Below are 57,671 nucleotides of genomic sequence, written 5' to 3'. Positions count from 1 at the left end.
CCGTTCGTCGTCATCCGGTCCATGTCCGACAAAGCGGACGGCTCGGCACACGTTAACTTTGCGGAGTTTACCAAGCAGGCTTCCGAAAATTCGCACCGGATCATTGAACATATGGTGCGCTCTTTATAACAGAGGCATATGAAAAAGGCTGACCGGGTTTCTCGACCGGTCGGCCTTTTTAATCAACGGTTTTGTCTGCGGCTTTTACGACAGGCATCCGCGGGTGGTTGACCACCGTTATGTGATGCCGAGCACCGCGCGCCGGAAGCTTCGCGCGATGTGGAAGAAGAGCAGGCAAAATATAACGCAGGAATCAAAGCAAACTCAATAAAAAACCGCAGGGACCGCTCTTATTTCAAATAAAGCAGAGCGATCTCGACGGTTTTTTTGTTTTTCTCGGTAATAATTTCCCGGCGGGGGATCGGTTCCCAATCGTCGACGGCATCAAGCCAAGTGACAGGCAGCTTCACAGGGCTGCCCGGCTGATGCTCGGCAATCCAGGCGGAGGGCAGGGGAAGGAGCGGATTACTCTCCAGCTCCTGAAGCAGAGGATTGCCGGTCATGACGAGCCAGACCAGGCTCCAGGCACGCGGGACGACTCTGTAGATGTCGTATCCTCCGCCGCCGAGCGCAACCCAGCGGCCCTCGCACCACTTGTCTGCCAGCTCGCGGATAAGCTCGGGCATCCTTTTGTAGATCCGCATGGAACAGTGCACATGGGCCAGCGGATCAAGGGCATGCGCGTCGCAGCCGTGCTGCGACACGATGATGTCGGGCTTGAAACGCTCAATCAGCGGCACCAGAACCGCTTCAAAGCTTTCAAGCCAGGAGTCGTCCTCGGTGTACGGTTCCACCGGAATATTCACGCAGGTGCCGAAAGCTTCGCCCTCGCCCCGCTCCGTCACATCGCCCGTCCCCGGAAATAAATACTTTCCGGTTTCATGAATAGAGAACGTGCATACGCGCGGATCGCTGTAGAAGCTCCATTGCACGCCGTCCCCGTGGTGGACATCCGTGTCGATGTACAGCACCTTCGCGTTGTAATGCTCGGTCAGATGGGCGATGGCGGCGGAAGCGTCGTTATAGACGCAGAAGCCGGCACCCTTGCTCTGCAGAGCGTGGTGCAGGCCCCCGCCCAGATGGAACGCGCGCTTCGCTCTGCCGGACATAACGGTATCTGCAGCCGTTATGGAACCGCCGACGACCATTGAGGTCACGTCGTGCATCCAGGCGAAATAGGGCGTGTCCTCGGTGTCCAGGCCATACTTGGCGGCACTGTTTACCCATTCAAGCGAGGGAGAGAGCTCGCTAAGCGCTTTCACGGCGTCGATGTAAGCGGGCTGGTGAACGCGGAGAAGCTCGTCATCCGTGGCTACACGGGGAGTGACGATTTCGGAGTCGTCCAGCGCTCCTGCTTTTCTGAGAAGGTCAATCGTGAGCAGCAGTCTTTTCGGATTAAACGGATGTTCCTCGTTGAACTTGTAGGTCGCTTCATGCTCGTTAAATACAAAAACCGATTCGTTCTTCATCTCGAGCTGTTCCTCCCGTAATCCAGGAAATGGTTCTTAATACATGAACCGTTGTTGAAAGCGGATGCGGTCGAACTGCTCGACGGAAGCCAGGGGAACTTTGCTTCCGATGCGAACCATCAGGCAGTTGGCCGGGTGCGAACATATTTCCGGATCGTCGGTGGCAAACCACACCATATCTACGCATTTCATCAGGTTTTCCATCATTTTGCGGTAATCCCACACACTGAGCCCGCTGCTTTCCAGGTCCCAGTGCCAATAATATTCGGTGGTGAACGTAATGACGTTCTCCAGCTGTCCGTCCGTAAACGCGAGCCGGATCATCTTCTTGCCGAGTCCGAGGTCCCGGTAGCTGTTAGCGACTTCGATGGCCCCGAGTTCGATCAGGTCGGGCATATTGCCTTGCGACCAGCGCTCGATTTCGTCCGGATAATGGAAGGTGACGTAGCCTACGATCCAGTCTCCGGTACGGGCGATAATAATGCGGCCTTCGGGCAGCTCCGCGATTTCGACAAGGGCTTCGTGCTGGTCTCTCGGTTTTCGGAAAGCGTCAAGATCGGCATGCATTTGAAGGCTGCGCAGGTGATCAGGGGATACGGGTCCCTCCACGGTAATCTCTGCATCCAGGCCGGGCGGTACGAAAGAGTGCGAATGATAAATTTTTTTATGGTCCATGAGAGGGAGTCTCCTTAAAAGCGGCGTCGGTAACGCAGTTCTCTCTATACTCTCTTATATCACATTTATTGGGGAATTGAAAAGCAATAGGCAAACATATCCTGCTGTGATATAATGTACATGGTGAAAAGCACGCTTTTCTTCCTGTCAGGCACATGGCATTCAAAAAAGATTGAAAGCGTTTCAATTGTCGGGAGGTAGGAGAAATGAACCAATTAAAAGGTGAAGTAGTAGATGCAGTTTCACAAAACGGCAACCTGGGCGATTACGAGAAAGCCCGGGAATCGTTCAATTGGGAAGCGATAGAATCCAATTTTTCCTGGTTTGATACGGGTAAAGTGAACATGGCTTACGAAGCGATCGACCGCCATGCGGAATCTTCCAGAAAAGATAAAGTTGCCCTCTATTATAGCGACCAGCAGAGAGACGAGTCCTATACCTTCTCTCAATTGAAAACGAAATCCAATCAATTCGGGAACGTACTGCGTAAACTTGGCGTGAATAAAGGAGACCGTTTCTTTATTTTCATGCCGCGTACTCCGGAACTGTATATGGCCCTTCTGGGAGCCATCAAGATCGGTGCGGTAGTCGGACCGCTTTTCGAAGCATTCATGGAAATGGCGGTACGCGACCGTCTGCAGGACAGCGAAGCCGTCGCCATTATTACGACGCCCGCGCTTGTGCACCGTATTCCTACGGCCGAACTGCCTAATTTAAAGCATGTCATTGTCGTCGGTGAAGATCTGGATCTGCAGGAAGGCCAAGTGGATTTCCACAAGGAAATGGCGCAGGCATCCGAAGAACTCGACATCCAGTGGGTAGACCGCGAAGACGGATTGATTCTGCATTACACATCCGGTTCGACAGGCAAGCCTAAAGGCGTTTTCCATGTTCATAACGCCATGGTTCAGCATTACTATACGGGCAATATTGTCCTTGATCTTAAAGAAGACGATGTGTACTGGTGTACGGCCGATCCCGGCTGGGTTACCGGCACGTCTTACGGTATTTTCGCGCCTTGGCTCAACGGAGCTACGAACGTGATCCGCGGAGGACGTTTCAGTCCGCAGGACTGGTACAACACGATTCAGAAATACGGCGTGACCGTCTGGTACAGCGCTCCGACCGCTTTCCGCATGCTGATGGGTGCCGGGGACGATGTGGTCAGCCAGTTTGATCTGTCCTCGCTCCGCCATGTGCTGAGCGTAGGAGAGCCTCTGAATCCGGAAGTCGTCCGGTGGGGGCTGAAAGTATACGGCCAGCGTATTCACGACACCTGGTGGATGACCGAAACGGGCGGACAGCTTATTTGTAACTATCCGAGCATGCCGATCAAGCCGGGCTCCATGGGCCGTCCGATTCCCGGTGTGGAAGCCGCCATTATCGATGACAGCGGGAATGTGCTGCCGCCTAACCGGATGGGTAATCTCGCGGTCAAAACGCCTTGGCCGTCCATGATGCGCAAAATTTGGAACAACCCTGCGAAATACGAAGAATATTTCAGAATAACCGGCTGGTACATATCCGGTGACTCCGCCTATATGGATGAGGACGGCTACTTCTGGTTCCAGGGCCGTATCGACGACGTGATTAACACGGCGGGCGAGCGTGTAGGCCCGTTTGAAGTGGAAAGCAAGCTGGTCGAACATCCGGCCGTTGCCGAAGCGGGTGTTATCGGCAAGCCTGATCCGATGCGCGGCGAGATTATCAAAGCGTTTATCGCGCTTCGCGAAGGATTCGAGCCGTCCGATGAACTGAAAGCGGACATCGCCAAGTTTGTGAAAGAAGGTTTGTCTGCGCACGCGTCTCCTCGCGAGATCGAGTTTAAAGACAAACTTCCTAAAACGCGCAGCGGTAAAATCATGCGCCGCGTGCTCAAAGCATGGGAACTTAACCTGCCGACAGGCGACCTGTCGACGATTGAAGATTAACAGAGGAAGAGCGGCCGGCAGGCCGCTCTTTTTTAGATTTCCCCGTTTTTTCATCAAACGGTTTCCAGTCCCGTGTATTTCCCGAGCTTCCCGGATATAAAAGCAAAAGCATAAAAAAGCCCGGAGCGGCCAAGCAATCATGCTTAGCGTGCTCACGGGCTTTTTTGCCGGGGTTTCTGCGGAGCGACCCGGGTACTTAACGTGCCGCCGCATATTTGACTGCGGAAGATAACCGGGATTCGCCCGCATCGTTTACGGCCGACACTTTGTAGTACCCGTCGTGTTTTACGACCGAGACCACATATTCGCCGGAGAGGGCGGAATCGATCTTTTTGTAACTTCCGTCCGCTTTTTCGGCATAGTAGACGTTGTATCGCTTAACTTTATCTTTGGAAGAGTTTTCGTTCCATTTCAGCCTTAATCCGCTGCCGCTTCCTCTCGCGGTCAGTCCCGTAGGAGAGGAAGGCGTCTGCTTCGTCTCGGCTTCCTGATCGGATCCGCCGGTTTGACCGCTTCCGGCTGACCCGCCGCCGCCTTCGCCTCCAGGCACCAGCCCGGAGTCAACGGAGGAGTCGGAGCCTGTCGAGGAAGCTTTCCCGGGTGCGGATTCGCGTCCCGCCACGTCGACGGCCGTGACATAATAAGATTGGACGGAAGACGGGCTGACACTGTCCGTAAACTTGCGGTCGCTTCCGGTCATGACAACCTTGCCCGTCTGCCGCATATACGGTCCGCCGTTATCGGAACGGTAGAGACGGTAGCCGACTACGTCATTGTTTCCGCTTGGCTGGAACGTGATGACTACGGTGCCGCCGGATTTGGTTGCGGCCACTCTGGAAGGGGCGCCCGGATCGCTTCCGTCATCCTTGCGCGGGTCGATCTCGGAAGGCGCGTCCTCGTCGTAATCTTTCGGTTTGTAGAAACTGAGCGAACGGCGGTTTTTGGCCGGAAGTTTGTTCAGAACCGCGGAAAGTTCCTTCAGCAGGGAATTGACCGACTTCTCGCGGACAATGACAAACTTGGATTTGACCATATCGCCCGGAGTCTGATCCTGCGCGATATAGTTAATGCCGTTGTATTCGATCGTATTCATGGATTTCATTGAATTATCGACGGTTTTAGGAATAAATTTACGGTTAAACCAGTCCGTCACGACGTGTCCGGACTGCCGGTTCAGATCGCTCGGCAGCTTACCGGACACGTCGGATACGGTCGCCTGAACGACCGTAGAAGGCCGCTTAAACGAGTTGTCCGGGAACAGCTCGGGCTTTTTCTCGACTGCGGCGTTCATAATGAGTGACCACATGTTCATGGCTCGCTGGGTACCGGCTTTGCTCAATTTATTCACCGGAAGCTCGTAGCCGGCCCACACACCGACCGTAATGTTCGGGCTATATCCGATGAACCAGGCATCGGCATCGTCCTGTGTAGAACCGGTTTTGCCGACTACAGGTATTTTACCGTAAAATTTAAAGCTTTTCTTGATACTTGTCGCCGTTCCTTCGGTTATAACGGTTCTCATCATGTCCGTAATGAGGTAGGCTGTCTCCTCGGAGAAGACGCGCGTCGGCTTCATTTCGTGCTCATAAATGACTTTGCCTGTCGAATCCGTAATTTTACGGATGATGAACGCTTCATTGTACAGTCCTTTGTTGGACATGGCGGCATAAGCACCGGTCATATCCTTGACGGTCACGCCGTACTTAAGACCGCCGATTACACCCGTTTGAGCGTTGTAATCGTCTTTTTCAATCGTGGAGATTCCCAGCTTCTTCGCGAACGTCCAGGCTTCCTTGATTCCGACGGTGTCCGTGAACAGCTTGATCGCCGGGATGTTGTAGGACTGGTTCAAAGCTTTGCGGGCCGTCACCAGACCGTTGTACTTGTCGTTCCAGTTCTCGGGAATGTGATAGCCTTTCGCTCCGTCCTTCAAAATGACGGGGGAATCGTCGATAATGCTGGCCGGCTGGATTTTGCCGCTTTCCATGGCGGGAATGTAAGCCGCAATCGGCTTCATCGTGGAACCCGGCTGCCGCACGGCCTGGATCGCATTATTCATCTGCGATTTGTTGAAATCGCGGCCTTCGATCATTCCGAGAACGGCACCTGTCTTGCTGTCCATCATAACCGCTCCGACTTGTTCCTCGCCTTTCTTGGAATCGGTCGGGGAATAGTTCTTCGCTTCTTTGCCGATCGTCTGCATGGCATCGTAAATCGTTTTGTCTATGCTTGTGTAGATTTGATAGCCTCCGCGCAGAAGCTGGGTATGCATCGCCTTGGAAGCTTCGTTGTAGGCGGCCGCGTCTTTCTCGGGATCGAGTTCCGGATTTTGCTGCTTCAGAAGCAGATTGACGGCTTCCTTCTCGGCTTCAATCATGAGATAGGGATAGCTGGCGTAAGCTTTCTGCTGGCGCTTGGCAAGGGAAGCTTCAAGATCGAAGGCGAGTGCCTCGTTGTACTGCGCTTCGTTGATCTTGTTTTCCTCGCGCATCCGTTTCAGCACAAGCTTCTGGCGTGAGAGCGCGTTTTTGAATCCCGTCGGATTGGGCGCGCCGCTGCTCGTGTAAGCCGAGTAGTTGCTCGGCTGCTGGGGCAGCCCGGCCAGGTAGGCCGCTTGGGCGACATTCAGCTGATTCAGATCGTCGATGTTGAAAATGCCTTTGGCGGCCGCTTTAATGCCGAACAGGTTATAGCCCGTAGCTCCGTTCCCGTAAGGGATTTTATTTAAATAGGCCAGCAGAATCTCGTCTTTGGATAAAAGTCTTTCCATCCTCAAGGACAGCAGGATTTCTTTGGCTTTACGCCCCGCATCCCGGTCCAACGTCAGAAAAACGCGTCTGGTCAGCTGCTGGGTGATCGTACTTCCGCCAGTTTGTACGTCTTCGTTCAGCAGTTTCTGTGTCACGGCACGGGATAAGCCTTTAACGTCAACCCCGTTGTGTTTGTAGAAATCGTTATCTTCAATCGCGAGCACCGCATCGAGAACGACCTGAGGAATCTCCGCCAACTCGGCCAGTCTCCTGTCTTCTTCCGTACGAAGCTGCCCGATAACGGCGTCGTCGTTAAAGTAGACAAAGCCCGTGATAGCGTTCTCTTCGATTTTTTTGCGCATTTCCTCTTTATTCCGGACGGGTTCGTCTTTGACCAGGGCGCTTACGTAACCGAAAGCCGCGGCTCCCCCCACAATTCCGACAACAAGAAATGCCACAAACAACCACTTAACCGTATGAAAAGTGACTTTAAGCGTTTTTCGGACTCCCGGATTTTGTAAAAAAGAGAGTTTTTTTGCCATATTACCAGGATTCCTCCTTTAATAACCGCCTCAATTATAGCACAAAGCCAAAATCTTGAATACCGTCGTGACTTTAGTCCCGGCTGCCGCAGATTGACACCGTTTGTTTCTTTATGATATAAATTTAGGGAACTGGATATTAATCAAAATGCGTCGATGGACTTCAGTAGCGGGAAGATGCAGGGAACAGAGAGCCGATGGCGGGTGTGAATCGGTGCCGGTCTCCTCAGCGAAATACCGTCCGGAGCAGGGATTGTGAACAGGAGAGAACCCGTCCGTATTACCGGAACGGCTTGCGACCGCCGCCTGGACAGGATGAGCGGAAGTTTCTTTCAGTAGCTTTCTTCCGGGATGATTCCCGTTATCCGAATGGAGTGAAAGCGCCTGCCCGGCCTTATGCCGGTGGAGGTGCTTTAATTAGGGTGGTACCGCGAGTTTAAAGCCTTCTCGTCCCTTGTGGACAGGAAGGCTTTTTGTTATGCAGCGAATACTTCAGCGATGAGAGGGATGGAAACAAGATGACGATGAAAGACGTATGGGAAAAATTGACGGCCGAGCAGAAGGCCGAGGCGGAGCGCCAGGTTGAGATCCTGCGCCGCGGAGCGGTTGAAATTGTGCCGGAGGAAGAGTTGAAGGTGAAAATCGCCGAGTCCCTTGCGGACAACCGGCCGCTCAAAATCAAACTCGGTCTGGACCCTTCCGCGCCGGATATTCATGTGGGCCACACCGTTGTGCTTCACAAGCTCCGGCAGTTCCAGGAGCTGGGGCATCATGTGCAGCTTCTGATCGGGGACTTCACGGGCCGTATCGGGGATCCGACGGGAAAATCCGAGACTCGCAAGCAGTCTGACGGAAGAAGACGTGAAGAGGAACGCGGAGACGTACAAAAAGCAGATTTTCAAGATTCTCGATCCCGAGCAGACGACTGTTTGTTACAACTCGGAATGGCTCAGCCCGCTGACTTTTGCCGACGTGGTGGAGCTGTCCGCCAAATTGACGGTTGCCCGCGTACTGGAGCGCGACGATTTCTCCAAGCGTTACACTTCCGGTCAGCCTATTCACGTGCATGAGTTTTTCTACCCGCTTATGCAGGGCTACGATTCCGTTGCGCTGAAATGCGACGTGGAGCTTGGGGGCACGGACCAGAAATTCAACCTGCTGATGGGACGCACCCTTCAGAAGGAATACGGCGTACCGACCCAGGTGGCGATTATGATGCCGCTGCTTGAAGGACTCGACGGCGTAAATAAAATGAGCAAGAGCCTCGGCAACTACATCGGGATCGATGAGGCGCCTAATGAAATTTACGGCAAAGCGATGTCCGTTCCGGACGAGCTTATGCTGAAGTACTACGAGCTGGCTACGGATCTGAGCCACGACGAGCTCAGCGCTCTTCGTGCGGGAATCGAAGACGGCAGCGTTCATCCCCGCGACGCCAAAATGCGGCTGGCCGCCACGTTTGTGCGCATGTACCACGGCGAGGAAGCCGCGAGTGAAGCGGAGCGCCACTTCGTTACGGTATTCCAGCAGCGCGCGCTGCCGGACGATATCGAGGAAGTCGAGCTTGCGGCCGGTGAGCTTGAAGAGGGCGGTATCCGCCTGGTCAAGCTGCTCGTGACGCTGGGCCTGCAGGCGACCAACGGTGAAGCGAAGCGCAGCATCCAGCAGGGCGGGGTACGTCTGAACGAAGAGAAAGTAACCGACCCGAATGCGTCCGTGGAAGTGAAGGACGGCGATATTCTTCAGGTAGGCAAGCGCAAGTTCGCGAAAATCAAACTAGCTTAGTACACGTGCAGCTTTCGAACGCTTTCCCGGCCAAGCCGGGAAAAAGCACAGAAAAAGCCCCGATCCGGAGATCGGGGCTTTTTCTGCAGTCGAACCTGACGGTTGACTAGGAAAGACGGTTGTAGAACTCGACAATTTGTTTCTCGTCGATCTCTTGCGGAAGCTCGGAACGCTCAGGCAGACGAACGTATTTACCTTCCATAGCAGCTTCGTTGAATTCAACGTAAGCCGGCAGGTAGTTACGGTTAGCCAGCGCTTCTTTGATTACGGAGAGAGAGCGGCTTCTTTCGCGAAGACCGATCACATCGCCGGTTTTAACCGAGTAGGAAGCGATGTCGACTTTTTTGCCGTTTACAGTCACGTGACCGTGAGCGACAAGCTGACGCGCGCCTGCACGGGAGTTGGAGAAACCAAGACGGAACACGAGGTTGTCCAGACGGCTTTCAAGAAGCTGCATGAACGTTTCGCCCGTAATCCCTTTTTGCTTGGAAGCAAAGCTGTAAAGGTTACGGAATTGCTTCTCGTGTACGCCGTACATGAGGCGAAGCTTTTGTTTCTCTTGAAGCTGCATGCCGTAGTTGCTCATTTTCTTGCGTTGTCCCGGGCCGTGTTGACCTGGAGGAAACGGACGCTTGAGTTCTTTGCCGCTGCCGCTCAGGGAAATACCGAGACGACGGCTGAGTTTAAATTTAGGACCTGTATAACGTGACATATGGATGTTACCCCTCTTCAAATGTTATTTTGGATAGATGGGCAGATCACGTGATAGTTTCGCCGGCGGACGCGAAGGGCGTCCTCTGAGAAGCTTGTTCAGCCGCAGGCTAATCAGCAGCGAAGCTATAGAGGGTGAGTCACGAAAATCTCCCGATAACCTTTTGTACTCGACTATTTATTTTATGCAAAATAAGGACGGATGTCAAGCGCAAACCTCTGCATAAACTCTTGGAAAAGATAGTGCATAACTACTAAAAATTTAGTATCATTAGGAGTATACTTCTTAATCATTCGGAAGTGGAAAAGGAGTTGTCTATGAGCGACAAACTTCACCACCCCTTACCTTACCATCCCGTCGAAAACGCGAAAAAGCTTGATGAATCAAGCCTGGAGCCCTATGTTCTCCATCTCGGCGGGCAGGGCGGCGTTCTGTCGCAGCGCGACGAACTCTATCAGTTATTCAAAGAATGGATAGGCCGGTCGACTCGGTCTCTGCGAAAATTTAATGGTTCTTTGGAACTATTCGATTCTTACGGTCGAAAGCTCGGATTTTATGCCGCGGAACATTTTTTGCACCCTCTATACCGGAACGGAACAGCATGGACGGATGAGCTGCTTGAACAAACCGCTTTCTCTCGGTGTAAGCGCCACCAGAATCTTGTTACCGTTGACGGTTCCGAATATAACGAAGGGGCGCTGCGCGGTTATGTGACCTGTGCGGCTCCGCTGTACAACCTGTCCGGCGATTGTATCGGAACGATCGGCATTCTTGCCGGTTCCGTCGAGGACAGCTGCCTGCTGGAGGCGCTGCTCGAATCTCACATCCTGTCGCTGCAGCAGTTCAGCATGAGCGGCCATTCCGCCCGTACGGCGCTCTCCTTGTCGGGGCAGATTAACCGCAGCGAGCGGGAACTCCGCAAATGGGAAATGCTGTTCGAGATGACGAACAAGCTGCATGCCCAGATCGACGTCAACGCCGTTCTCACGGTCGTGATCGATTGCATCCAGGAACTGTACCCGTTTGTGATGCTCGACCTCCTGCTTTCTCAGGATCATCACAACGGAGCGCTTCCCTTCAAGCTGCTGCGCTATCAGCACGGGGAGAAGGACATCTGCGCCAAGGCGTTTCTGGAAGGCGAGCTGTTCGTCTACGAGGAAGAACTGGGAGACGGAATCCGCCGCAGGGAAATTGCCGCTCCTCTATCGGGAAATCAGGGCGTATACGGAGTGCTTCATCTTAAATATACGTGCGATACGGTCGATCCGGCCGAGCTGTCCTTCATAACGCTGCTCGCGGACGCCGCCGGCACGGCATTCGAGAATGCGAAGCTCTACGAGCATTCCAATCTGCTGGTCAACGAGCTGCGGCTTATCAACGATATGACCCAGAAGCTTACCCAAAGCTTGAGCCTCCACGAAATTTTCGATTTTGCCTGCGGAGAGCTTACGGATATTTTTAAAGGAGACTTCTGCTGCATCCTCCAGAAGGATGAAGAGAATGAGCGGCTTACCGTCAAAGCGAGCAACTTCAATCCGCTGCATTACGAGCATCTGGAGATGGGGACAGGCTACTCGGGGCTCGTTTACGACAGGAAGGAAGCCGTCATCGTTTCCGATTACGATCCCCGGTTCCACGTTTCGTCGAAACTGATGGAATTGTCGAACTCAAGGTCGCTGATGGCGGCTCCGATTCTCGGAGGAGGAGAGGTGCTTGGCGTAATCCTGGTCGCTCACCGCGACCCCCATTATTTCTCCTACGATAACTTCAAACTGCTTCAGGCGCTCTGCAGCCATATCGGACTGGCCATCACGAACGCGACTCTGCATGCCGAGCTTCAGCGTCTGGTCATTATGGATCAGCTGACGGGCCTGTATGCACGCCATTATTTAAACAATCAGGTCAAGGAGATGCAGAAGAAAGATTTCTGCGGGTCCCTGATCGTGGTGGACATCGACTATTTTAAACAAGTGAACGACACGTACGGCCATCAGGTCGGCGATCAGATTCTTATGCAGGTCAGCGGAATTCTCGCTTCAAGTATACGCGATACGGACATCGCGGCCCGCTGGGGCGGTGAAGAGCTGGCCGTCTATTTACCGAAAGTCGGCAAACAGCAGGCTCTCCGCGTCGCCGAAAGAATCCGCGAAAGAGTCATGAACGAGACGCGTCCCGGAGTAACCGTGTCCTGCGGGGTTTCGGACTGGTTCTGGGAAGACGACAAGATCAGCGTGGAATCCCTGTTCTACAAAGCCGATATGGCCCTGTACCAGGCCAAGCATGATGGCCGGAATCAAATTGTTATGGATCAAAGCCGCTCCTTCACTTCGTAGGAGCGCTTTTTTTATGCCGGTAAGGATGAATTTCAGAAGGGATTTCATTAAAGTAGGTTACATTCATTTCCAATAATAATGCTTCGTACGGCATCTCCGTCGGTTATAAGATAACAAGCTTTGTTATAAGGGGCCTCATTGTTTACTTCATCCCAGAAAATGTTACAATAAAAAAGTCAGGAGGATGGCGAGTTTGAAATGGCTTACATTTATTCGTACCAAACGGTTTGTTTATGGGATGACGATAGTGCTGGTTATCATTGCCGTTCTTTCGATTCTATATAGAAAATCGGCCTGGAGGCATACGGGCGTGTCTATGGAGCAGCTGACTCCATGGCTTATTTCGCTTGGCATGCTGGGCAAAACTCTGGGTATAGCCTTGGTCTATCTTCAAACCCTGTTTCCCTTCGTGCCGTTCGTGCTCATAGCGGGCGCCAACGTTGCGCTGTTCGGAATCAAATGGGGTTTTGTGGTGAATTACGTGATGTCGGTGCTCGGGAGCGTGACGGCGTTTATTATCGCCCGTTATTTCGCCCATGACTGGGTCGAAAGAAAACTGAGCTCGAAGCCGCTTGTACAGCAGTTTAACAAGAAACTGGAGAATCACGGTTTTTTGTACATCCTAATGGGGAGGCTAATTCCCGTTATTCCTTCATCCGCCATCAGTTTTGGCGCCGGTGTCACTTCGGTAACGTTTCGCCAGTTTGTGCTGGGGACGACGATCGGCAAAATCCCGATGGTGCTGCTGGAATCCCTGATTGCCCATGATTTATTTCATTTTAAAGCCTATAAGGGCAGATTATTCGTTCTGCTTGCCATTTTTGTTATTCTGATGGTATTGGGCAGTCTATTCAAAAAACGGCTGGATGCCCGGAAACAGGACAAACCGTCCTCGTAAAGCCGGGGAAATACAAAACCAACCGCTCATTTCAAGGAGGAAACAACATTTATGCGCGACCCGAGAATTCAACAGCTTGCGGCCAATCTGGTCCAATATTCCCTTGACGTTCAACCTGGAGAAAATGTATGGATCGAGATGTACGGTTCCGAACGGGAGCTCGTCCGCTGCCTGATCGAAGAAGTATATGCCCGCGGCGGCAAACCTTACGTGGATCTGATCGACCGGCGCGTACTCGGTTCCCTGATTAAATCCGCTACGAAGGAACAAATGCAGGAATGGGGAGAAGCCGATCTTGCCCGCATGAAAAGAATGGACGGTTACATAGGAGTAAGAGCGGGAGAGAACGTGAACGAGTGGGCGGATGTGCCCGAAGAGCAGATGAAGCTCTACAGCCTTTACTATCAGAAGCCCGTTCATCTGGAACAGAGAATCAAGCATACCCGCTGGGTGGTGCTCCGCTATCCGAATGCTTCCATGGCCCAACTGGCCAGCATGAGCACGGATGCGTTTGAAGACTTCTATTTCGATGTCTGCAATCTCGACTACGGCAACATGGATGCGGCGATGGACCCGCTGAAGGCTTTGATGGAGCGGACCGATAAGGTGCGTCTTGTCGCGCCCGGTACCGATCTGACTTTTTCGATCAAAGGAATTCCGGCTATCAAGTGCTCCGGTCAAAATAACATTCCGGACGGAGAATGCTTCACGGCGCCTGTTCGCGATTCCGTAAACGGGACGATCACGTTCAATACGCCTTCGATTCAGTCGGGTGTAACGTTCGATAATATCTCGTTCCGCTTCGAGAACGGCAAAATCGTGGAAGCGACGAGCAGCGACACGGCGCGTATCAACGAAGTGCTCGATATGGATGAAGGCGCGCGTTATATCGGGGAGTTCAGCCTGGGCTTTAACCCTTATATCCAGCATCCGATGAAAGATATTCTGTTTGATGAAAAAATCGACGGAAGCTTGCACTTTACCCCCGGACAAGCCTACGAAGAAGCGGATAACGGCAACCGTTCCTCGCTGCACTGGGATCTCGTTCTCATTCAGCGTCCGGAGTACGGCGGCGGAGAAGTATGGTTTGACGACGTACTTATCCGGAAAGACGGACGTTTCGTGATTCCCGAGCTTCAAGGCTTGAATCCCGAAAATCTGAAATAAGCCCTTTTGCAACGCGCAATGGAAAAAGTTGTTGCGTGTAAGGGGTTTCATCGTGTAACATGGAACTATATGACGACGTTGAACCGTATAGGAGGAATGCTTCATGCCAAGTGCCAACAATGCAGCGATTGTGGAAATTTCCCAGACTGCCAATCAGTTCAGATCTTCCATCGTATTGCAATACGATAACAAGTATATTGATGTTAAAAGCATTCTGGGTCTGTTCACGACACTTCTGAGCTCCGGCAACTATGAGCTTCATGTTCACGGACCGGATGCGGAAGAAGCCAAGAAAGCAATGGCCGAAGTATTCGCCAAGCATCAACTGGCGATTCAAATCGTGGAAGACTAATCCGAGAAATAAGGGCGTCCCGGCTGCGGGGCGCTTTTTTTATAGGGCGGGAAAAGGAAGGCAAAGGCCCTTTCTCTTGTAACTTGGCTTATTTTCGTCTATATTAGACTTAAGGCGTAGGAATCTGTACAGGGGGGAAAAGAAGTATGTCTTCATCGGATTTGCTGGTGAGTTTGAACCAGAAAGCACTTAATCTTCTTGAAGAAGATGCATATAAAATCGAAAAGCTGATTGAAATTCAAATGGAAAACTTGACGACTCGTCAATGCCCTTTGTACGAAGAAGTGCTCGATACACAGATGTACGGGTATTCGCGGGAAATCGATTTCGCAATCCGTGCAGGACTTATTCCCGCCAATGTCGGCAAGGAACTGCTGAATAAGCTTGAGCGTAATTTGGCGAAACTCTATGAAGCCTTAAATAAAAAGTAACCCACACCAGGCGGGTTACTTTTTTTGTTGTTACTATAAGACAGCTCGCTAGACGAGGAAGAAGACCACACCGAGGATCAGGTAAACCGCCAGCAGAAGGACCCCTTCATACCAGTTGGAAGAACCGTCCTGGGAAATGGATTTCGAGATAATAACGGCTACCCCGATGGCCACCAGCTCGTAAGTGGTGAAGACGATATCCATTGTGTTTCCCATAAAAAAGCTTGAGAAAATAAGAACCGGAGCTACGAATAAAGCAATCTGGAGCGAACTCCCGACCGCGATCTCAACGGCGGCTCCCATTTTATTTTTCAGGGCCATCATTACCGCCGCGCTGTGCTCGGCCGCATTCCCGATAATCGCAATCAGGAAAGCGCCGACGAACAGTTCGGACAGTCCGAATTGGGAAGTGAATTCTTCCAGCGTACCGACCAGCCACTCACTCTCGAAGCCCACCATAACCGTAGCGAGAATAAGGAAGAGGATCGACGTCCGTTTGGACCAGGCGGGCTCGCTGTGTTCGACAACCTGATCGGAAAGCTCTTTCTTATGCGTTACCATCGAGAAAATGAGCCACAAAATGTAAGCGACAATCAGGATGCCGGCCACGATCAGGCTCATCTGTGACGTTTCTTTCTGGGTCAGGCTTTTCGCAAATACCGCGGGAATGAATAACGCGATCACGGCAAGGGTCATCAGGGAGGCATTGTGCGAAGCCAGTTTGATGTTGAAACTTTGTTCCTTGAACTTCAGACCGCCCGCCAGCACGCTCAATCCGAGAACGAGCAGAAGGTTCCCGATAATGGCTCCCGTTAAGCTGGCTTTCACTACGTCGAACAGGCCGTCTTTAACGAGAAAGAAGGCGATGATAAGCTCCGCCGCATTACCGAAAGTCGCATTCAGGAAACCTCCCATCCGGTCACCGGCGTAGTGGGCGACGCTTTCGGTCGCTTTTCCCAGGAATCCGGCCACAAACAGGATAGCCAGACACGAGATCGCGAACTGAATCGTCGTGCCCCAGTGCATATAGTGCGCGACGGCACTAAGTGCGAATGTGACAATTAAACCGATGTTGAACAGGTTTTTTCTCAAAAGCTATCCCTCCGCTTATGTAATATTTCTTACAGGTATGTACGCTTTAAATAATATACCCACAAATGGCAATGTTGTAAAATAAGATTTTCGCGTTCAGGAACGAGCCCGTTCCTCCCGCCTGTGAGGCGTTCGGTTGCTTTCTCAATTGCCAGCAATTACAATAAGGATAACGATTGCTGAAGGAGTGATTCGGATGGTCGAAGAAATTCAAACGGGTAATATACGCATTTCGGACGATGTGGTGGCTACGATTGCCGGCCTTGCCGCGTTGGAAACACCGGGTATCGCCGCCATGTCCGGCGGAATATCGGAAGGTTTCGCCAAACGTCTGAGCGGTAAAAATGTTCAGCGCGGTGTCTCTGTCGAAGTCGGGCAAGTGGAAGCGGCCGTCGATCTCCGCGTCATCGTCCTTTACGGAAGTAAAATCCAGGACGTATGCAGAGAACTGCAGCTTAACGTGCGCGAAGCGGTGGAGAACATGACGGGACTCCGCATCGTGGAGGTTAACGTCAAAGTCGAAGGCGTTTCTTTCAAGGAAGACGAAGCCGTGTCGCTTGATGATCCCACCCGCGTGAAATAAACCAGTTCCGGCACGGCTGCCGGCTAACGTACATACAAAAAAGGATGCCCCGAGGGCATCCTTTTTTTGTCGTACAGACTGCGGGATAGAAGGAGAGGAGGCATTAGCGGTAAACGCGCGTAGTCTGCGTGACCTTCTCGACCTTCTCCTTCTTCTCCAGCCGGTTCTGCTCGCGGGAAAGGCTGAGCATGATACCCATGCCGATCAGCGTGACCATCATGGAAGATCCCCCGTAGGAGATGAGGGGGAGCGTAACCCCGGTCATCGGCAGGGTTCCCGTAACCCCGCCGATGTTAATGATGGCCGTGGCTCCGATCATGGTCATGATGCCGACGCCGGTCAGCATCCCGAACCGGTCCGGACAACGGACGGCAATGACCAGTCCCCGCCACAGGAAGATGATGTAGACGAGGAGGAATAGCACGCTGCCGATCATGCCGAGCTCTTCGCCGATAATCGCGAAAATAAAGTCCGTGTAAGGCTCAGGCAGATAGAGCTTCTGAATGCTTTGTCCGAAACCCGCTCCGGTAATGCCGCCGTGTCCGAAAGCATAAAGAGACTGCATAACCTGAAACCCGCTGTCCAGCACATCGTCCTTCGGATTCAGATAAGCACTGAAACGTTTCATCCTTAGACCGACGTGATCGGAAGCGGATTTAAAATTAAACAGAAAATAGAAGCCGAGAAACACCGTAGCGGCCAGGCCGCCCGCCACACCGATTGAGAACAGATGCTTCACCCGGGCGCCGCCCACGAAGATCACCACGCTGGCGCAAAGAATGAGAATAGCGGCGGAGCCGACATCGGGCTGGAGCAAAATCCAGAAGGCGATAAAAGCCGTAATGAGCACGGCCGGCAGAAGACCTTTTTTCATATCCTGAATGCTGTCGCCCTTCTTGCTGATGAGCTGCGCCAGGTAAACGATTACAGCGAGTTTGGCAAACTCAGCGGGCTGGAGGCTGAACGATCCGAGCGGAAGCCAGCTTCTTGAGCCGTTAATCCCTTTAAAAAACAGGACGGCTATCAGCATGGCAATCACAACGAGAAAGCCGGGCTTGACCCAGTTCTTTAGTTTGTTATACCGGATATTCATAGTGAACAGCATTAAGAACGTGCCGACTACAGCGAATAAAATTTGTCTGGTTGCAAAGTACCAAGGATTGCTGAACTTGGTCGACGCGTATACCGAGCTGGAACTGAAAACCATCACGAGGCCGAAGCAGACCAGTGCGAAGGTTAGGAAAAGAAGCAGAAAATCTGGCGTTCCTCTGCGCGGGGTACTCAAGTGAGTCTCCTGTTACGCCAAAAGTTGTTGAAGCTGGGACAGCTTCTGCTTCGCTTTATTCAAGATCGCGTCCGGAATCGGGGATTCATAGTCGAGACCGTGCGGGAAAGTAGCTCTTCCTATGTATGCTTCTTCGATGTACAAAATCGCGTATGGAGATTCCAGCTTGCCGGATTCGGCACGTGTGTTTACACGCAGATAGTAGTCGGATTTTGTCGTCGGGTCTTCCATTTTCAAATCATAAGTCGCACGGGTATATTCCCACTGCCCACGTACAAAACCGAGTTTGGATGTTACTTCGTCGAGGTGGGCAAGATCGCTTTTCAGGCCTTTAAACCCTTTGGTTTCAATAATCAATTCAGACGCCTCCAATTTCTATACATTCTTTAACCATGATAGTATGTTTCCCTACGTCTTGCAAGTAAGAGCAAACCCGGAATCATGTAAAATTGTTGTCGGTTTGACGGTGTAAGACGTGGGAGGATTTGGTACAATGAAAGGAAAGTTCGTATCAAATACGGGGGCGGGTGATACCTTGATCAGACAGGGTGAGGAACTGGATAAAGAATGGGAAGCGATGTACGAGACAATGGTATCCTGGAGAAGATATCTTCATCAACATCCGGAGCTCTCATATAAGGAAGTCAACACGGCGGCGTTCGTAGCGGAAAAGCTTACCGAGTGGGGACTCCAGGTCCGCACGGGCGTGGGCGGGCATGGACTTGTCGCCGATCTTCAAGGGGACGCTCCCGGACCGACGGTCGCTCTCCGGGCCGATATGGACGCACTTCCCATTCAGGATGAAAAGCAGTGCGGCTACGCGTCGAAGGTTTCCGGCATCATGCACGCTTGCGGACACGATGCTCACACGTCCACTCTGCTCGCCGCCGCCAAAATATGGAGTACAAAGAAAGAAGGGCTGAAGGGCAGAATCCGTTTTATTTTTCAGCATGCGGAGGAAGTTACCCCCGGCGGAGCCGCTTCCATGATAGAAGCGGGGGCGTTGGATGGCGTGGACGTTATATACGGCGTACATTTATGGACGCCTTTGGAAGTCGGGGTAGTGGGATCGAATCCGGGGGCGATGATGGCCGCGGCCGACGAATTTCATTTTGAGATCCGCGGGAAAGGCGGCCACGGGGGAATGCCTCACCAAGCGGTTGACAGCGTTGTCATCGGTTCGCACGCGGTCGTGAATTTGCAGACCATCGTCAGCCGGACGGTAAGTCCTATCGATTCCTGCGTGGTCACGATCGGTTCCATTAACGGCGGAACCAACTTCAATGTCATCGCGGAAACCTGCAAAATGAAAGGAACGACCCGGACGTTCGATTCCGATCTGAGGCTGCAGGTAAAAGAAAGGATCGAGGAAATTGTGGCTTCGACCTGCAGGATGTACGGAGCCGAGTCGGTTATGGACTACCGGCTGGGGTATCCGCCGCTGATCAATCATCCGGGCGAGTTCGAGCGGTTCCGGCAAGTCGCTTCCGGCATGCTTCCGGAAGACCGCGTCCTGACGATCGAGCCGGTAATGGCAGCGGAAGATTTCGCGTATTATCTTCAGCGGGTGCCCGGCTGCTTTATTTTCGTGGGCGCGGGCAACGCGAAGACGGGTGCGGATTATCCGCACCATCATCCGAAGTTCGATCTGGACGAGAAGGCGATGCTGACCGCCGGCAAACTTCTGACGAGAATGGCTCTGCATGTTTTGGACGAAACGGGGACACGCTAATTCCAGCCTTAACAAAACTTGCCGTCGTGCAAGGATGAGGAGGAATTCTTCGTGCCTACAGTCCGAGAGGTCATGTCGACCGACTGCGTAACCGTAACGCTGCTGGATAACGTGTACGAAATCGCGCTTAAGATGAAACAGCACGATATCGGTTTCATTCCCGTGGTGGAGGACCGCAAGCTGATCGGCGTCGTAACGGACCGGGATCTGGTCGTCCGCGGCTATGCCGAGAAACACAGCGGTTCCACGGCCGTTAAGCAAGTCATTTCCGAGAACTTGACGACGATCTCGCCGGATACGGACGTACAGGAAGCGGCCAAAGTGATGGCCCAGCATCAGGTGCGTCGCCTTCCGGTCGTCGAGGACGGCAATCTGGTCGGCGTAATCGCGATTGGGGACCTTGCGGTCCGGGAAAAGCTGGAAGACGAGGCGGGAGAAGCGCTCAGCCGAATTTCGGAAGGCCGGAGCACGTCTTCCAACAAATGATTGCCGCCCGGCAGCCCCAAAAAAAAGACGCACCGCCATCCGGTGCGTCTTTTCAGCTTGCCCAAAAAGCTTATCCGGCTTTGCGGTATCCGGCCTTCTTGGCGTCATTCTCCGTGCAGAACATCGTTTCCGCCCGCGTCTGCTCGTAGGACGAGCTCCCCGGAACGTGATAAATTTTTTCTTTTTTCGAATTGATGTTGCCCTTGATTTGAGGATCGGGACAGGCTGCCGTTTGTTTGGCATCTTGCTGATTTTTGCCGGAATCTTCGTTTTGGGAATCGCCGGTTTTGGCGGGGGTTGAACTTTTTTTGACGCCCCACAAGCCTTTGTTTTCGGCTCGGGCTTCCCGTTCCGCTTTTACAAAGCGATCGGAGAACATCACATTGGGCTGGATGGTCATCACGTTGGCATACCCTTCCCGGAGGAGAAGCTCGTTGTACATGACGGACTCCCCTTCAATAAAAACGTAGCGGAGCAGCCGGCCGTATTTATCGGTATCTCCGGCATCGTTGAACAGATAGACGGTTGCTCCGGTTAACCGTTTTTTCGTGTACTCCGACGCTTCCTTGCCATAGGCCTCGACCGGGCTGTCGGGCTTTACGGTTTCAGGCGTGTTGCAGCCGATCATCCGTACCTTGTCCCCGTTTTCCAGCTGGAACGTATCTCCGTCCACTACTCTTTTGACCTTGGCTGTCGTCATTTTTTGCGTTTTCAGCTCGGGATAGCGGGCTAGAACGGTTTCTTTAAAAGACCCCGAGTCCGTTGTGGGACCGGCGGAGCGGCAGGCGGCAAGAAAAAGTGCGGCAAGAATAAACAAAAGAAATGCTTTTTTCGTTGTCATGGGATCCATTCCTTGTTGTCAGATTAAATGCTCCTTTTCGGTAAAAGGAACCTAGCCATTATACAATGCTCCGAAATGGAGCACAAATGAAGCGCCTGCGTTTATTTCGCGGAGGTTCCTTTCATACTAGGAACAGGAAGAAAGAATTCGGCTGTAAAGGAGGCCTCGCCGTGAATCCGGCATCTGACAATGCGCTTATCGTTCAGGGGGACCTCACCGTGCTGGCGGAGGCGGATCATGAACGTTTCGAATCGATCCGTTCTGAGCTGGCGCTTTTTGCGGATCTGGTTAAAAGCCCGAAGCATTTGCATACCTACAAAATAACACCTCTGTCCCTGTGGAATGCGGCGGCTTCCGGCCTGCGGAGCGGCGATATTATCCGTTTTCTGAAGCAGGAATCCAAATACGGGATCTCCCGCCGAACGGAGGATGAACTGATCTCGATTCTCGGCCGCTACGGACTTCTTAGGCTCGTTTCCGATAAGGGAAAGCTGTATCTGCAATCCGAAGACAAGGAGTTACTGACCAAACTGAGCGGGTTAAAAGAGTTCCGGCGGTTTTTCGATGGAGACCCGGATCAACCGCAAGCCTTTCAAGCCCACTCGCTGACAGTCCGCCCGGATATGAGAGGCGTGATGAAGCAGGAGCTGACGCGGCTCGGGTATCCGGTCATTGATCTGGCGGGCTATCATGCGGGGGAAGAACTTCCGGCCGAGCTCAAAGGAGTGGAGCTGAGAGATTATCAGCGCCAGGCGGTAGAGTGTTTTCATCCGGCAGGCGGTTCGGAGGGAGGCAGCGGAGTACTCGTCCTGCCCTGCGGCGCGGGAAAAACGGTCATCGGCATCGCCGCGATGGCTAAGCTCAGCTGTGCGGCTCTCATACTTACCACGAATGTGACATCCGTCCGCCAATGGATCAAAGAGATTCTGGACAAGACCAGTCTGGACGATTCACTTGTCGGAGAATACAGCGGAGACGTTAAGCTCGTCAGGCCCGTCACCATCGCGACGTATCAAATTCTTACCCACCGGCGGGAAAAAGGGGGCGAACAAGCTCATATGGAGTTGTTCAACAGCCGTGATTGGGGACTTATCATCTATGACGAAGTGCATTTGCTGCCCGCTCCCGTTTTCCGGGCGACCGCGGATATCCAGGCGACCCGGCGGCTCGGGCTTACGGCCACCCTTGTGCGCGAGGACGGACGCGAGGAAGACGTTTTTTCGCTGATCGGCCCCAAGCTGTTCGATATGCCCTGGAAGCGGCTGGAGCGGGAAGGTTGGATTGCCCGGGTAACCTGCACGGAGATCGGAGTGGAGATGGAGACCGGTGAGCTGCAGAGCTATTACGAGGCGGACAAAAGAAGCCGGTTCCGTATAGCCGGGGAGAACTCCCGCAAACTTCTCGCGTTAACGCGTCTCCTGACCCGTCATGAGGGAGAATCGGTTCTCATTATCGGTCAGTATTTGGACCAGCTGAAAGATGCGGCCCGGAAATTGAACGTTCCGCTTATTACCGGAGAAACGCCCCAGGGGGACCGGCAGCGGCTCTATGAAGCGTTTAACACGGGACTTGTCCGCATTCTGGCCGTTTCGAAAGTGGCTAATTTCGCCGTCGATCTCCCGGATGCTTCCGTCGCCATCCAGCTTTCGGGAAGCTACGGGTCCAGGCAGGAGGAGGCTCAGCGCCTCGGGCGCATACTCCGGCCCAAGAAGGGGAGAAACGAGGCTTTTTTCTACACGCTGGTCAGCAGAGGGACGAGCGAGCAGGAATATGCGCTTAAGCGCCGGATTTTTCTGCTGGAGCAGGGGTACGAGTACAAGATAGAGGAGGACGGGAGCGATGAATTATGCGGGAGTGTTCGATAAAATGCCGCCGGCCGTTAAAAGGCAGCTTCTTCATCAAGATTGGATAAGAAACGCGGCAGCGCACGGTATGGAGCCCTTGGAAGCTTTCGGAAGTGAAGCAGTGCTGGGCATGCTCCGTAAAAGCCTGCATCCCGATGAAGAGAAGCTGCTGCGGCTGATCGTCGTCCGTTTCGGGAGCCGGCCTTTTACACCGGCCGAGCTGGAGAAGGAAACGGCGGGCTGGGCGGGGGCTCTCGTCAAAACGGTCCTCACGGGCCTGCGGAGACGGGGGCTGATCGCGGCCTTCCGCAAATCGTGGGGAGACCGGCTGTTTCTGCTTCCGCAGGATGGGCTGCGAGGCTGGCAGGCGGTGTTTTTTGACTCGGGCTTGGCGGACCTGCAGGCTCCTGCAATGGCACCGCCCTATGGGCAAGGCGAAGGCACGGGCAGCTACCGGAGCTCCGGCAGCAGCGGTGACGGAACGCTGAAGCAGCTTTACGAACAGGGCGACAAGCCCCGGCAGGGACTGGCACGGGATTTGTTTCTCCTGCTCAATTACGCGGATCTGCACGAGCTGCCGCTTACACAGCGGGGAGCTTTGCACAAGCGCCACGTACAGAAAATGACGGCGCTTCTCGGCTTTGACGAAACCGACCTCGCCGGCTGCGGTCTCCAGTTCGCGCATGCCGATACGTATCCGGTATCGCTGGCGACAGCTTTGGATTTTTTGCAGCGGCTCGGGCTTCTGTACCGGAGCGGGGACCGGCTCCTGCTGCACCATTCCCGGCTCCGTGACTGGCTCGCCGCGGATGAGGCTGCCCGGACGGAAAGCCTGTACCGGCTGTGGAGCGAACACCGCTTTCCCGAAGAAGCGGAGCTCCAGCATGCCGTATGCCTGCTCGACAAGCTCGCAGTCGGCACAAAAATACGGCTTAGCAGCCTGACGGCCGAGCTGATCAGGCGGGAAGCGCTGACCGGAAGCGAGGAGGAGAGCGCCTCATTTTACCTCCGCCTGATCCAGAAATGGCTTCAGCCTCTACGGGCATTCGGATGGCTCGACTGGGAGCCGGAAGACGTCGGGGATGTAGCGGTTAGCTGGCTTTATCCCGTACGGGGCGAACAGAGAGTGAATGAGGAACGCAAAACGGCTAATTCATCCGGTTTTTTGTACGTACAGCCGGATTTTGAGGTGATAGTCGCTCCGGAATGCCCGTTTGAAGTACGCTGGGAAATCGCCCGGATCGCCGAACTCGTGAAAAGCGACCGGATGGCCGTGTACCGGCTGACCAAAGAAAGCGTCCATAGAGGGGCGGATCACGGAACTCCGGGGACGAAAGCTCTGGAGCTTCTCGAAGCTCACTCCCGCCACGGTGTGCCGGAAACCGTCCGGCTTACGATCGCCGGCTGGACCGAGCAGTACGGCCGGGTCGTGCTCGGCGATGTGACTCTTCTGCGCTGCGCGGACGCACGGCTGGCGGAACAAATTTCGCTTCATCCGAAAATCGGCAGGCTGCTGCTCGAAAAAATCGGAGACGCGGATTTTATCGTTGCGGCAGACAAAATGAACGAGATGATGAAGCTGCTCGACGCAGCGGGCTTTGCTCCCCGGCAAGCGGCGGATTTTCAGGATGGAAAGGCTGCGCCCGATCCGGATGGAGAAGCGGAAACGGAGACGCCGAAAGGCATCGTGTACGATCAGGACCCCGTCCAGTACCTGGAACTGGATACCCGTCTGCCTTCAGTGGAGGAAATGTATCCCGGTATGCGCGATATTCCCGCGGTGTGGCATCAGGAAAGCAGGGGATACCACCCGTCGACCACGTTTAAAATCGTACGGCAGGCGATTTCCTGGGGAGCTCCAGTGCTAGCGGAGGCCGAAGGCGGCCCGCCGGCGGTATGGATACCGCGCAGAGCTGTGGAGCGGGGAGACGAGCTCAGCATCGAGCTGTCGGACGACACCGGCCGAAACAGAACAGTCCAAGCCGGCCGGATCAGCCGTATCCGCATCCTTTTGCCCGGAGTGTCCGGAGGTTAAATTTTGTTAAGTTTGATTTATGGGAAATTATGTAATATAATTCGCTTTGTGCGAATCATTTCTTTATTTTCAAACACCAGGAAGCCTGCAAACGATCTCTTTTTCTGAAAAATCTCCAATAAAAGTCACCCCGGTTCCTTTCAAAAAATGGAGAAAGTCCTAGGGAACTATGATATGATAGGGGAGTATGCAGGAAACACAAAAGGAAGTGATCGATTGTGAGTGTGGCGGAAGCCAAGACGATGGATATGTCGTCCATTCTTATGGGTGCGTATCAGGTGGGCGACCTCATTAACAACTCTGCCGAAGTGGCGGATTATCTATATTGGAAGCAGGCGGTAGAACAGGATTTCGAGGCGCAAAGACTCGTAAGAGAGTTCAACAAAGCCAAAGATTTGTTCGAGGAATGCGAGCGTTTCGGCCATTTCCATCCGGATTACCATGCCGCGCTGGACAAAGTCCAAGCCGTACAATCCCGGCTTGAGCAGGTGCAGAGCATAAAGGAGTTCAAGGAAGCGGAGGAGCGGCTGGACCAGCTGTTGTACACCATTTCGAAGACGATCGCGACTGCCGTATCCGATACGATCAAAGTTCCCGGCGGACTCGATACCGGTTCCGGCGGAGGCTGCTCCAGCTGCGGATCGGGCGGGAGCTGCTCCAGCTGCGGTTAACCGGCGCAGGAAACCGGACAAGCGGAACCGGGGGGCTCGGCCCCCCTCAAGGTTTCCGTACAATATCCTTTGACAATTATAATGTCTCTTGATGGAGACGCTAATAACCGATTTTTTTAAAAAAAGCCGTGCCTGCGGATTATACCCGCGGACACGGCTGCTGTTTAAGTAAGCTTGAAGTCGGCTCTAATGGAGCCAACGACGGTGCCCTGCCAATTCGTGACCTGCGGTTCACGAAATTCCGCAAGGGCTTCCATCTCGCCCGCACGCAGCAGACCGAGCTGGACAAGCGCTTCGAACATCGCGCAGTAAAGCGCTCTCTGGGCGCCGTCCTCGATCTTGAGGACAAGGCCCAGCCCTTCATCGGGCACGGTGACGGCGAAGAGGCCTTCGGCGCCCATCTTCCCGATGATTCTGCCGCCGGTTGCCTCGGCCAGCCGCGTGTCGAAGCGGTCGCTTCCCGCGAGGTAGGACGGCTCGCGCCGGATGGCGGCAACGATGCGGCGGCACGCGTCCGCCCGCTCGGCTGGGAGGCCGTCTGGCTTGCCGAGCCGGGCGTAAGCGAGCGCGAGGCGGTCGATGGCGAGCCCGAACACGGGCACGCCGCAGCCGTCAACGCCGAGAGGAATCTCCTCGGGGGCAAGGCCCGCCATATCGGCGACGGCGCGGAGCATCAGGCGCTGGACGGGGTGCTCGGGCGACATGTAATGCTCGGTGCCGACGCCGAGTTTGGCGGCCAGAGCGAGCATGCCCGAATGCTTGCCGGAGCAGTTGTTGTGCAGGGGCGTGGGGGCTTCCCCTTCCTGGCGCATCTGCCGCGAAGTCGGCTTGTGGAACGGGTAGTGCGACCCGCACTGCAGATCGTCCGCTTCCGCGCCCGCTTTGTCCAGAATGGAGCGCGCCGCGCGGACATGCTGGCCTTCCCCGTTATGGGAAGCGCAGATCAGGGCGATTTCGGCGTCCGTCAAGCCGAATTCGGAAGCTGCACCCGATTCGAGAACGGGCAGCGCCTGGATCAGCTTGGCGGTGGAACGCGCGAATGTAACCGCGTGCGGATCGCCCAGGCTGTGAAGCAGGCGGCCCGTATGATCGACGGCAGCGATGTGGCCCCGGTGAATACTTTCAGTGATGGGTCCGCGGATTACGCGGGCAATGACAGCCGAAGAAGCCGACATTTAGGATCATCTCCAACCGTAGAATAGAATCAGTTTATCAAAAGCGAAACTTGCTGAAGGAGTCAAACGACATGATAACGGAGCGAACCGGACTTATCATATGGGTGACTGATTTGAAAGCCGCCAAAAATTTGGAGCGCTTCGGATCTGTGCACTACATGTCCAAAAAAATGCACTATGTGGTGCTGTATATTCATGCCAGCCGGTATGACGAAACCGTACGCCAACTTCAGAAATTGGCTTACGTACGCAAAGTGGAACGTTCTTACCGCGGTGAAATTAAAACCGAGTATGAAAGCCACGGACCTGACAAATCAAAATTTTACACACTGTAGAACAAAAGCGCAACCGGATAGAAGCGGTTATTTGACCGGTGGTTAACTCTTTCCGGCGCTGGATGCGGGACAAGCCTTCTGAAATCTTATTTCGCCATCTTTGCAGTTTATGAGAAGATTGATTTTTTTGTTAATTTTGAATTTTCTACAGTTGTGTGACATTTTTTCTTGTGCCCCGCCATATTTATAAATTAAGTGAGCGTTTTTATTTGGAAATATTTAAATATTGAGTTACAATGGTGAAAACCGTAGGTATAAAGGCCTAAACGCTTGGAGAGGAGTTGTGATTCATGAGGGACAAAACAATGGACCGCTGGAGCACGTACGAACCTTTTTATGTTATCCTGAACGACAAAAAAATTGCGGACATTGTCATTACGAATCACGCTCGTCTCCGCTGGGCGGACCGGGTCGAAAGCGAGAAAACGGGCTTCGAGGACATTTGCGATTTTTTATGGGATAAACTTAAAGACGGACAAATCGCGTCGTATTACAAGAACGAGCAGGACGTTTATCTGGTGGACGACGATCTGGTGATGGTCGCCGAATTTTCCGTCATTGAGAACGAAACCGATATTGCGGGCAATCCGCTGCATAAAATGATTATCGTGACCTTCCTCGGAAGAATGTCGGAAACCATCGAGCTGCGCGATTTGAAATCCTACTATTCGTGGCTCCGACACTCCCGCCGGATGACGCTGATCAAGAACAGCCGTAAGCGGCGGTAACTCCGGCGGCTAACGGATTTACGGCACGGCGAAGAGCATGCCTGCATTTTGCAGGCATGCTCTTTTTCCATCCCATAAATGCTATAATAAATGCGGAGAAAGGGCGGCGATGACGATGGCTCTGAATTTTCATCAGCTTCACATCTTTTACACGGTAGCCGAAAAAGGCAGCTTCTCGCACGCCGCGCAGGCGCTGCATATGACGCAGCCCGCGGTGACGATGCAGGTGCAGTCCCTGGAGGATCACTTCGGAATCAAGCTGTTTCATCGCTCCACCAAAAAAATCGAGTTGACGGAAGCGGGAAGGACGCTGATTCCTTATGCCCGTAAATGCGTCGAGCTCATCCGGGAAACCGAAAATGCCATGACGGGCTTTACGGCCATGGCCGAAGGACGGCTGCAGCTCGGAGCCTCCTTGACGATGGGAGAGTATATCCTGCCCCGTCTGCTTGGACCTTTCCGCAAAGAATACCCGAATATTTCGGTTGCGATGAAAGTCATGAATACGACGCAAATTCTGGACGAAATTTTTGCCCATCAGCTGACGTTCGGCCTTGTCGAGGCTCCCATTCAGCATCCCGATGTCCACACGGAAGCCATTTTAAGCGATGAGCTGAAGCTGATCGTCCCCGCGGAACACCCGCTGGCGGAGCTGCAGACGATCCGTATGGAGGATGTTTTTCAGTACCCGTTCGTGCTCAGGGAAGAAGGTTCGGGAACCCGGCGCGTCATGGAAGAGGAGTTGGAGCGGGCGGGCATTCCTTGCGGCGGCATGAACATTGTCATGGAACTGGGCAGCACGGGAGCGATCAAATCGGCGGTAGAGGCCGGTCTCGGCGTGTCCATTTTATCGCAGTCGTCGGTTAAACATGAGGTCCGGCTTGGCATATTAAAGGTGAAGGAAATCGAGGGCGTGTCTTTTACCCGCAGTTTCTACGCGATATATTTGAATTCAACCCTTCTGCCGCTCTCGGCCGTGAGCTTTTTGAATTTTATGCGCCGCGACGATCTCGTCAAATGGCTTTAGAAACGGACTTTACTATTCCTAATAGATAAACCGGATATAATTGCCGGAGAAAAAAAGGAGGGGCACCATCATGACTCAATGGGCCGATTTACATACGCATACGACCGCATCGGACGGCACGCAGGCACCGGAAGAAAATGTCCGGATGGCTAAGGAAGCGGGGCTTGCCGCGGTAGGAATAACCGATCACGATACGGTCTCGGGCGTCCGGGCGGCGCAGCTTGAAGGCAGACGGATAGGCATCGAAGTCGTTCCGGGCGTCGAAATCAGCACAGTGGCCGGCGGGCAGGACATTCATGTGCTCGGGTACTTTATCGATACGGAGCAGGAAAGCTTTCTTGCGCGTCTTGAAGAGCTCCGGAATACGCGTGCCAAGCGCAACGAGATGATGCTTGCGCGTCTGAACGAGCTGGGCCTGGCCGTCTCAATGGAGGAAGTCGTCAAAAACCTGGAAGCCCGCAAAGGCGAAGAGGACACGATCGGCCGCCCCCATATCGCAAACGTTCTGCTTGCGAAAGGCTATGTAAGCTCGATGAACGAAGCGTTCGAGAAATATTTGGGCAAAGGCGGGGCCGCCTATGTCAATCCGCCGCGTATTCACCCCGTCACGGCCGTCGACTGGATTAAGGAAGCCGGCGGAGCCGCCGTGCTTGCCCATCCGGGTCTTTACGGCGACGAAGACATTGTGCGGGAGCTCGTCGCATATGGTTTAGATGGCATCGAAGTCAGCCACGCCGATCATACGCCGGAGCAGGAAGCCCACTACGGGCGTCTCGCACAGGAGCATGGGCTGATTGCAACGGCAGGCTCCGATTTTCACGGCGTTCGTGCCGGTCACGTATTTCACGCTCCGCTGGGTTCCAAGCGCACGTCGCTGGAAACCGTGCGGAAGCTTCAGGAACGGAGGAACAACCGTGAAAATTCGTAAAGCGATTATTCCCGCGGCGGGTCTCGGAACGCGGTTTCTGCCCGCGACCAAGGCGCAGCCCAAGGAAATGCTGCCGCTGGTGGATAAGCCGGCCATTCAATACATAGTCGAAGAAGCCATCGAATCCGGGATCGAGGATATTCTCATCGTCACGGGACGCAACAAGCGCGCGATCGAGGATCATTTCGATAAATCGGTCGAATTGGAAATGATGCTGGAGGAGAAGGGGAACGATGAGCTTCTTTCCCTGGTCCGTACAGTCACCAACCTGGCCGATGTGCACTATATCCGGCAGAAGCAGCCGCTCGGTCTGGGCCACGCGATTTACTGCGCCCGCAAATTTATCGGGAACGAACCGTTTGCCGTTCTACTCGGTGACGATATTCTTCGTTCGTCCAAACCGGCTCTGCGCCAGATGATGGACGTTTTCGAGGAAACTCAGACGTCCGTTATCGGCGTCCGGGAAGTTCCCTGGGAAGATGTGAGCAAATACGGTATTGTCGCGCCATCGGACGAAATTACCGCCTACAAGAAGATTGCGGATCTCGTGGAGAAACCGGACCGTGCCGATGCGCCTTCCAACCTGGCCGTTATCGGGCGCTATCTGATTATGCCGGAGATTTTCGATATCCTGGAAAAATGCGAGCCCGGCCGCGGAGGCGAGATCCAGCTGACGGACGCGCTGCGTATTTTGAACGAAAAGCAGCCGATGGTCGCCTATCCGATCGAGGGCAGAAGATACGACGTCGGCGATAAATTCGGTTATATCCAGGCCACCATTGAAATGGCTCTGGAGCGGGAAGGGCTGCAGGAGGAACTGCGCTCCTATTTAACGAACCTCGTCCGTCACGAGTTTCATATCGGATAAGGAGGAGAATCTTGAATGGAGCGCATTGCCGTTATTGGGACGGGGTACGTCGGGCTCGTTACGGGATGCTGTTATGCCGAAATCGGGCATGAAGTGATCTGCGTGGATATCGATCCCGATAAAGTCCGCCGTCTCAGCCTTGGCGAAATTCCGATTTACGAACCGGGGCTGGGAGAGCTTTCGGCCGCGAACCGGGCCGCCGGCCGGTTGTCCTTTACGACTGACTTGGCAGGAGCGGTGCGGGCTTCTTCGATCGTTTTTATTGCGGTAGGAACGCCTACGCTGGAGAACGGGGAAGTCGACATGGAGCAGGTCCGGCACGCGGTGGAGACATTGGCGCGGCATATGGACGATAGCAAAATCATCGTGATGAAAAGCACGGTGCCCGTAGGAACATCCAGACGCGTCCGGCAGTGGATAGAAGAGGGGCAGGAACGCCCCGTTCCTTTCTCCGTCGTGTCCAACCCGGAGTTTCTAAGAGAGGGGACGGCCATCCACGACACGTTTCATCCCGACCGGGTCGTGATCGGGTCCGACGATGCCGATGCCGCTTTGCGTGTAGAGAAGCTGCAGGCCCCGTTCGGGGGCGAAGTGGTGCGGACGGATACGGAGAGTGCCGAACTGATTAAATACGCTTCTAATGCCTTTCTGGCCGCCAAAATTTCATTTATCAACGAAATGGCGAACGTATGCGAGAAAGTCGGCGCGGACGTCAGTCTCGTTGCGCGGGGAATGGGGCTGGATAACCGGATCGGGCCCAAGTTTCTGCAGGCGGGAATCGGCTATGGCGGCTCCTGCTTCCCCAAAGATACGAGAGCCCAGCTCAAAATCGCCCAGAATGCCGATTATGATTTCCGCATCCTGCGGGCGGTCATCGAGGTCAATACGCTTCAGCGCGAACGGTTTGTCGAGAAGGTGACGGCCGCTATGGGCGGAAATGCGTCCGGCCGGAGCATTACGGTGTGGGGGCTGGCGTTTAAGCCCAATACGGATGATCTCCGCGATGCCCCTGCGCTGGACATTATCCGTTCCCTGCAGGAGCGGGGAGCGGTCGTGACGGCGTACGATCCGGCTGCGGCCTCCAAGGCGGCCGCTCTGCTGCCCGGCGTACGCTGCCTGACCGACCCTTACGAGGCCGCGGAAAATGCGGAAGCCGTTGTGATCGCGACGGATTGGGAAGACCTGCGGAGGATCGATTTCGGCAGGCTCCGAAGCCTTGTCCGCGAGCCGCTGATTATCGACGGGCGCAACATGTTTGCCCCTGCCGAGATGGCGGAGAAAGGCTTTACTTATGTATCCGTCGGACGCCCCATTTTCCCCGGAACGGTTTAAACTGTTCATTGTATAAGCTTTGTAAATGGTTTATAATTGGGGCATGTTTAAGGCTAGCCGGGGGTACAAAGACATGAGCCGACTTTATACAATTAAGGAAGCCTCGATGCGTTCCGGGCTTTCCACCCAGTTGATCCGCAAATGGGAGGAACGTTACGGCGCCGTTCAACCGGACCGTTTTCCGAACGGGTACAGAGGCTACACGAATCAAGATATAGAAACGCTGATATGGCTGAAAAGCAAAGCGGACTCCGGTGTTCCCATCGGTCTCGCCGTTCAGGAACAACAGCTGGGGCTCGAAAGCTCGGCTTCGACCGAGATCGTTTATCCGGCCGAGGCCGAGCTTCCCTTTATCCGCAGCGAACTGAAAGAGTACCAGGAGAAACTGCTCGGCTTCTTTCTTCAGCTGGATCAGGCGGGGGCCCAGCGGTTTTTCGACCAGCTCGTGGCCCTGCATCAAATGGACTTTATTCTGCTTCAAGTTTTGCAGCCGACTCTGATCCGCATCGGAGAGATGTGGGAGCGGGGAGAAATCTCCGAGTATCAGGAGCATTTCGGCAGTCATTTTATCCGTGAACGTCTGCTGGCGTTAAAGAACTTATTTTCCATTCCGCCGGGAGGTCCCAAATTGATCACGGCCTGTTCTCCATACGAGCGTCACGAATTGGGGATTTTGTTTCTGGGTTATTTCGCGCTGCAAAGCGGCTTTCAGACGCTGTATCTCGGAGCCTCGCCTTCGGAGAAAGGCATTTTCGATTGTCTGGAGCAGAGCCGGCCCGCGGCGTTCGCGTTCGGTTCTTCCATGAAGGCGATGCTGGAAGAAGCTTATCCGTTCTATGCAAAGCTGGACCGGAGAATCGAAGAGCTCGGCAGCCGGACCAAAGTGTTCATCGGCGGAACTGCGGTCGAACGCGACGAGGTGCTTCACGGCACCAAACATGTTTATCTGCTTTCCGGCGATGCCCGGGATTGCGCGCAGAAATTGAAAAAGCTGACAGCCTATTGAGCTGTCAGCTTTTTTTTGTTCGGTGTCCCCGGGCACTCTGGCTCCGGCCAAAGTAATGGTGGATACGGACGGGAAAAATGTGGACGCGGGAGCCAGACTAAAGGAGCTCTCTTTCGTGGACTCCGTCTCGGAGCATGTAAAAGGGAAAACAAATCCTGACATCATCCCGGCGGAGTTCCGTCTAAGCGGCTGCATATGGCCGTGGGTCCTTCCGGCTGTCGGCGTACCAACGACGGGGGCTCTGGACCCGCCGCGTCAGGTACGGCAGGCTGCCGGGCACGATGCGAATTTTATGCCTTCACGGTTTGAGGCATCTGTTTGATCAACTGATCGTCCGGGGTCACAAACAGCGTTTTCTGCTGTTCGTAAATTACGAATCCCGGCTTGGCGCCGCTCGGCTTATGCACGTGGCGGATCAGGGTATAATCCACGGGAACCGAGCTCGATTCCTTGGCTTGGCTGAAATAAGCCGCAAGCTGAGCCGCCTCGTGCAAGGTGGCTTCGCCGAATGACTGGCTGCGGATCACGACGTGCGAGCCCGGAATATCCTTCGTATGCAGCCAAGTATCTCCGGCGCTCGCAAGCCGGTTCGTCACATAGTCGTTCTGGGTGTTGTTTTTGCCGACGTAGATCGGAACGCCTTCGCTCGAAGTGAAGCAGGCGACGGAAGGCTTGTCGGATTTTTTCTTGCGTTTGCCTTTCGTATGGCGTTCACGCACGTAACCCTGCTCCGCCAGCTCGTCCCGGATTTCCTCGATATCCCGCATGGATGCCGAACCGAGCTGCTGCAGAAGGGAGGAGAGATACCGGATCTCCATCTCGGTCTGAGCCATCTGCTCCTCCACGTAGGCCAGACTGTTTTTGGTTTTTGTATATCGTTTAAAATAGCGCTGCGCGTTCTCCGAGGGCGTAAGCAGGGGATCGAGCGCTATGCTTTGCTGCGGCTGGTCTTCCTCGTAATAATTGACCACTGCCGCTTCTTTATCCCCTTTGCGGATTTGATGCAGATGGGCCGTCAGCAGCTCTCCCATCACGCGGAAACGGTCCGCATCTTTGGCTTCTTCCTTCGTTTCCCGGAGCTTATCCATCTTTTTGATGTTTTTGGCTTTCTCGTTCTGCAAAAGCTTGACGAGATCCGCGGCACGCTGCTTGACTGTATCACGTTCCGCCTTGTCCCCGAAGTAACTTTCCAGGCACTCGCTTACGGTCGGGAATACACGGGACTCCCCTTCGATCTGGGTCAGTTCCATGACCGAGAAAAAAAGCTTGCCCGTCTTCGTCTCTTCGACGATGACGGGAGTATACCGCCGTTCGCGCACCGCGTCCGTCACGCTGCGGAAAGATTGCCACAGCGAAGCGAGCGCGTCCTCGCCGTACGGCACGCCCAGCCGGGTACCGCTGCGGTAGACGATCTCCCGCGCCGCAAGGGGGCTCAGGCCGCTGAAGGAAGCGAGCATCTGCTTCTCCGGCGCGGCTTCTTCGCCGATCCCGGCGCTCATGCTCCGGCGGAAGACGGCTTCGCTCGTATCGAGCGGATTCGCCTTGTCCTGAGCCGGAGGCTCCACATAGGCGCTGCCCGGCATTACGATCCGGTAAGAGCTGATCGCCGGCGTCACGTGATGAATCCCGTCCAGGATGGTTCCCGTGGAAGGGTCCATGAGAATCAGGTTGCTGTGCCTGCCCATGATCTCCACAACGATGGTTTTCGTGCTCACATCCCCGAGTTCGTCGCGCTGGCGCACGCGGAAGTGAACGATCCGCTCCAGCCCGACCTGCTCGATGGAATCGATAATACCGCCCTCGCAGTGTTTGCGGAGCAGCATGCAGAACATCGGGGCTTCCTGGGGATTCAAATACTGCCCTTCCGTCACGTGCATGCGCGGATATGTAGGATTCGCGGAGAGAAGAAGTTTAAGCGACCGCCCGCGGGCGCGGATTTGCATAACCACGTCACTGCCCGTAGGCTGATGTATTTTATTAATCCGGCCTCCTACACATTCCTGCAGCTCTGTGCACGATTGCATGGAGGACCAGTCCGTCTAATGCCATGATGAAAGTCTCCTATCCAAGTTCATTACATTCTATCATGCCATAAATGCGAGGAAATTTTAAGTTCTTTCTTTAGAAGCGTCGTCCAAGCTGGGATATTTTGCGGCTTGTCTGAATACATTTAGCAAGAGAAGCGGGTCTTGCACCTCAAAGTAACCGGGAGGGGAAACGGTGATGAGTCAGAAAGAATGGTTCCAGATGACGGCGGATGAGGTCCTGCAAACGCAGCGCGTTCATCCGTCCGAAGGTCTGTCATCGGCAGAAGCGGACAACAGGCGGACCGAAGCCGGCCGCAATGAACTGTCCGAAGGAAAAAGCGTCTCGCCGGTCACGTTGTTTTTAAATCAGTTCAAGGACTTCATGGTACTCGTATTAATGGGAGCGACACTCGTATCGGGGCTGCTCGGCGAATATTTGGACGCGATCACAATCGTCGCCATTATCATCATGAACGGAATTCTCGGGTTTATACAGGAATTCCGCGCCGAGCGTTCGCTCCGCGCTTTGAAAGAGCTGTCGGCGCCGGGAGCCAAAGTGATACGCGGAGGAGAACTTCAGATGATCCCGGCCCGCGATCTGGTTCCCGGAGATATCATCCTCCTGGAGAGCGGAGACAGGGTTCCCGCGGATATCCGGCTTATCGAAGCCAACAGCTTCTATGTGGAGGAATCCGCCTTGACGGGCGAATCCGTTCCGGTCGGAAAAACCGTCGATCCGCTGGACTCCGGCACCGTGACGATCGGTGACCAGCGGAATCTCGGATTTATGGGCACGATGGTCACGCGGGGCACGGGCAGGGGCACGGTCGTACGGATCGGCATGGAGACCGAGATGGGCAAGATCGCCGATCTGATCCAGAATACGGAGACGCTTGAAACTCCGCTGCAGCACCGGCTGGAGCAGCTCGGCAAGATTCTGATCATCGTGGCGCTCTGCCTGACGGTCATGGTCGTCGTCGCCGGTATCGTGCACGGACAGCCTCCTTACGCAATGTTCCTCGCGGGGGTCAGCCTGGCCGTAGCGGCTATTCCGGAAGGACTGCCCGCCATCGTTACGATCGCTCTGGCCCTTGGCGTCCAGCGGATGATCAAACGCAAGGCGATCGTCCGCAAGCTGCCTTCCGTCGAAACGCTCGGCTGCGCTTCCGTTATTTGCTCGGACAAGACGGGGACGCTGACCCAGAACAAAATGACGGTAACGCATCTGTGGGTCGGCGGCAGCCTGCTGGAAGTGAGCGGAGACGGATACACGCCGGAAGGCGAGATTAGCAGCGACGGCACGAGAGTCAATCCCGCCAAAAATTCGATGCTGCGCCAGTTTTTGCAGGTAGCCGCTTTATGCAGCAACGCCGTCCTTTATAAGGAGGAAACGGAGCCGGTCAAGAAAAAGCGAGCCAAAGACGAGCCGCCTGAAACGGCATGGAACGTAAAAGGGGACCCGACGGAAGGCGCACTTGTCGTTTTGGCCGCCAAGGCGGGCGTTACGCACGAAGCTCTGGATCCACAGTTCAGCCGGCTGGCCGAGTTCCCTTTCGATTCCGAAAGAAAGCGGATGTCGGTTGTCGTCTCGAGCGGAGGCCGCAAGCTCGTGATGACCAAGGGAGCGCCGGATGTGCTTATGCAGCACTGCTCCTACATTTTATGGGACGACAAGGTGATTCCGTTCACATCCACGCTGAAAGCTAAAGTGATGGCAGCGAACGAAGGAATGGCGCGTTCGGCTCTGCGCGTGCTGGGAACGGCTTACCGGGAGCTGAAGCCGACGGAGTCGTGCGGGGATCACGAGGATGCCGAGCGCGGACTCGTCTTCGTCGGCCTGGCCGGCATGATCGATCCGCCGCGCCGCGAAGTCCGCGAAGCCATGGCCAAGTGCCGCAAGGCGGGGATCAAAACCGTAATGATCACCGGGGATCACCTGACGACGGCGGAAGCCATCGCCAAGCAGCTCGGGATGCTCCCGGCGGGCGGCTTATGCATCAGCGGCCACCAGTTGGCTGCCATGGACGACGAGGCGCTTGAGAGCAAAGTGGACGATATTTACGTCTACGCCCGCGTTTCGCCGGAGCATAAGCTCCGCATCGTCAAAGCGCTCCAGGCCAAAGGCCATGTCGTCGCGATGACGGGCGACGGAGTCAACGACGCGCCGGCCATCAAGGCGGCCGATATCGGCATCGCCATGGGAATCAGCGGTACGGATGTGACGAAGGAAGCTTCGTCCCTGGTGCTCAGCGACGACAACTTCGCGACGATCGTGGCGGCTATCGAGGAAGGCCGGGGAATCTACGAGAATATCCGGAAGTTCATCCGCTATTTGCTCGCTTCCAACGTCGGCGAAATCCTGACGATGTTCCTTGCCATGATGGCGGGTCTTCCGTTGCCGCTTATCCCGATTCAGATTTTGTGGGTCAATCTGGTGACGGACGGCCTTCCGGCGATGGCGCTGGGCGTCGATCAGGCGGAAAAAGACCTTATGAAGCACAAGCCCCGCTCGGCCAAAGAAAACATTTTCGCGCGCCGTCTGGGATGGAAAATCATTTCCAGAGGATTCCTTATCGGGATCTGTACGCTGGGCGCTTTCTGGCTCGTCCTGCGGGAGAATCCCGGAGATGCCCAGCATCTCGTCAAGGCGCAAAGCGTCGCATTCGCGACACTCGTGATGGCGCAGCTTATCCATGTGTTCGACTGCCGCAGCTCGCGCTCCATTTTTCACCGCAATCCCCTTCAGAACAAGTATCTCGTCCTGGCAGTCCTGTCTTCGCTCGTTCTGATGCTTGGCGTTATGTACACTCCGCAAGCTGCAGCCTATTTTCAAAACCGTTCCGATCGGCTTCAAAGAATGGATCATCGTGCTGATTGCGGCAGGTATTCCAACCTTCCTGATGGGACTGGGGAGTGTCATGCAGAATCCGTCCAAGAAAAAAACGGCAAAGTACAGCTCCAAGCCGAGTTTCCGGTAATCGCCTGCTGAGCGGATCACCAGTGAAACGATCCGAACCCGTTAACGGCGGAAGCCGCAGCGGGTTTTTCTTTTTCGGTAAACTGGCGATAGCCAGAGATATTCTTTTACGCTATGATAAAGGGAATGACATTATATCGATCTAGCGAGAGGGTATCCTTATGGAATTTACAAAGATGAACGGTCTGGGCAACGATTTTATCGTGCTGTCCGGCTATAAAGAACTTCCTGAGAACGTGGCGGAACTCGCTGTCCGCTTGTGCAACCGGTATTTCGGCATCGGCGCCGACGGGATGGTGTTCATTCTGCCCTCCGATAAGGCCGACGTGCAGATGCGCATCATCAATTCGGACGGAAGCGAACCGGAGCAGTGCGGCAACGCCATCCGCTGCGTCGCGAAATATGTGTACGACCGGGATCCCGGCAAAAGAGAAGCCATCACTGTCGAAACGCGCGGAGCCGGCGTGCAGCAGGTACACGTGACGGCGGAGAACGGTGTCGCCAAAGCGATCCGCGTCGATATGGGAGAGCCTGTCCTGCAGGGGCTTCAGATTCCGACGACGATTGATGCCCGGCAGGTGATCGACCAGCCGATCGAAGCGGGAGGACGGACCTTCACGTTTACGGCGGTTTCGATGGGCAATCCGCACTGTGTCATCGACGTGGAAGACGCGCCGAGCTTCGATCTGGCCGCCTGGGGGCCTCTCTTGGAGCAGCATCCGCTGTTCCCGAACAAGACCAACGTCGAGTTTGTGACGGTCCGCTCCAGAGATTATGCGGATATGCGCGTCTGGGAAAGGGGAGCGGGGCCGACGCTGGCCTGTGGAACCGGAGCGTGCGCCACGCTTGTCGCTCTCGTTTTGACGGGCAAAACGGACCGCACCGCCACGATTTCGCTTAAAGGCGGCGATCTGCTGATCGAATGGAACGAGGCGGACAACCGGGTGTATATGACCGGACCGGCCGCGGAGGTTTATAAAGGAAAAGTCGAAGAGTAACGGCCGGCGGCGCGAAGCCGCCGGTTTTACTTTAGAACGTAAAAAGCCTTTAAGTTTGCCGTTCGTTTGTGTTAAAGTAAATGTACTATTTTGATGGGGTGGGAAGAACATGAAACCGGAACTCCGCCAGGTGCTTGCGCAGAAAATCCTTATCGGGGACGGAGCGATGGGGACCTACTTATACCAGCAGGGCTTTCCCGTCGGAATTTCCTACGAGGAGCTTAACCTGATTCAGTCCGAAGTGGTTGCCGACGTTCACCGTCGCTATTATGAAGCCGGTGCCCGGCTTATTGAAACGAATACTTTCTCCGCAAATAGGGAAAAATTATCCAAATACGGCCTTGAGCAGGAAGTCGAGGCCATTAACAGAGCGGGCGTCGAACTTGCCCGGAGCTCGGTCGGCGAGGATGCGTACGTGGTCGGCTCAATCGGCCCGATCCGGGCAGGTATGCGCAAGAACGTCCGCACGGCGGATGTCGAGGATGCGCTGCGCGAACAAATTCTCGTGCTGCTCGACACAAGGGTGGACGGGCTGCTTCTGGAGACGTTCTACGATCTCGAAGAGATGCTCATCGCGCTGCGCCTGATCCGCCAGCTTAGCTCGATTCCCGTCATCTGCCAGTTCGCTACCGAAGGAATCAGCACGACCCATGACGGCATTTCCCTGCAGGACGCGTTCCTCCGGCTGAAGGAGGAAGGAGCCGACGTAATCGGATTCAACTGCCGTACGGGTCCCAACGGCATTCTGCGTTCCCTTCAGGGAGTCGCCCAACTGAGAGACATCCCGTTCTCGGTGTTCCCGAACGCGGGCATTCCGGACTACGTGGACGGCCGTTACTCGTATGCCGCGACGCCGGAATACTTCGCCGAAAGCGCGCTTCGCTTTGCCGATTTAGGCGCCAGAATTATCGGCGGCTGCTGCGGAACGACTCCGGAGCATATCGCGGCTATGGTCAAGGCCCTTAAGGGCTACGAGCCGAAACGAAGCGAAGTGTATGCGGCGGAATCCGTTTCCGCAGCGGAGCGGGCCGTCGTGACCGAGGCGGCTCCGCAGTCATCCGCCCTGGAGGCGGATGCCGAGCCTACTCTGGTCGACCTTGTGAAGCAGCGTCATACGGTGATCGTGGAACTGGACCCTCCGCGCGATCTGGATATCGGCAAGTTCATGGAAGGAACGAAAGCCCTCCAGGACGTGCACGTGGACGCCATTACGATGGCCGATAATTCGCTGGCCGTGACGCGGATGAGCAATCTCGCGCTCGGCATGCTCGTGAAAGAGCAGCACGGCGCGCGTCCGCTCATTCACATCGCCTGCCGCGACCGCAACAGCATCGGCACGCAGTCCCATCTGATGGGACTGCACGCGCTGGGGATCGATCACGTGCTCGCCGTGACGGGAGATCCGGCGAGATTCGGTGACTTGCCGGGCGCAAGCTCCGTTTACGACATGACTTCGTTCGAGATGATCCGCATGATCAAACAGCTCAACGAGGGCATCGCTTTTTCGGGCAAGCCGCTCAAGAGGAAAGCCAATTTCATCGTGGGCGCGGCTTTTAACCCCAACGTGAAATATTTGGACAAGGCGGTCCAAAGACTGGAACGGAAGATCGAGTCCGGCGCCGATTACATTATGACCCAGCCCGTTTACGATCCCAAGCTGATCGAGCGCATGCACGAGGCGACCAAGCATCTGGATGTTCCCGTTTTCATAGGCATCATGCCTTTGGCCAGCGGCCGGAACGCGGAGTATCTGCACAACGAGGTCCCGGGTATCCAGCTTTCGGACGAAGTGCGCGCCAGAATGGCGGGGCTGGAAGGGGAAGAGGGACGCAAGGAAGGCGTGGCTATCGCCAAAGAACTGCTTGATGCCGCGATGCCGCTGTTCAACGGCATTTATTTCATGACACCGTTCCTGTTTTATGACATGAGCGTGCAGCTTACCCGGTACGTTTGGCAAAAAGCCGAGCGCCGTGAATTTCTCTTGTCCCCCCTTTTAAAATGAATTACAATAGGTTAATGGATGTGAGCCCCTATATGATACGAAGTATGACCGGATTCGGACATGCCTCGCTTTCTTCGCAAGGCTACCGGGTGTCGATGGATATCAAAACCGTGAATCACCGCTATTGCGACATCTCAGTGCGTATGCCGAAAGAATGGATGGCCTACGAAGATACCATTAAGAAAACGGTGCTCCGCTTTATTAAACGCGGCCGTGCCGATTGCTTTGTGACGATTGAGCGGGATTCCGCTTCTAATAAATCGGTAACAGTCGACTGGGCGCTCGTGGACGGGTATATGCAGGCTGCCGAACAGCTTCGCCAGAAGCATGGCTTGACCGGGGAGCTGCATTTGTCGGATCTCCTCAAACTGCCGGATTTGCTAGCCATTTCCGAGCAGCGCGAGGGGGGCGACGATGCGCTCGCCGATCTTTTGGTTGCCTGCACGGAAGCAGCGCTGGCCGAGCTGAACGGCATGAGGGAGAAAGAAGGCTCCCACCTGTCGGAAGATTTGACCGTCCGGCTGACGATGATTGAAGATCTTAACGCCGAAATGAAACGTTACGCACCTGAAGTCGTCCGGGAATACGCAGCGAAGCTGCGTCAACGGATTCAGGATCTGCTGACGGATCAAGTTCCGGTGGATGAACAGCGGCTCGCAGCCGAGATTGCCTTGTTTGCGGACCGCTCCAATGTGGACGAAGAGATGACACGGCTACACAGCCACATCAGCCAATTTAGGCAGCTGCTCGGTTCCCGGGAACCTGTCGGTCGCAAGCTCGATTTTCTCATTCAAGAAATGAACCGCGAAGCAAACACCATCGGCTCCAAAGCGGGACACATTGAAGTGTCAGGCAGGGTCATTGAGCTGAAGGCCGAATTGGAGAAAATGAGAGAACAAATACAGAATATCGAGTGAACCGCTGACGGTGTCACGAGGAGGAAACTCAATGGCCATCAAATTGATCAACATCGGGTTCGGTAATATTGTTTCGGCTAACCGTATCATTTCGATCGTAAGCCCCGAATCCGCTCCGATTAAAAGGATCATTCAGGAGGCGCGCGACCGCCATATGCTGATTGACGCGACTTACGGGAGAAGAACCCGTGCCGTCATCATTACGGACAGCGACCATGTGATCCTATCCGCGGTTCAACCGGAGACCGTTGCTCACCGACTTTCTAACAAGGACGATGATCATGACGAGTAATACAAATACACTGGAACGGGACAGAGGAATTCTGATCGTGCTCTCAGGCCCTTCGGGCGTCGGCAAAGGAACCGTATGTTCCGCGCTTCGCAAGATGTCGCCGGAGCTGGTCTATTCTGTTTCCGCCACGACCCGCAAGCCTAGAGAAGGCGAAGTGGAAGGTGTCAATTATTTTTTCAAATCGAAAGACCAGTTCGAACAATTAATCGCTTCCGACGAGATGCTGGAATATGCCGAGTACGTGGGCAATTATTACGGCACACCTCGCCGCTTTGTGGAAGAAACGCTCGCCTCCGGCAAGGACGTTATCCTGGAAATCGAAGTGCAGGGCGCTTTGAAGGTCAAGGAGAAGTTTCCTGAGGCGACTTTTATCTTCCTGATTCCGCCTTCTCTGGCCGAGCTGGAGAACCGTATCGTGACTCGCGGTACGGAAACGAACGACATTATCCGCAGCCGTATGTCCATGGCTGTCGACGAGATTCGTTTGATGCGGCATTACGATTATGGTATCGTCAATGACGAGGTGCACAAGGCTTGCTACAAAATCCAGTCCATTCTTATGGCTGAACACTGTAAGTGCGACCGGATTTTACCCAGATTGGAACAATGGATCGGAGAGTGAACGACAAGTATGCTGTATCCTTCAATTGATAAACTGCTCGACAAAGTGGATAGCAAGTACTCCCTCGTAGTTGCCGCCGCCAAGCGCGCGCGTGCTCTTAGAGACGGTACGAATACTCACCTGCAGGATATTAAATCCCACAAGCAGGTCGGAGTGGCTCTGGAAGAATTGTACGGAGATCTCGTCAAATACGAGAAGATCGAAACCAAAGAAGACGCCGAATAGACCCAAGAGGTCGGCTCGGCCCAAAGCGGCAGTCCCTGTGACTGCCGTTCTATGTATACAACCGAATACTGCGTTCCTGAATAATATCGGGACGAAAGTAGACCGGATATCAGGACAACCCATTGAGGTTGTTATTTTTTTCTTGCCGGGAGGGAACTGCCGATGTTATCAGGTAAAACGATCGTAGTCGGCGTATGCGGAGGAATCGCCGCTTATAAGGCGGCTGCGCTTTGCAGCAAACTGAGTCAGGCAGGAGCGGACGTGCGGGTGATCATGACGGAATCCGCGGTCCAGTTTATTACACCGCTGACTTTTCAGTCGCTGACCCGCAAGCCGGTAGCTGTCGATACGTTCGACGAGAAAGAAGCGGCCGTCATTTCTCATATCGACTTGGCTGACCGCGCGGATTTGGTCGTAGTCGCTCCGGCGACGGCAAACATGATCGGGAAAATGGCCCACGGGCTTGCCGACGATATGCTCAGCACGACGCTTCTCGCCACGACGTCCCCGGTCATGGTGGCGCCGGCCATGAACGTGCATATGTATACGCACCCGGCGGTCGCGGACAACATGAGAGTGCTCCAGGAAAGAGGCATCCTGTTTGTGGAACCGGGAACCGGCCAGCTGGCTTGCGGTTATGTCGGGCAAGGGCGCCTCGCCGAACCCGAAGAAATTTTCGGGCGGATCGCCGCGTTTTTTCAGCAGGACACGCCGCTTCAAGGCCGGAACGTGCTGGTGACGGCGGGAGGAACGGTTGAACGCATCGATCCCGTGCGTTACATTACAAACGATTCTTCCGGTAAAATGGGCTACGCTATTGCGGAAGCGGCCAAACGGCTCGGGGCGAACGTTACGCTCGTCAGCGGACCTTCCGCTCTTCCCGTACCCGCAGGCGTCGAGAGAATATCCGTCACATCCGCTCTGGATATGTACGATAAGGTCATGGCCCGTTTTGAGAAGACGGATCTTGTTTTCAAAGCGGCTGCGGTCGCCGATTACCGCCCTTCGGAACAGCGGGGGCAGAAAATGAAAAAATCCGGGGAAACCCTTACGATCGAGCTCGTTAAAAATCCGGACATTCTCCAAGCTCTGGGAGAAGCCAAAACTCATCAGTTCGTGGTCGGCTTTGCGGCGGAAACCGAGCGGGTGGACGAGTATGCGCAGGGCAAGCTTTTGCGTAAAAAATGCGATCTGCTCGTCGCCAACGATGTCTCTATGCAGGGAGCCGGCTTCGGAACGGACACTAATGTGGTCCGCATCTTCGATGCCGGCGGCCTTGTGGAAGCACCGCCCATGATGACCAAGGCGGCTCTGGCCGAGCATATCGTCCGGCTGGCGGCCGACCGTCAGCGAATGCGTCAGCAGGGAGCGGAGGCTTCCGAACCGGACGACGGGGAACCCGGGGCATATAAAGGGGAAACGCCATGTTCGCCAAAGTGATAGTCGACGTTCCCGCCAAGCAGACGAACCGGGCCTTCGATTATTCGGTGCCCCCGTCTTTGCGGGGCTGGGTGGAAGTCGGAAGCCGTGTCGGCGTTCCTTTCGGTCCCCGCGTGCTTCAGGGATTTGTGGTGGAGCTTCATGAAACGACAACGGTCGATCCCAAAAGACTGAAAGCGATCCGTCATGTACTCGACGCCGCTCCTCCTTTAACGGAGGAACTGGTACAGCTTGGACATTGGATGAGCAGCACCTATTTGTGCCACGAAGTAACCGCTCTGCAAGCCATGCTTCCCGGGGCGCTGAAAGCCAAGTATGAACGCTTCGTTCAAGCCGCGGAAGCAGGAAGCGCGGGCGGAACGGAGCTTCTGCTTTTGCTGCCAGCCCAGGAGAACATTTTGACTTATTTGCGATCAAAAGGAAAAGCGAAGATGGAAGATCTTCTCGATGCTTTTCCCGAGGACGGCGGGCTGATCCGTCAAATGCTGGACGAGGGTCAGCTTGTCGAAACGCAGGGGATGAAGGACAGGCTTGCGACGAAGAAAGCTCTGACGGTATTTCCGCCCGGAGCCCGCAAAGTCTCTGAAGCCTCCAAGGACGCCCAAGCTTACGCTTCGTCCGGCAACGGCTCCGCATCGGACGATGCGGCATCAAGCGGTTCCGTTGACTTGCTCGCCATCGCGGAGGATCTTCCCGCCCGCTCCCATAAGCAGAAAGAGGTTCTGCGCTATCTGCACGAGAACCCCCGGCCGATCCGTCTTACGGAGCTGATGGACAAGCTTCAGGTCGGTGCCGGTACGGTAAAAGGGCTGGCGGACAAGGGCTGGATCGGCCTGCGTGAAGTGGAAGTGATGCGTGATCCTTACGCGAATCGTCATTTTGAAGAAACGAAGCCGCTTCCTCTGACGCGGGAGCAGCAGTCCGTTTATGACGACATCGCCGCCACGCTGGACAGCCGCAGCCACCAGGTTTATCTGCTCCAGGGCGTGACGGGCAGCGGGAAGACGGAAGTGTACCTGCAGGCCATCAGCCGATGTCTGGAACAGGGACGAGAAGCGATCGTGCTTGTGCCGGAGATTTCACTGACTCCCCAGATGGTGGAGCGGTTTAAAGGCCGCTTCGGAGACGAGGTAGCCGTGATGCACAGCCGGCTTTCGCTGGGAGAGCGCTACGACGAATGGCGCAAAATTATGAGACGCCAGGTCCGGGTTGTCATCGGGGCCCGTTCGGCCGTGTTCGTCCCGTTCCGGAAGCTGGGTCTTATCATCATCGACGAAGAGCATGAATCTTCCTACAAGCAGGAAGAGAGCCCGAAGTATCACGCACGGGATATCGCCGTCTGGAGAGCCCGCTATAACGGAGCGGCCGTGGTACTGGGATCGGCGACTCCTTCTCTGGAAAGCATTCAGAAAACGAAGGCGGTCCCCGGCGACAAGCCTGAATACAAGCTGCTCAAAATGAAGTCCCGGGTCGCCGGCCGCCCTCTTCCGCCCGTGCATATCGTAGATATGCGGGAGGAACTCCGCAGCGGAAACCGGTCGATGTTCAGCCGGCTTCTTCACCGGGGGCTGGAGGAACGGCTCCTCAAGGGAGAGCAGACCGTTCTCCTGTTAAACCGCCGGGGCTACGCGACATTCGTCATGTGCCGGACGTGCGGCTATGTGGCAGGCTGTCCGCACTGTGACATCTCCCTGACGTATCACCAGGTGTCGCGGACGCTGCGCTGCCATTACTGCGGCTATGCCGAAAGGCAGATGGAGCTGTGTCCCGATTGCGGTTCGGAGCATATCCGGCATTTCGGAACGGGAACCCAGCGGGTCGAGGAAGAGCTGGTGAAGCTCTTTCCCGGCATCCGGGTCATCCGGATGGATGTGGACACGACGACGGAGAAAGGCTCTCACGAGAAGTGGCTGACGATGTTCCGCAATAAACAGGCGGACGTCCTGCTGGGCACCCAGATGGTCGCCAAAGGTCTGGACTTCCCCGATGTTACCCTTGTCGGCGTTATCGCGGCGGACACGGTGCTGAACCTGCCCGACTTCCGTTCCGCCGAGCGGACCTTCCAGCTGCTTACGCAGGTGGCGGGACGGGCGGGGCGCCATCAGCTTCCGGGCGAAGTGTTCGTGCAGACGTACACGCCGGAGCATTACAGCGTCATTACGGCAAGCCGCCACGATTACGAAAGTTTCGTGGAGGAGGAGCTCCCGCACCGCCGGAAGCTCGGCTATCCGCCCTACTGCCGGCTTATTCTCATCACCTTGACCCACGAGCAGGTTCCGCTCCTGGTCCGGACCGCGGAAGCGGTGGCCCAGCGTCTTCGGGAGCTCGGGGCCGCCGAGCAGGAGAATGTTTTTGCGTCCGGTACGGGAGAGGACTTTTTTATGAACGTGCTGGGTCCGGTAGCCTCCCCGATTCCGAAGATCAAGGATAGATATCGGTTTCAATGCGTGGTAAAATATCGTGGGGAGGCGTCGGCTTCCCGTATTGTGGCAAAGGTTCTGGATGAATTTGCCGAGCGGACGACGAAAGATAAGCTGACGATCAGCGTGGACGTCGATCCTCAAATGCTTATGTAAACCGCCTGTTCCGGAACGGAAAGCCCGGTGTAAGACCGAACCGGATAGAGGCCCGTGCGATTGACGAATATAAACGGCGGGCTGCTCATACGGATCTCTTAAACCCATTCAAGGGCTCAGGCCCTTGCCCTCATAGAACGACTTTAAAGAAAGCAGGTGGATGGAATGGCCATTCGCATGATAGTTAAAGAAGGAGACTCTGTGCTGCGGGAAACCGCCAAACAGGTAACGAAATTTAATTCCAACCTCCATAAGCTCCTCGACGATATGGCGGATACGATGTACGATGCGCCGGGCGTAGGCCTGGCCGCTCCGCAGGTAGGCATTCTCAAGCGCGTCATCGTGATGGACGTGGGAGACGAGAACGGACTGATCGAGATCGTTAACCCGGTCGTTGTCGAACAAAGCGGCGAGCAGATCGGACCGGAAGGCTGCCTGAGCATTCCCGGACTCGAAGGAGAGGTCAAGCGCCCCTTCAAAGTGAAGGTGAAAGGCCAGGACCGCAACGGCGAAGAGTTCGAGCTTGAAGGCGAAGAGCTGCTGGCCCGCTGCATCATGCACGAAGTGGATCACCTGAACGGTGTCCTGTTCACGGATCTGGCCATCCGTGTGTACCGCCCTGAACTCGAAGAGAAAGAGGACCGCTGACCGTGAAGCTGATTTTCATGGGCACTCCGGACTTCGCCGTTCCTTCCCTAAGGGCGCTTATCGAAGGCGGCTATGAAGTGGCTGCCGTCGTTACGCCGCCGGACCGTCCGAAAGGGCGCAAGCGTGTGCTGACACCGACTCCCGTCAAAGTGGAAGCCGAGAAGCACGGCATACCGGTGTTTCAGCCGGAAAAGCTGCGCACGTCCGACACGGTCGATGAAATCCGGAAAATCGCTCCGGATCTTATCGTGACGGCGGCTTACGGCCAAATTCTGCCTAAGGCGGTGCTGGACATTCCCCGTCTGGGCTGCATCAATATTCACGCTTCCCTTCTGCCGAAATACAGGGGGGGCGCTCCGATTCACCATGCGATCATACAGGGCGAGCAGGTGACGGGCGTTACCATCATGTACATGGCGGTAGGGCTGGATACGGGAGACATGATCAGCAAGGTTGAAGTTCCGATCGGGGACGACGATACGACCGGCACGATGTTCGACAAGCTCAGCCTCGCGGGTGCGGAGTCTGCTTAAGCGCACGCTGCCCGAACTGATTGCGGGAACGGCCCGGGCCGTTCCGCAGGATGATTCCCAAGCGATCTATTCGCCGAATATTAACCGGGAAGACGAGAAAATCGACTGGAACCGGTCTTCCAGGGATATCTGGAATCTGGTCCGCGGATTAAATCCTTTTCCGGGCGCTTATACAACCTGGAACGGGGAAATCCTGAAAGTATGGGTGTGCAAAAAGCCTGACGGCCCCGCGCCGGGAACGTCTGGATCGCCGGCTGCCGGACTTAAGCCCGGCACGGTTATCGAAGCGGGCGACGACGGAATCGAAGTGGCTACGGGCGACGGAAGCTTGAAGCTGCTGAATGTCCAGCCTGCCGGTAAGAAGGCCATGGATGCGGCTCAGCTTGTACGGGGCGGCGCCATGAAGCAAGGCGCCGTATTGGGCGAATAGCAAACGCGTGGCACGAGATGCGCAGGAATTTTCGGTAAACGGCCGACGGTTCCTGCGTTTTTCCGTAAACGAAACATAAGTGGCCGGCGGGCGATGATTCTAAAGCAGGAGTCTGCATACGTACGATTTTAATAAGCAAAGGATGTGTGGGAGTCCCGTGAAAAACAACGAGCCGGATAACCGGAAGGGACAAGCCGGAAGGAACAGCGGTCCGGCAAGCCGTAACCGGAACGACCGGAGAAACGGCCAGACGGCCAAACCGAAACGAGAGCATGTGAAAAAATCGGCGCGCGACGCCGCGCTCAGCGTGTTGACAGATGTAGAGGAAGCGGGATCGTACAGCAACCTCAAGCTGAATCAGATTCTGCGCGAAGCGGACCTTCCGCGGCCTGACGCCGCTCTGGCTACGGAAATTGTGTACGGAACGATCCAGAGACGGAATACAATCGACTATTATTTGGCGAAACTGGTGACCAAGGGGCTCGGTAAGCTTCAGCCCTGGGTGCGCAGTCTGCTGCGGATGAGCTTGTATCAGCTCCTGTATCTGGAGCGTGTGCCCGATCACGCGGTTGTCAGCGAGGCCGTTAACATCGCGAAGCGCCGGGGCCATCAGGGGATCTCCGGCATGGTCAACGGCGTGCTGCGCAGCGCGATCCGCCAGCGTGCGGAGCTGACGCTGCCGCAGGGGATGACGGACGCCGAGCGCATCTCGCTCGAGCATTCCCATCCCGAGTGGCTGGTCCGGCGCTGGATCAAGCAGTACGGCGCAGAAACCTGCGAGCGCATCTGCAGGGCGAACAACGAGCCGCCGTATGTCAGCATCCGCACGAATACGCGCCGCCGGGGCGCCGGGGCGCTGCTGGAAGAGCTACGGCTGGACGGGGTTGCCGCCGAGCCTTCGGCACTCGCGCCGGCCGGCATAGTCGTGTCCTCCGGCGGAAACATGGCGCTGGCGCCGGGATTTGGCCGGGGCGACTATTCCATACAGGACGAAAGCTCCATGCTCGTTGCCGAAGCGCTTCAGCCGGAGGCCGGCATGACTGTCCTGGACTGCTGCGCCGCCCCGGGCGGCAAAACGGCCCACATCGCGGAGAAGATGGACGACGCCGGCACGGTGTGGGCCTGCGACCTGCATCCTCACAAAAAGCGGCTGATCGACGAACAGGCCCAGAGGCTGGGCCTGAAATCGGTCCGCACCTTGGTGAAGGATGCGAGGGAGCTCCCCGGGGAGTTCGAGCCGGACTCGTTTGACCGCATCCTGCTTGACGCCCCCTGTTCGGGCTTCGGCGTTATCCGCCGGAAGCCTGACCTGAAATGGGGCAAGCGGGAGGAGGACATCGCCGGAATCGCGGCCGTCCAGCAGAGCATCCTGGAGGCTGTGCACGGCCTGCTGAAGCCCGGCGGTGTACTCGTCTACAGCACATGTACGATCGAGCGGACGGAGAACGAGGATGCGGTGGCCCGCTTCCTGGAGGCTCATCCCGAGTTTGTCCTTGATCCGATACCGACGGCCGGCTGGCCGGAATCCGCGCCCCTTGAACAGGCGGCAGCGGGCATGATCTCCATCATGCCGGACCGGTATGGAACGGACGGCTTCTTTATCGCCCGGATGCGCCGCAAAGCGTAAGCTCCGGTCAAAAGAACCCGCCATACGGAGGAGCGGCCCTTCCGGTTTTGCGGATGATCTCGGATTCATCGGGTGGAACGCCGAGCTTCGGCTCGGCTCCATACAGGGCTTCTTTTAAACGCCGTCCCTGCGCAATGCTTGATTCCCGCCGGCGCACTCTAGTGTGTTCATCCGCCTTTTATGATAAAATAGGAAGGATTCGGCTGAGCATCCCGTTTTTATATCTGGAAAATTAAGTTAGGTGTGATTACTGTGAAAAATAAAACCTTGCAAGTAGATAAACCCTTTGTATACGACTACAGTCTCGAAGACTGGAAGCAGTGGACCGAGGAGAACAAAGAGCCGGCCTTCCGTGCCGGACAAATTTTCGATTGGCTGTATGTGAAACGTGTCACGGACTTCGAGGAAATGACCAATTTGTCGAAGGCGCTCCGCGAGAAGCTGAAAGCCGGCTTTTCCTTCGTCACGCTGACCGAGATCGCCAAGCAGCAGTCGAAGGACGGAACGGTGAAGTTCCTGTTCGAACTGGCGGACAAGAACGCGATCGAGACCGTAATCATGAAGCACAGCTACGGCAACAGCGTATGTGTGACGACTCAGGTCGGCTGCCGGATCGGCTGTACGTTCTGCGCCTCCACGCTCGGCGGATTGAAGCGTGATTTGCGTGCGGGCGAAATCGTCGCCCAGATTGTCAAAGCGCAGCAGCTGCTCGATGCGACGGGAGAGCGCGTCAGCTCCATCGTTATTATGGGAATCGGCGAACCGTTCGAGAATTACGATGCGATGATGAAGTTTTTGAACATAATGATTCATCCGAAGGGTTTGAATATCGGGCAGCGCCACATCACCGTATCGACCAGCGGTATCGTGCCGAACATTTACCGGTTTGCGGACGAAGATACGCAGATCAATTTGGCGATTTCCATCCATGCGCCCAATGATGCGCTCCGTTCCAAGCTAATGCCGGTGAACCGCCGTTTCCCGTTTGCCGATCTGATCGAGTCGTGTAAATATTACATGGCCAAAACGGGCCGCCGCATCACGTTCGAGTACGCTTTGATGGGCAACGTGAACGACCAGGCCGAGCATGCCGAGGAACTCGCCGAAGTTCTGAAAGAACTGCCGATGTGCCACGTCAACCTGATTCCGGTCAATTACGTGCAGGAACGGGATTATGTGCGGACGACGCGCGACGATATTTTTAACTTCCAGCGCATTCTGGAACGCAACAAAATCAACGCGACCATACGCCGTGAGCAGGGCAGCGACATTGCCGCCGCCTGCGGACAGCTGCGGGCCAAGCATATGGAAGCGAAGTAACGGAGTGAAATGCGGATGAAAATGGTGAGTGTGACAGATACCGGGCGAGTCCGGTCCGTAAATGAAGACAGAGCCGTTATTCAGCATGACGTCGGTGGCTTTTCGCTGGCTATTGTGGCCGACGGAATGGGCGGTCATCAGGCGGGCGACGTCGCCAGTCAGATGACCATCGATATCATCCGGGAAGAACTCAAATCCCTGAGTTCCGCGATGACGGTAGAAGAATGCGAGCTTGCCGTGAAGGAAGCGATCCGTTCGACCAACCGCAAGGTATTCGAATACGCCTCCGCCAGGGAAGAGCTTCAGGGGATGGGCACGACGGTCGTCGTTCTCCTGGCATCCGGCCAACGGGCCATCCTCGGGCATATCGGTGACAGCCGCGCCTATAAAATCAACGGACCGTCTATTCTCCGTTTGACCGAGGATCATTCCCTGGTGAACGAACTTTTGAAAAACGGCCAGCTGACGCCCGACGAAGCCGAACGCCATCCGCGCCGCAACGTGCTTACCCGGGCGCTGGGAACGGAACCCGACGCGCAGCCTGACGTTCGGCATTTGAGTCTGGAAAGCGGAGATATCCTGCTTCTGTGCAGCGACGGACTGAGCGGAATGGTCGACGACCAGACGATCCTGTCGATCGTGCGCGGGGAAGCGGAACTGGAAGCTATCGCGCAGAGCTTGCTGCAAGCTGCCCTGGATGCGGGCGGAGACGACAACATCACGATCATTCTTGCATCGGGAGATCCCGGGCCCGTTTCGGGAGGGGATCCCGCATGATTGGAACGAAGCTGGGTGGCCGCTACGAAATTTTGGAACGCATTGGCGGCGGAGGAATGGCTCTCGTTTACAAAGGGCTGGATATTCTTCTACACCGCAAGGTCGCCGTCAAAATGCTCCGCCAGCAGTATGTGAACGACGAGGAGTTCATCCGCCGTTTCCGCCGGGAAGCCCAGGCGGCGGCATCGCTTTCCCATCCTAATGTGGTCAGCATTTACGACGTGGGGCAGGAAGGCGATCTCCATTACATCGTGATGGAGTATATCGAGGGAAAGACGCTGAACGAGATTATCAAGGAGCGGGCCCCGCTGCCCGTCGAGGAAGCCGTTCATTACGCGGCCCAAATTTGCGATGCTCTGGAGCATGCGCATCATAACGGCATTATTCATCGGGACATCAAACCTCATAATATTCTGATCGGAAAAAACGGCCGCGTTAAAGTGACGGATTTCGGAATTGCCCGCGCGGCCACTTCTTCGACGATCACCCAGACGGGTTCCGTCGTCGGCTCGGTTCATTATTTTTCGCCCGAGCATGCCAAAGGAACCAATACGGGAGAAAAATCCGATCTGTATTCGCTTGGGATCGTGATGTATCAAATGCTGACGGGCGAGCTTCCGTTTCACGGCGAAAGCCCGATCAGTGTGGCTTTGAAGCATCTGCAGGAAGACGTGGAGGATCCGAGGCGGATTAATCCAATGATTCCGCAAAGTCTGGAGAACATCATTCTCAAAGCGGTGCGCAAAAAGCCCGATGAGCGGTATCAGTCCGCCCGGGCCATGATGGAGGATCTGGAAACCTGCCTGCAGCCCGAACGCCGCAACGAGCCAAGAATAAGCTTCCATCACGATGATCATGACGATGACGAAAATACGCTTGTTCTGCCCGCCATCCGTCCCAATCAGCAGGTGCAAATATTCGATGACGAGGAGGATGAGGAGGAAGCGGCGGTCCCCGGCAAAACGGAAACCGTACCTTCCAAAACGTCTCAGCCGCCGAAGAAAAAGAAAAAGACGGGACTGTGGATCACGCTGCTCGTCCTGATCGCCCTGCTGCTGGCCGGCGCCATTTATTATGTGCAGGGGAAAGTCGTCGTTGCCGAAGTTCCTGTGCCTAACGTTAAAACGGATACCCTGCAGAAGGCTCAAGAGAAGCTGACCGCCGCCAAGCTCGGCTACGAAGTGGAGGAGGTCTCCGATCCGCAGCCCGCGGGTATCGTCATTGACCAGAATCCGCAGGCGGGAATGAAAGTCACGGAGCAGACGAAAGTCAAACTCAAGGTGAGCAAAGGACCCGCGTTGAAGAAAATGATTTCGGTGGTCAATCACAGTGTGGATGACGCTAAAGCACAGCTGGTGCAGGGGCTCGGTATCAAAGAGGATCAGATTACGGTCACGTTCCGCTATTCCGAAGACCAGGAAGCGAATACAGTACTGGAGCAAAACCCGCGCGAAGGCGAGGAACTGGATCCGGCCGCGGCTTCGGTCAAGCTGATCGCGAGCAAAGGCAAAGAAACGGTTAAGATGCCACCTCTTGTCGGCTTGTCCAAGGAAGAAGCTATCAGCCGGATTACGGTGAGCAAGTTAAAACTCGGAGCGGTCACGGAAGAGCCCAGCTATAAAGTGGCCAAAGGCAAAGTCATCAAACAGTTCCCTTACGAGCCGGATAACGACGTCCCGGTCGGCCAGGCCATCGGCTTGATCGTAAGCTCCGGCATGCCGCAGGAAGCGGGCCAAATGATCGTCAACGTGCCGCTCGTTCCTTCGCAGGAAGGCAAGAAATCCACGTTCAAGGTGCTTGTGAGCGACGCTCAGGGCGATACCCGCGAATACCGGACCGAGACCATTTCGACGCCGTCGGCAGTCGATGTCAAAGTGATCGTGGCACCGGATAAGAATGCCGTCATCACCGTCAAGGAAGACGACAAGGTCGTCAACGTGACGACGCGGACTTATCAGGATTTCTTGAATCAGCAGGCGGGCAGCCCGTCGCCTACGCCGACTCCCCAGCAGACCGGAGCACAGACTTCTATGCAGCAGAACGGGGGCTCCAAGCTTGTTTCCGGCGGCGGGGAAGATAAAGGTAAGGATAAGGGCAAAGATAAGGACAAAGACAAGGATAAACACAAAGATAAAGATGACTAAAACCCACATCGTGATTAAAAAAGGAGGACGAGGTCCGCAATGCCCCAAGGTTTGATCGTAAAAGCGCTCAGCGGGTACTACTATGTTCTTCCGGAGGGAAGCCGGCTCGGCTCCGATGCTCTCGTGCAGTGCAGGGCCAGAGGCGTTTTCAAGAAAAAAGGGATTTCGCCCCTGGTCGGCGACCGGGTGAAGTATGAAACAACAGAGAACGGCGAAGGAACGGTAACGGAAATCAATCCGCGCACATCCGAAATGATTCGTCCTCCCATCGCGAACGTGGACACGGCCATGCTCGTCTTCTCGGTTGTGGAGCCGGATCTGAACCTGAATCTGCTGGATAAGTTTCTCGTCCACATTGAGAATACGGGATTGCACGCGGCTATTTGCCTGACCAAAGCGGACCTGATTGATCTTCCGGAGGGCTCTTCCGAAGAGAGCGCCGCAGAAAGTGCGGAAGAAGGCGAAGCGCCCCAAAAAACGCTTCCGACCGCAGCGGAAGGTTCCGGACAACCGGCGATGCCCGGCTGGCTGACCGAGGCGGTTGAACTGTACCGCAGGATCGGTTACCCCGTCATGTTGACGAGTTCCCGGCAGGGCGAAGGCGTCACCCAGGTAGCCGAATACCTGGACGGCAAAATCAGCGTATTCGCCGGTCAGTCCGGCGTGGGCAAATCGTCCATGCTGAACGCGATCGTGGCGGGCCTGGAGCTTCAGACCAACGAGATCAGCCACCGGTTAGGCCGGGGGAAGCATACGACACGGCACGTGGAACTGATCCCGCTCGCCAAGGGCGGCTATGTCGCGGACACGCCGGGCTTTAGTCAGCTTGATTTTGTCGAGCTGGAAGCGGAAGACCTCGGGTCCTGCTTCCGCGAATTCCAGTCTTATGCCGAAACGTGCAAGTTCCGGGGCTGTCTGCATCTCCACGAGCCGGACTGCAAAGTCCGCGACGCCGTGGAGCGGGGAGAAGTCGCCGCAAGCCGTTACAAGCACTATTTGCAGTTTTTGCAGGAAATGAAAGAGAAAAAGAGGAGGTACTAAGATGCTGCGCATAGCTCCATCCATTCTGTCCGCCGACTTCGCCAAGCTTGGCGAAGAAATTCGCGAGGTAGAGAAAGCGGGCGCCGACTGGATACATGTCGACGTCATGGACGGCCACTTCGTACCGAATATTACGCTGGGGCCTCCCATCGTATCCGCGATCCGGCCGCATACGTCCCTGCCGCTCGATGTACACCTGATGATCGAGCGGCCTGAAAGATATATCGCCGACTTCGCGAAAGCGGGCGCAGATTTGATTTCCGTGCATGTGGAGACGTGTCCTCATCTTCACCGCACCCTGCATCAGATCAAGGAGCAGGGAGTGAAGGCGGGAGTCGTCCTGAATCCCGCAACGCCTTTGTCCGCGATCGAACACGTGCTCGAAGACTATCTGGATCTGGTTCTAATCATGACCGTTAACCCGGGCTTCGGAGGACAGTCTTTTATTCCCGGCATGCTTTCGAAGATCCGCGACCTTCGCGGCAAACTCCAAGAGCGCGGACTTAGCGGCGTGGAGATCGAGGTGGACGGCGGAATCAACGATAAGACCGCGCCGCTGGTCGCCGAAGCAGGCGCCACCATGGCGGTCGCAGGCAACGCGGTGTTCGGCCGGCCCGACCGCGCGGAAGCGATCCGTTTAATCCGCGAATCCGCGGGAAATTAAACTCTGCCTGATTGTCCGGCGGCCGCCGCAGAGCGGACGTGTCATAAATCCCCCGGCGGGGGCATACACTTGGTTACGAGAATTTAAGACATTCTTGTAACCTTTTTTTATGGGATCAAAAGGATGTCAGGGATGCCCACGCAGCAGGGGAATGAAAGCCGCGCATTCGTTTTCGGGGCAAGCACATTTTCGGGCCTGTGCGAATATACTGGAATCGATGAGAGCGGTTTGCCGGCAATCATGAAGGAGGGGTAGAGGATGAAATTCTACACAGTCAAACTGCCGAAATTTTTGGGCGGTTTCGTCAAGGCCGTACTTAACACGTTCAGTAAAAATTAATAGCTGCAGCCGTTGCGCCTGTTAAAAGGCACGAAAAAAAGCACCCGTTACGGTGCTTTTTGTCTTTTCGTTAAGCGGTAATTATACGCGCTCCACTTTGCCGGATTTCAGGGCACGGGTGCTGACGTAAACGCGCTTCGGTTTGCCGTCCACCAGGATGCGTACTTTTTGTACGTTAACGCCCCATGTACGCTTGTTTTTGTTGTTCGCGTGGGAAACATGGTTTCCGGACTTCGGGGATTTGCCAGTAATATAGCATTTGCGAGACATGAATGACACCTCCTTATAAGTATACGAAACTGCCAGCATGGTAAGCCTAAACCTAGCGCACAGCAAGGCAGCTTTTGTTAGCATGTGGCTCGTCGGCCTGTTTAAGTTCAGGGCATCGGTTTGCTTCGTTCTACCGCATTCAATAAACACACTTAAATATAATAGCACAGCGAAAAAGAGATAGTCAACGAATAGGCGCCATTTTTGTCATTTATTTATTCCATAGGTTATAGTACAATGAGGATTAGTCCTATTGACCCTTTTTGAAGGAGTTGGTATTTTCATGCCAATCGAGGTAAGCAACGAACTAGGTAAAATTCATGTTACCGACGAAGTAATCGCCGTACTTGCGGGTTCCGCCGCATTGGATTGTTACGGGCTGGTCGGTATGGCTTCACGCAAACAGTTAAAAGATGGTATCGCAGAATTGCTCGGACGGGATAATCTGGGACGGGGCGTGGAAGTCCGCCGCGAACAGGATCGCGTAGAGATTGATCTATACATTATTGTAAGTTACGGAACCAAAATATCCGTAGTGGCGCACAATGTCCAGACAAAAGTGAAGTATGTATTAAATGAAGTAGTCGGCCTGCATGTCGATGAAGTTCACATATTCGTTCAAGGGGTTAGGGTATCCCGGTAATCAGGAAGGAGAATACCATTGAGTAAGCGCTTTAACACAATAAATGGAAATGATTTTATGCAGATGGTGTTTGCTGGAGCTGACAA

Annotated in this window: 48 protein-coding genes, 4 pseudogenes and 1 other annotated feature (2 of these 53 running past the window's edge); of the genes and pseudogenes, 41 read left to right on the top strand and 11 right to left on the bottom strand. The window is 55.0% G+C overall.

Annotated elements, in window-relative coordinates; all coding sequences use genetic code 11:
• Nucleotides 1-129: the final stretch of a 5'-methylthioadenosine/adenosylhomocysteine nucleosidase gene (locus tag ABC395_RS17225; RefSeq protein WP_413004949.1), read on the top strand. 570 nt of this gene lie to the left of the window's left edge; 129 of the gene's 699 nt are visible here — the last part of the coding sequence; the start codon falls outside the window, past its left edge; its stop codon occupies nucleotides 127-129.
• 221 nt (nucleotides 130-350) lie between these two features.
• Here the strand turns inward: ABC395_RS17225 and ABC395_RS17220 are convergent, their stop codons facing one another.
• A complete protein-coding gene (locus tag ABC395_RS17220) occupies nucleotides 351-1,529 on the bottom strand; it encodes an acetoin utilization protein AcuC (RefSeq protein WP_413004947.1) in 1,179 nt (392 codons plus the stop codon).
• Between the two features lie 36 nt (nucleotides 1,530-1,565).
• Nucleotides 1,566-2,204 carry a GNAT family N-acetyltransferase gene (locus ABC395_RS17215; protein ID WP_103993711.1) on the bottom strand — a complete coding sequence of 213 codons (639 nt, stop codon included), beginning with the start codon at nucleotides 2,202-2,204 and terminating at the stop codon, nucleotides 1,566-1,568.
• A gap of 206 nt (nucleotides 2,205-2,410) precedes the next feature.
• Between ABC395_RS17215 and acsA the strand changes: the two genes are divergently transcribed.
• Entirely contained in the window at nucleotides 2,411-4,135 is a 1,725-nt protein-coding gene (gene acsA / locus ABC395_RS17210) for an acetate--CoA ligase (protein ID WP_413004945.1), read from the top strand.
• 196 nt (nucleotides 4,136-4,331) lie between these two features.
• Here the strand turns inward: acsA and ABC395_RS17205 are convergent, their stop codons facing one another.
• Complete coding sequence (locus tag ABC395_RS17205; RefSeq protein ID WP_413004943.1) at nucleotides 4,332-7,427, bottom strand: transglycosylase domain-containing protein; 3,096 nt, start codon at nucleotides 7,425-7,427, stop codon at nucleotides 4,332-4,334.
• A 144-nt stretch (nucleotides 7,428-7,571) separates the two neighbouring features.
• Nucleotides 7,572-7,885: a binding site (T-box leader), on the top strand.
• 66 nt (nucleotides 7,886-7,951) lie between these two features.
• Between ABC395_RS17205 and tyrS the strand changes: the two are divergent.
• A pseudogene (gene tyrS, locus ABC395_RS17200) lies at nucleotides 7,952-9,212 on the top strand (tyrosine--tRNA ligase).
• A gap of 106 nt (nucleotides 9,213-9,318) precedes the next feature.
• On the opposite strand, the gene rpsD reads toward tyrS, so the two are convergent.
• A complete protein-coding gene (gene rpsD / locus ABC395_RS17195; protein WP_413004941.1) occupies nucleotides 9,319-9,924 on the bottom strand; it encodes a 30S ribosomal protein S4 in 606 nt (201 codons plus the stop codon).
• 317 nt (nucleotides 9,925-10,241) lie between these two features.
• On the opposite strand from rpsD, the gene ABC395_RS17190 reads away from it, so the two are divergent.
• The 5 genes from ABC395_RS17190 (at nucleotide 10,242) to ABC395_RS17170 (ending at nucleotide 15,105) form a co-directional block, all read left to right on the top strand.
• A complete protein-coding gene (locus ABC395_RS17190) occupies nucleotides 10,242-12,257 on the top strand; it encodes a sensor domain-containing diguanylate cyclase (protein WP_413004940.1) in 2,016 nt (671 codons plus the stop codon).
• Nucleotides 12,258-12,450: 193 nt separating this feature from the next.
• The gene (locus tag ABC395_RS17185) at nucleotides 12,451-13,155 is read left to right on the top strand and encodes a TVP38/TMEM64 family protein (RefSeq protein ID WP_413004938.1); all 705 of its coding nucleotides are present in this window, start codon (nucleotides 12,451-12,453) and stop codon (nucleotides 13,153-13,155) included.
• Between the two features lie 51 nt (nucleotides 13,156-13,206).
• Nucleotides 13,207-14,322: an aminopeptidase gene (locus tag ABC395_RS17180; RefSeq protein WP_413004937.1), complete on the top strand. Its 1,116-nt coding sequence runs from the start codon at nucleotides 13,207-13,209 to the stop codon at nucleotides 14,320-14,322.
• 103 nt (nucleotides 14,323-14,425) lie between these two features.
• Entirely contained in the window at nucleotides 14,426-14,674 is a 249-nt protein-coding gene (locus tag ABC395_RS17175; RefSeq protein WP_103993719.1) for an HPr family phosphocarrier protein, read from the top strand.
• A gap of 146 nt (nucleotides 14,675-14,820) precedes the next feature.
• Complete coding sequence (locus tag ABC395_RS17170) at nucleotides 14,821-15,105, top strand: Fpa/YlaN family protein (RefSeq protein WP_042232658.1); 285 nt, start codon at nucleotides 14,821-14,823, stop codon at nucleotides 15,103-15,105.
• 48 nt (nucleotides 15,106-15,153) lie between these two features.
• On the opposite strand, the gene cax is transcribed toward ABC395_RS17170, so the two are convergent.
• On the bottom strand, nucleotides 15,154-16,197 hold the full coding sequence (gene cax, locus ABC395_RS17165; RefSeq protein ID WP_413004935.1) for a calcium/proton exchanger: 1,044 nt from the start codon (nucleotides 16,195-16,197) through the stop codon (nucleotides 15,154-15,156).
• 196 nt (nucleotides 16,198-16,393) lie between these two features.
• Here cax and ABC395_RS17160 point away from each other — a divergent pair, with 196 nt between their 5' ends.
• Nucleotides 16,394-16,780, top strand: coding sequence for an Asp23/Gls24 family envelope stress response protein (locus tag ABC395_RS17160; RefSeq protein ID WP_326052477.1), 387 nt, complete (start codon nucleotides 16,394-16,396; stop codon nucleotides 16,778-16,780).
• 103 nt (nucleotides 16,781-16,883) lie between these two features.
• On the opposite strand, the gene ftsW is transcribed toward ABC395_RS17160, so the two are convergent.
• Entirely contained in the window at nucleotides 16,884-18,065 is a 1,182-nt protein-coding gene (gene ftsW / locus ABC395_RS17155) for a putative lipid II flippase FtsW (RefSeq protein ID WP_413004933.1), read from the bottom strand.
• Nucleotides 18,066-18,077: 12 nt separating this feature from the next.
• Entirely contained in the window at nucleotides 18,078-18,422 is a 345-nt protein-coding gene (locus ABC395_RS17150) for a YugN family protein (RefSeq protein ID WP_103993723.1), read from the bottom strand.
• Between the two features lie 136 nt (nucleotides 18,423-18,558).
• Here ABC395_RS17150 and ABC395_RS17145 point away from each other — a divergent pair, with 136 nt between their 5' ends.
• Together ABC395_RS17145 and ABC395_RS17140 are read left to right on the top strand one after the other, a co-directional pair.
• Nucleotides 18,559-19,797 carry a M20 metallopeptidase family protein gene (locus tag ABC395_RS17145; protein WP_413004931.1) on the top strand — a complete coding sequence of 413 codons (1,239 nt, stop codon included), beginning with the start codon at nucleotides 18,559-18,561 and terminating at the stop codon, nucleotides 19,795-19,797.
• A gap of 51 nt (nucleotides 19,798-19,848) precedes the next feature.
• Entirely contained in the window at nucleotides 19,849-20,283 is a 435-nt protein-coding gene (locus ABC395_RS17140; RefSeq protein ID WP_413004929.1) for a CBS domain-containing protein, read from the top strand.
• 70 nt (nucleotides 20,284-20,353) lie between these two features.
• Here the strand turns inward: ABC395_RS17140 and ABC395_RS17135 are convergent, their stop codons facing one another.
• On the bottom strand, nucleotides 20,354-21,124 hold the full coding sequence (locus tag ABC395_RS17135) for a thermonuclease family protein (protein WP_413004928.1): 771 nt from the start codon (nucleotides 21,122-21,124) through the stop codon (nucleotides 20,354-20,356).
• 170 nt (nucleotides 21,125-21,294) lie between these two features.
• On the opposite strand from ABC395_RS17135, the gene ABC395_RS17130 reads away from it, so the two are divergent.
• From ABC395_RS17130 to ABC395_RS17120, 3 genes are all read left to right on the top strand, one after another.
• A complete protein-coding gene (locus tag ABC395_RS17130) occupies nucleotides 21,295-22,989 on the top strand; it encodes a DNA repair helicase XPB (RefSeq protein ID WP_413004927.1) in 1,695 nt (564 codons plus the stop codon).
• Nucleotides 22,964-25,003 carry a helicase-associated domain-containing protein gene (locus ABC395_RS17125; RefSeq protein WP_413004925.1) on the top strand — a complete coding sequence of 680 codons (2,040 nt, stop codon included), beginning with the start codon at nucleotides 22,964-22,966 and terminating at the stop codon, nucleotides 25,001-25,003. The genes ABC395_RS17130 and ABC395_RS17125 overlap by 26 nt, the downstream gene beginning before the upstream one ends.
• A 218-nt stretch (nucleotides 25,004-25,221) precedes the next feature.
• A complete protein-coding gene (locus ABC395_RS17120; RefSeq protein ID WP_413004924.1) occupies nucleotides 25,222-25,674 on the top strand; it encodes a YlbF/YmcA family competence regulator in 453 nt (150 codons plus the stop codon).
• Nucleotides 25,675-25,838: 164 nt separating this feature from the next.
• On the opposite strand, the gene ABC395_RS17115 is transcribed toward ABC395_RS17120, so the two are convergent.
• Nucleotides 25,839-26,849: an asparaginase gene (locus ABC395_RS17115; protein WP_413004922.1), complete on the bottom strand. Its 1,011-nt coding sequence runs from the start codon at nucleotides 26,847-26,849 to the stop codon at nucleotides 25,839-25,841.
• A 71-nt stretch (nucleotides 26,850-26,920) separates the two neighbouring features.
• Here ABC395_RS17115 and ABC395_RS17110 point away from each other — a divergent pair, with 71 nt between their 5' ends.
• From ABC395_RS17110 to ABC395_RS17080, 7 genes are all read left to right on the top strand, one after another.
• A complete protein-coding gene (locus ABC395_RS17110; RefSeq protein ID WP_009672616.1) occupies nucleotides 26,921-27,184 on the top strand; it encodes a YlbG family protein in 264 nt (87 codons plus the stop codon).
• A gap of 290 nt (nucleotides 27,185-27,474) precedes the next feature.
• Nucleotides 27,475-27,912 carry a hypothetical protein gene (locus tag ABC395_RS17105; protein ID WP_103993732.1) on the top strand — a complete coding sequence of 146 codons (438 nt, stop codon included), beginning with the start codon at nucleotides 27,475-27,477 and terminating at the stop codon, nucleotides 27,910-27,912.
• A gap of 115 nt (nucleotides 27,913-28,027) precedes the next feature.
• On the top strand, nucleotides 28,028-28,939 hold the full coding sequence (locus tag ABC395_RS17100) for a selenium metabolism-associated LysR family transcriptional regulator (RefSeq protein WP_413006761.1): 912 nt from the start codon (nucleotides 28,028-28,030) through the stop codon (nucleotides 28,937-28,939).
• 70 nt (nucleotides 28,940-29,009) lie between these two features.
• Complete coding sequence (locus ABC395_RS17095) at nucleotides 29,010-29,867, top strand: PHP domain-containing protein (RefSeq protein WP_413004918.1); 858 nt, start codon at nucleotides 29,010-29,012, stop codon at nucleotides 29,865-29,867.
• The gene (galU, locus tag ABC395_RS17090) at nucleotides 29,854-30,735 is read left to right on the top strand and encodes a UTP--glucose-1-phosphate uridylyltransferase GalU (RefSeq protein WP_103993734.1); all 882 of its coding nucleotides are present in this window, start codon (nucleotides 29,854-29,856) and stop codon (nucleotides 30,733-30,735) included. The genes ABC395_RS17095 and galU overlap by 14 nt, the downstream gene beginning before the upstream one ends.
• 15 nt (nucleotides 30,736-30,750) lie before the next feature.
• A complete protein-coding gene (locus ABC395_RS17085; protein ID WP_413004916.1) occupies nucleotides 30,751-32,067 on the top strand; it encodes a UDP-glucose dehydrogenase family protein in 1,317 nt (438 codons plus the stop codon).
• A gap of 73 nt (nucleotides 32,068-32,140) precedes the next feature.
• The gene (locus tag ABC395_RS17080; RefSeq protein WP_413004914.1) at nucleotides 32,141-33,073 is read left to right on the top strand and encodes a MerR family transcriptional regulator; all 933 of its coding nucleotides are present in this window, start codon (nucleotides 32,141-32,143) and stop codon (nucleotides 33,071-33,073) included.
• A gap of 290 nt (nucleotides 33,074-33,363) precedes the next feature.
• On the opposite strand, the pseudogene ABC395_RS17075 reads toward ABC395_RS17080, so the two are convergent.
• A pseudogene (locus ABC395_RS17075) lies at nucleotides 33,364-35,122 on the bottom strand (Rqc2 family fibronectin-binding protein).
• A gap of 174 nt (nucleotides 35,123-35,296) precedes the next feature.
• Between ABC395_RS17075 and ABC395_RS17070 the strand changes: the two are divergent.
• The 18 genes and pseudogenes from ABC395_RS17070 to spoVM all read left to right on the top strand — a co-directional run bounded on the left by ABC395_RS17070 (nucleotide 35,297) and on the right by spoVM (nucleotide 56,672).
• Nucleotides 35,297-38,078 (top strand): annotated as a pseudogene (locus tag ABC395_RS17070) (calcium-translocating P-type ATPase, SERCA-type).
• 160 nt (nucleotides 38,079-38,238) lie between these two features.
• On the top strand, nucleotides 38,239-39,075 hold the full coding sequence (gene dapF, locus ABC395_RS17065; RefSeq protein WP_413004912.1) for a diaminopimelate epimerase: 837 nt from the start codon (nucleotides 38,239-38,241) through the stop codon (nucleotides 39,073-39,075).
• Between the two features lie 109 nt (nucleotides 39,076-39,184).
• Nucleotides 39,185-41,077 (top strand): bifunctional homocysteine S-methyltransferase/methylenetetrahydrofolate reductase, encoded by a 1,893-nt coding sequence (locus tag ABC395_RS17060; RefSeq protein WP_413004910.1) that lies wholly within the window; start codon nucleotides 39,185-39,187, stop codon nucleotides 41,075-41,077.
• 32 nt (nucleotides 41,078-41,109) lie between these two features.
• On the top strand, nucleotides 41,110-41,994 hold the full coding sequence (locus ABC395_RS17055) for a YicC/YloC family endoribonuclease (RefSeq protein ID WP_413004909.1): 885 nt from the start codon (nucleotides 41,110-41,112) through the stop codon (nucleotides 41,992-41,994).
• Between the two features lie 31 nt (nucleotides 41,995-42,025).
• On the top strand, nucleotides 42,026-42,286 hold the full coding sequence (gene remA / locus ABC395_RS17050; protein ID WP_009672664.1) for an extracellular matrix/biofilm regulator RemA: 261 nt from the start codon (nucleotides 42,026-42,028) through the stop codon (nucleotides 42,284-42,286).
• Nucleotides 42,276-42,908, top strand: a complete 633-nt coding sequence (gene gmk, locus ABC395_RS17045; RefSeq protein WP_103994253.1) for a guanylate kinase — start codon at nucleotides 42,276-42,278, stop codon at nucleotides 42,906-42,908. Before remA ends, gmk begins: the two co-directional genes overlap by 11 nt.
• Nucleotides 42,909-42,917: 9 nt before the next feature.
• Complete coding sequence (gene rpoZ / locus ABC395_RS17040) at nucleotides 42,918-43,133, top strand: DNA-directed RNA polymerase subunit omega (protein ID WP_103993742.1); 216 nt, start codon at nucleotides 42,918-42,920, stop codon at nucleotides 43,131-43,133.
• Nucleotides 43,134-43,295: 162 nt separating this feature from the next.
• A complete protein-coding gene (gene coaBC, locus ABC395_RS17035; protein ID WP_413004906.1) occupies nucleotides 43,296-44,573 on the top strand; it encodes a bifunctional phosphopantothenoylcysteine decarboxylase/phosphopantothenate--cysteine ligase CoaBC in 1,278 nt (425 codons plus the stop codon).
• Complete coding sequence (gene priA / locus ABC395_RS17030; protein WP_413004904.1) at nucleotides 44,558-47,149, top strand: primosomal protein N'; 2,592 nt, start codon at nucleotides 44,558-44,560, stop codon at nucleotides 47,147-47,149. Before coaBC ends, priA begins: the two co-directional genes overlap by 16 nt.
• Before the next feature lie 165 nt (nucleotides 47,150-47,314).
• Nucleotides 47,315-47,797 carry a peptide deformylase gene (gene def, locus ABC395_RS17025; protein ID WP_103993745.1) on the top strand — a complete coding sequence of 161 codons (483 nt, stop codon included), beginning with the start codon at nucleotides 47,315-47,317 and terminating at the stop codon, nucleotides 47,795-47,797.
• 2 nt (nucleotides 47,798-47,799) lie between these two features.
• A pseudogene (gene fmt / locus ABC395_RS17020) lies at nucleotides 47,800-48,760 on the top strand (methionyl-tRNA formyltransferase).
• 142 nt (nucleotides 48,761-48,902) lie between these two features.
• The gene (gene rsmB, locus ABC395_RS17015) at nucleotides 48,903-50,387 is read left to right on the top strand and encodes a 16S rRNA (cytosine(967)-C(5))-methyltransferase RsmB (RefSeq protein ID WP_413004903.1); all 1,485 of its coding nucleotides are present in this window, start codon (nucleotides 48,903-48,905) and stop codon (nucleotides 50,385-50,387) included.
• Nucleotides 50,388-50,639: 252 nt separating this feature from the next.
• Nucleotides 50,640-51,707 (top strand): dual-specificity RNA methyltransferase RlmN, encoded by a 1,068-nt coding sequence (gene rlmN / locus ABC395_RS17010; RefSeq protein ID WP_372007836.1) that lies wholly within the window; start codon nucleotides 50,640-50,642, stop codon nucleotides 51,705-51,707.
• Between the two features lie 15 nt (nucleotides 51,708-51,722).
• Entirely contained in the window at nucleotides 51,723-52,484 is a 762-nt protein-coding gene (locus ABC395_RS17005) for a Stp1/IreP family PP2C-type Ser/Thr phosphatase (RefSeq protein ID WP_413004901.1), read from the top strand.
• On the top strand, nucleotides 52,481-54,628 hold the full coding sequence (pknB, locus tag ABC395_RS17000; RefSeq protein WP_413004899.1) for a Stk1 family PASTA domain-containing Ser/Thr kinase: 2,148 nt from the start codon (nucleotides 52,481-52,483) through the stop codon (nucleotides 54,626-54,628). Before ABC395_RS17005 ends, pknB begins: the two co-directional genes overlap by 4 nt.
• A gap of 39 nt (nucleotides 54,629-54,667) precedes the next feature.
• The gene (rsgA, locus tag ABC395_RS16995; RefSeq protein WP_413004898.1) at nucleotides 54,668-55,669 is read left to right on the top strand and encodes a ribosome small subunit-dependent GTPase A; all 1,002 of its coding nucleotides are present in this window, start codon (nucleotides 54,668-54,670) and stop codon (nucleotides 55,667-55,669) included.
• Nucleotide 55,670: 1 nt separating this feature from the next.
• Entirely contained in the window at nucleotides 55,671-56,333 is a 663-nt protein-coding gene (rpe, locus tag ABC395_RS16990) for a ribulose-phosphate 3-epimerase (protein WP_413004896.1), read from the top strand.
• A 258-nt stretch (nucleotides 56,334-56,591) separates the two neighbouring features.
• Nucleotides 56,592-56,672 carry a stage V sporulation protein SpoVM gene (gene spoVM / locus ABC395_RS16985; protein ID WP_036739476.1) on the top strand — a complete coding sequence of 27 codons (81 nt, stop codon included), beginning with the start codon at nucleotides 56,592-56,594 and terminating at the stop codon, nucleotides 56,670-56,672.
• Nucleotides 56,673-56,753: 81 nt separating this feature from the next.
• On the opposite strand, the gene rpmB is transcribed toward spoVM, so the two are convergent.
• On the bottom strand, nucleotides 56,754-56,942 hold the full coding sequence (rpmB, locus tag ABC395_RS16980) for a 50S ribosomal protein L28 (RefSeq protein ID WP_009672666.1): 189 nt from the start codon (nucleotides 56,940-56,942) through the stop codon (nucleotides 56,754-56,756).
• 283 nt (nucleotides 56,943-57,225) lie between these two features.
• Between rpmB and ABC395_RS16975 the strand changes: the two genes are divergently transcribed.
• Nucleotides 57,226-57,585 (top strand): Asp23/Gls24 family envelope stress response protein, encoded by a 360-nt coding sequence (locus ABC395_RS16975; protein ID WP_009672588.1) that lies wholly within the window; start codon nucleotides 57,226-57,228, stop codon nucleotides 57,583-57,585.
• An 18-nt stretch (nucleotides 57,586-57,603) separates the two neighbouring features.
• Nucleotides 57,604-57,671 carry the 5' end (the start) of a DAK2 domain-containing protein gene (locus ABC395_RS16970; RefSeq protein ID WP_413004893.1) on the top strand. Its footprint extends 1,702 nt past the window's final position, so only the first 68 of its 1,770 coding nucleotides appear in the window; its start codon is at nucleotides 57,604-57,606; its stop codon lies beyond the right edge, outside the window.

Source organism: Paenibacillus canaveralius (assembly GCF_047238265.1).
In the GTDB taxonomy this organism is placed as follows: Bacteria; Bacillota; Bacilli; order Paenibacillales; family NBRC-103111; genus Paenibacillus_F.
Note: the sequence above shows the minus strand (reverse complement) of the source record. Positions and strands in the feature narration are given on the sequence as shown.

What these genes read in the sequence shown, in the direction of transcription:
- ABC395_RS17220 (WP_413004947.1), bottom strand. Translation starts at nt 1,529, where the DNA reads ATGAAGAACGAATCGGTTTTTGTATTTAACGAGCATGAAGCGACCTAC.
- ABC395_RS17215 (WP_103993711.1), bottom strand. Translation starts at nt 2,204, where the DNA reads ATGGACCATAAAAAAATTTATCATTCGCACTCTTTCGTACCGCCCGGC.
- acsA (WP_413004945.1), top strand. Translation starts at nt 2,411, where the DNA reads ATGAACCAATTAAAAGGTGAAGTAGTAGATGCAGTTTCACAAAACGGC.
- ABC395_RS17205 (WP_413004943.1), bottom strand. Translation starts at nt 7,427, where the DNA reads ATGGCAAAAAAACTCTCTTTTTTACAAAATCCGGGAGTCCGAAAAACG.
- rpsD (WP_413004941.1), bottom strand. Translation starts at nt 9,924, where the DNA reads ATGTCACGTTATACAGGTCCTAAATTTAAACTCAGCCGTCGTCTCGGT.
- ABC395_RS17190 (WP_413004940.1), top strand. Translation starts at nt 10,242, where the DNA reads ATGAGCGACAAACTTCACCACCCCTTACCTTACCATCCCGTCGAAAAC.
- ABC395_RS17180 (WP_413004937.1), top strand. Translation starts at nt 13,207, where the DNA reads ATGCGCGACCCGAGAATTCAACAGCTTGCGGCCAATCTGGTCCAATAT.
- ABC395_RS17175 (WP_103993719.1), top strand. Translation starts at nt 14,426, where the DNA reads ATGCCAAGTGCCAACAATGCAGCGATTGTGGAAATTTCCCAGACTGCC.
- ABC395_RS17170 (WP_042232658.1), top strand. Translation starts at nt 14,821, where the DNA reads ATGTCTTCATCGGATTTGCTGGTGAGTTTGAACCAGAAAGCACTTAAT.
- ABC395_RS17160 (WP_326052477.1), top strand. Translation starts at nt 16,394, where the DNA reads ATGGTCGAAGAAATTCAAACGGGTAATATACGCATTTCGGACGATGTG.
- ABC395_RS17145 (WP_413004931.1), top strand. Translation starts at nt 18,559, where the DNA reads ATGAAAGGAAAGTTCGTATCAAATACGGGGGCGGGTGATACCTTGATC.
- ABC395_RS17135 (WP_413004928.1), bottom strand. Translation starts at nt 21,124, where the DNA reads ATGACAACGAAAAAAGCATTTCTTTTGTTTATTCTTGCCGCACTTTTT.
- ABC395_RS17125 (WP_413004925.1), top strand. Translation starts at nt 22,964, where the DNA reads ATGAATTATGCGGGAGTGTTCGATAAAATGCCGCCGGCCGTTAAAAGG.
- ABC395_RS17115 (WP_413004922.1), bottom strand. Translation starts at nt 26,849, where the DNA reads ATGTCGGCTTCTTCGGCTGTCATTGCCCGCGTAATCCGCGGACCCATC.
- ABC395_RS17110 (WP_009672616.1), top strand. Translation starts at nt 26,921, where the DNA reads ATGATAACGGAGCGAACCGGACTTATCATATGGGTGACTGATTTGAAA.
- ABC395_RS17105 (WP_103993732.1), top strand. Translation starts at nt 27,475, where the DNA reads ATGAGGGACAAAACAATGGACCGCTGGAGCACGTACGAACCTTTTTAT.
- ABC395_RS17100 (WP_413006761.1), top strand. Translation starts at nt 28,028, where the DNA reads ATGGCTCTGAATTTTCATCAGCTTCACATCTTTTACACGGTAGCCGAA.
- ABC395_RS17095 (WP_413004918.1), top strand. Translation starts at nt 29,010, where the DNA reads ATGACTCAATGGGCCGATTTACATACGCATACGACCGCATCGGACGGC.
- ABC395_RS17085 (WP_413004916.1), top strand. Translation starts at nt 30,751, where the DNA reads ATGGAGCGCATTGCCGTTATTGGGACGGGGTACGTCGGGCTCGTTACG.
- ABC395_RS17080 (WP_413004914.1), top strand. Translation starts at nt 32,141, where the DNA reads ATGAGCCGACTTTATACAATTAAGGAAGCCTCGATGCGTTCCGGGCTT.
- dapF (WP_413004912.1), top strand. Translation starts at nt 38,239, where the DNA reads ATGGAATTTACAAAGATGAACGGTCTGGGCAACGATTTTATCGTGCTG.
- ABC395_RS17060 (WP_413004910.1), top strand. Translation starts at nt 39,185, where the DNA reads ATGAAACCGGAACTCCGCCAGGTGCTTGCGCAGAAAATCCTTATCGGG.
- ABC395_RS17055 (WP_413004909.1), top strand. Translation starts at nt 41,110, where the DNA reads ATGATACGAAGTATGACCGGATTCGGACATGCCTCGCTTTCTTCGCAA.
- remA (WP_009672664.1), top strand. Translation starts at nt 42,026, where the DNA reads ATGGCCATCAAATTGATCAACATCGGGTTCGGTAATATTGTTTCGGCT.
- gmk (WP_103994253.1), top strand. Translation starts at nt 42,276, where the DNA reads ATGACGAGTAATACAAATACACTGGAACGGGACAGAGGAATTCTGATC.
- rpoZ (WP_103993742.1), top strand. Translation starts at nt 42,918, where the DNA reads ATGCTGTATCCTTCAATTGATAAACTGCTCGACAAAGTGGATAGCAAG.
- coaBC (WP_413004906.1), top strand. Translation starts at nt 43,296, where the DNA reads ATGTTATCAGGTAAAACGATCGTAGTCGGCGTATGCGGAGGAATCGCC.
- priA (WP_413004904.1), top strand. Translation starts at nt 44,558, where the DNA reads ATGTTCGCCAAAGTGATAGTCGACGTTCCCGCCAAGCAGACGAACCGG.
- def (WP_103993745.1), top strand. Translation starts at nt 47,315, where the DNA reads ATGGCCATTCGCATGATAGTTAAAGAAGGAGACTCTGTGCTGCGGGAA.
- rsmB (WP_413004903.1), top strand. Translation starts at nt 48,903, where the DNA reads ATGTGTGGGAGTCCCGTGAAAAACAACGAGCCGGATAACCGGAAGGGA.
- ABC395_RS17005 (WP_413004901.1), top strand. Translation starts at nt 51,723, where the DNA reads ATGAAAATGGTGAGTGTGACAGATACCGGGCGAGTCCGGTCCGTAAAT.
- pknB (WP_413004899.1), top strand. Translation starts at nt 52,481, where the DNA reads ATGATTGGAACGAAGCTGGGTGGCCGCTACGAAATTTTGGAACGCATT.
- rsgA (WP_413004898.1), top strand. Translation starts at nt 54,668, where the DNA reads ATGCCCCAAGGTTTGATCGTAAAAGCGCTCAGCGGGTACTACTATGTT.
- rpe (WP_413004896.1), top strand. Translation starts at nt 55,671, where the DNA reads ATGCTGCGCATAGCTCCATCCATTCTGTCCGCCGACTTCGCCAAGCTT.
- spoVM (WP_036739476.1), top strand. Translation starts at nt 56,592, where the DNA reads ATGAAATTCTACACAGTCAAACTGCCGAAATTTTTGGGCGGTTTCGTC.
- rpmB (WP_009672666.1), bottom strand. Translation starts at nt 56,942, where the DNA reads ATGTCTCGCAAATGCTATATTACTGGCAAATCCCCGAAGTCCGGAAAC.
- ABC395_RS16975 (WP_009672588.1), top strand. Translation starts at nt 57,226, where the DNA reads ATGCCAATCGAGGTAAGCAACGAACTAGGTAAAATTCATGTTACCGAC.